This is a genomic window from Apibacter sp. HY039 (assembly GCF_004023655.1).
GTDB classification, from domain to species: domain Bacteria; phylum Bacteroidota; class Bacteroidia; order Flavobacteriales; family Weeksellaceae; genus Apibacter; species Apibacter raozihei.
Window position 1 is genome coordinate 115,344 of record NZ_SAYM01000001.1, and the last position, 57,671, is coordinate 173,014.

Below are 57,671 nucleotides of genomic sequence, written 5' to 3' on the forward strand. Positions count from 1 at the left end.
ATTCCATGATATACATCATCCAGATTAATCAACTGTGCTCCAAAACTTTCTCCGATTGCCTGCTCTCCCAGGCATACACCTAAAATAGGTTTTTTGGATGCATATTCTTGAATTACCTGCAATAGTATTCCAGATTCAGAGGGTATTCCGGGACCAGGTGAAAGAATAATTTTATCGTACTTTTCAATTTCTGGTATTGTAATCTGGTCATTTCTGTATACATCCACTTCCATATAACCTAGTTCTTTAACCATATGAACCAGGTTATATGTGAAGGAATCATAATTGTCAAATATTAGTATTTTCATTAATGATAACTATTAGCTCTTTATATATTCATTGGCAGCTTTCACATCGGCATAATAGTATCCTAATGCTGATAAAAATGCTGTGTGTACCTGTTGTGCTGAAACTTTATTTCCTGATATTTCAAGTTCGCGAGTTGCGCAGGCATCTCCAATGAGAGTACAATCGTATCCCAAGTCTTTTGCTGCACGGGTTGTGGCATCTATACACATATGAGTCATCATACCACAAATAACCAGCTCTTTTACTTCCAGCTTCTGCAAATACTTTTGAAGATCGGTTTTGATAAAACTGTTAGGATAATACTTGGTTATCACTATTTCACCGTCTTTAGGTTTTACATTAGTATGAAACTCTGCTCCTTTGGTATAAGGAAGAAAAAATGTAGCATCCGGGCGTAATGCTATATGCTGTACATGAATAACCGGTAATCGATCTGATCTGAATTTTTCAAGTACTTTTTTCACATTTTCACTGGCCTCCAAAGCGCCTTCCAAAGTCATGGTTCCTCCTTCAAAATAATCATTTTGTACGTCTACAATAAGTAATGCTTTCATATTTTTAATTTTTTAACGTTTCTGCTAAATCCACGGCTTTTTTTAATGCTCCCAGTTTATTATTCACTTCCTGAAGCTCAGCTTCCGGATCTGATTTGGAAACAATTCCTGCACCTGCCTGATAGTACAAAGTATTATTTTTACTTAAGAATGATCGTATGGTTATGGCCTGGTTCAAATCACCATCCAAACCAATATAACCTATGCATCCTCCATATATTCCTCTCATGTGCTTTTCTATATCTCGTATCAATTGCATGGCTCTTACTTTAGGAGCTCCGGAAAGAGTTCCGGCCGGAAAGGTATCCGCAAAAACAGATATGCTGTCTTTACCTGGATCTACTGTTCCGCTTACTCTTGACACTAAATGAATAACATGAGAAAAATATTGTACGCTTTTATAAAAATCTACTTTTACATCATGGCAATTGCGGCTTAGATCATTTCGGGCTAAATCCACTAACATTACATGTTCTGCATTTTCTTTTTCGTCTTTTAGCAATTTCTCCGAAAGAACTCTGTCTTTTTCATCGTCGCCAGTTCTTTTATAGGTTCCAGCAATCGGATCTATGTATGCTCTGCCTTTTGCTATTTTGCAATGTGTTTCCGGTGAAGAACCAAAAATACGGAATGAGCCAAAGTCAAAATAAAATAAATAAGGAGATGGATTTACGGATCGTAAAGCCCGGTAAACTTTAAAGTCATCACCCGCAAAATTTTGTGAATAACATCTTGAAGGTACAATTTGAAAAACATCTCCTCTTTTACAGTGTTCTATCCCTTTTCTCACAGATTCTCTATAATCTTCGTCTGTGATGAAACTATTCTCAGGTCCTTTGATCTTAAAGTTATAAGATGCAAAATTGTTATTTAAAAGTAACGCTTCCAGCTGTTCCATTTTACTGGATTCTCCCTGTGGTACATTTTCAATAATAGTCAAATCATTCTTTAAATGATTAATAACTAATATAAATCTGTAAAAGATATAATATAACTCCGGAACTTCGGCATTTTCTAATTTAGTATTAACCGGATCAACCGCTTCAAAATAACGAATACTATCGTAAGATGTATAACCGAAAAAGCCATTTATTTTGGTAGGGTTATCACCTTTTATATGAAAACTTTTTAAAAACTCGTCAAAAACTTCAGGCAGTGGTTTTTCTAACTCTTGTACCTGAGCTGCACCATTTACTTCGGTAGTTACCTGATGATCCTGTACTATTATTTTAGCTAAGGGATCTAATGCGATAAATGAGGAACTGTCTTCTCCTCCATGAAAATCGGAACTTTCCAATAGTGCAGATTCTGGAAAGACATCTCTAATCTTTAAATAAAGACCTACAGGAGTTTGTAAATCAGCCAGTAATTTTTTCGTTTGTATTTGTATTTCCATTGATTGGATTTATTTCGTATTTTAAAGTTTATATTTTTACTTTTTGATCTTGTACTTTTTGATAATTTTTATAAAACCCATGTTGATATTGAATGTGCCTGGCTTTTTGCCGGTGAAGCTTTTCCAGCTATCCATAAATAGTAATCGTAATCTGAATCAGTTCTGTTTAAAACTACAACTACTAATTTTCCATCCGGGTTAAGAAAAGAGGTTGTTTCGAGCTGAGATCTGTTAGACGATGCTATTACCCTTCTCGCTCCTTTATTTATGTATTTAGAAAAATGTCCAATATACCAGTACGGATAGGTATAGTAAATTTTTCCTGTTTTTGTATCTGCATGAATGGGTGCGAAACAAAAATTGTTTAAATGGTTAGGTCCTCCTTTTTCATCCAAAAGTACGTTCCAGTCCGTCCATGCAACAAACCCACTGTTTAAATCATTTAAAATATGGTGTCCGTAAAGTTCGCCTATAGAAATATCTTCTATTCTTGACATATCAAATTTTTCCTGACAGCCTTCAGTAAATAATAAATTAAGAGAAGGAAACGCTTGTTTTACTAACCGTTGATTATCGAATAAGGGCAAACTTTTTGTCCAGGTTTCATACCAGTGAAAACCGGCACCCCAAACATATTTTGCAGCTTCTGAATCATTCATAATCGTTGATATATATTGATATGCCAAATCTCGATTATGATCCCATATAATAATTTTTTTATCTTTTTTGCCTGCATTCCACAATTCTGGACCTAAATGGTATTTTAAAAAATCTCTTTCTTTTTCTGCTGTATATATAGTTGCTTCCCAGGGAGTCGCTGCCATTGGTTCATTCTGAATAGTAAGTCCCCAAACAGGTATACCTTCTTTTTCATAAGCGTCTATAAATTTTGTATAATATTTAGCCCAAACCGGATAATATTCTTTTTTCAATTCACCTCCTGCTAGCATCGAGTTGGTAGTTTTCATCCATGCTGGTGGAGACCAAGGACTAAAATAAAAGGTAAAATCTCTTCCAATGGCTTTCTGAGCTTCTTTTATCATCGGAATTTTATATTGTTTATCAACAGAAATATCAAAGGTTTTAAGATCTACATCGTTGTCTTTTATATACGTGTAACTTTTACTTGAAAAATCACAACTATTCATATTGGTTCGAACTACCCGATACCCTAAACCGTCTTTGGAATCGTAATACGCTTTAATGATTTCCTTTTGTTTATCTTTTGGAAGTTTAGCATAAACTTCGGCTGATGCATCAGTTATAGCTCCTCCAAATCCAATAAACTCTTCAAATTGGTGGGTAGGATCTACAAAAATACTGATTTCGGTTTCCAGAGGCTGCGGTTTATATATAAATGGCTGGCCATTTGTAAGTTTGTTTTTTTGCTTATCTGCCTGTGATGTTGTGTATATACGTGCAGGCGAACTTTTTAAGTTAAATTTAACTTCTTTTATTTGTGCTTGTAACTGTGGTAGGACAAACATAAGCGAAAAAATAATCTTTACTGTTTTTCTCATAATTTTGTTATTTATGTTTTTATACCATAAAGATAAACAACCTCATTTAACTTACCCTTATTTATACCCTATTTTATTTATCTAATTATTTGTTTTTTCCTTTTTTTGTAATTCAATTGACTACAGCTTATTTGCATGTTTTATATAGGTTTCCATATCTTTATCTCCTCTGCCTGACAAACATAAAACAACTACATCTTCCGGTAAAAATTCTTTTTTAGCCAGAACCCCCAGTGCATGCGCTGATTCAATTGCCGGGATAATTCCTTCTAGCTCGGTAAGTTCAAAGGCTGCTGCAAGTGCTTCATCATCTGAAACAGCCAGAACTTCTGATCTGTTTGTTTGGGCTAAATGTGCATGCATAGGACCTATTCCCGGATAATCCAATCCCGCAGAAATAGAATAAGGCTCTTCAATCTGCCCATCGTCTGATTGCATTAATAAGGTCTTACTTCCATGAATAATACCCAGCTTACCTAAATGGATAGTTGCGGCAGATTCTCCCGAATTAATACCTTTACCTGCTGCTTCGGCCAAAACAATTTTCACCTCTTCTTCATCCAGAAAATGATAGATGGTACCTGCTGCATTACTACCTCCGCCCACGCAGGCAATGAGATAATCAGGAACTTCTCGGCCTTCTTTTTCTTTTAATTGTTTTCTTATTTCTTCGCTTATTACGGATTGTAATCTCGCAACCATGTCCGGATAAGGATGAGGACCAACAGTAGAGCCTATTATGTAATAAGTATTAGAAGGGTTTGAACACCAATCACGAATGGCCTCATTGGTAGCATCTTTCAACGTCATATTCCCACTGGTTACTGCCACAACTTTAGCACCCAGCATCTGCATCTTTTCAACGTTAAGTTTCTGTCTTTCTACATCAGTTGCTCCCATGTAAACAATACATTCCATATTCATAAGTGCACAAACCGTTGCAGTAGCCACCCCGTGCTGTCCTGCGCCTGTTTCGGCTATAATTCTTGTTTTCCCCATTCTTCTGGCTAATAAAATCTGACCAATGGTATTGTTTATCTTATGAGCTCCGGTATGATTAAGATCTTCTCTTTTTAAATAAATCTTACAACCATATTTACTAGAAAGCCTTTGGGCCAGATATAAAGGTGAAGGGCGTCCTACGTAATCTTGTAATAAACCGTAATATTCTTTTTTGAATTCAGGATCTTCAATAACTTTTAAATAATTTGTTTTCAGGTTTTCAACATTATCGTACAAAATTTCAGGAATATATGCTCCTCCGAATTCACCATAAAAACCGTTTTGATCAACATTATACTTTTGCATTTTTATTTTTTTTACATGGGTTATACTAAAAAAGCCTATCGTGAGTACGATAGGCCTTTAAATTTTTGTCTTTTATTTTAATTCAACAAATAGATCAGCTTGCTCACGACTTTTTAAGTTCTGAGTTCCACCACCATGATATATTTGTTATTAATTTCATTTCTTTTTTCTTTACATGAGCAAAGTTATTATTTTTTTTTTAGTAAACAAATATTTTATCTGCATAGCTGATCTATTTCATGTAAATATTTATTTAACAAACCATTGAAGTATTCTTCCCTCTCCACCATTGAAACTTGTATGCGGATATAATCCTGTGGCAGTACAGGTTGCAGTAGCAAAACTGGTTTCATCGCCGGATGATCCTCCACATTTTCCAAAATGGTGGTTAACCTGTGTTTGTCCAAAATATCCAAATGTATTGTCTAAATTTGATGGCAATAATGTGTTGATTCCGTCAGGAGACACAAAAGCATTATTATTTGCAGTAACATTATTATTTATGTTAATGTGATCCGGATAACTGGCTGATCCTCCTGCATAGAATGCAGCGTCCCCCAGAGTCGCTCCTGCATAGGTACGGGAATCAGGATTATGTGTTATCAACATATCTTGATTAAATATTTTTCCACTTATTGGATAATAGTAATAATAGGTTGTGGTAGATGTAATCGGAGATGAGCGATCGGATGTTGGAGAAAAAATTAAATAATTTTGTTTTGCCCACGCATCTTCCATATCCGTTGGATTTTCTGCTATCCTTGCACGCAATTGTGCTACAGAATTACTCAAATCATTTATATTAGACATGGCTGCCAGACCTAATCGGAAGTTATAGTAATTAATGGTTCCTCCGGATTCATCTGTTATATTGTTTATAGGCAAGTTTTGATTTAGCCTGTAATCACCACTCATTTCCATTCTACTAGTTGTAGAATATCGACTATAGGCTGTTAATTCAGAGTATGACCATACCAAAGTATACCCACCATTAGTCATATCGCAATACGTTTTAACCGGAGCTACGTTTCCAGAGCCCTGTTTAATCCAGTATTCACCATCTTCCCTTTTACCTAAATTATATATATCCAGGCAACGATCTGCCGGATCTGCAAATGTTCCTTTTCTTGTATCAAAGTCAACGATCAAAATACATTTTTGAAGATTTGCACCATTAGTTTTAAAAGTAAAAGTATACGAACCTGAATTTAGTGGAGTTCCTGAACCCACAAGTGTTATACTATTACTATCCGTTGTTATGGCTTCATTAGCAGTAAAATTTACCCCGTTATTTGTAGACGAATTAATTATTACCTGACCACCGGTGTCAACATTTGTTAAAGGCACTGTAACCGTATTTGTATCCGGATCTAGTATAACTCCGGCCAGATAAGTTCCATTAACAGTAAAATTTTCACAATTAATTGTATAACTTATCTGTGAAGATGCCACACTGATTGTAACCGGATTAGATGAACAGGTCTCAGATAATCCTAAAAATTCAAAGCTAACGGTATCCTGATAGCCCGAACCCCCGTTTGTAGGAATTCCTGTCCCTTTTAAAGTCACCGTATACGTTCCTGTATTTGGAAACATTCCTGATTTTTCAAAATAATATCCATTGTTTGTTTTTGCCAGTATATAATACGTACCCGTGGATGTTACAGTCACTGGAATCGTAATATAATTGGTATCATTTAAGGAAGATCCCTGTGTATACTTTCCGCTTACCTTGATTTTACTGCAATCTACTGTATAAGTTGAAGACTTATAATTTCCACAAATACTTAACCACGATTGATCTGCTGCCTGATAATAATTATAACAATTTTGATCCGTATTAAAAATCAATAATCCATTTTCTGTACTTTCTGGTGTAATATTTGCATCCCGTTGTGCGGTAGTCATACTAGGTATCAAAACCCCCTGATTGCTATTGGGTGATACTATATGCAAAGCTGCTTTTTCATCGGGAGTATCCGTACCAATCCCTACCTGAGCATTTATTATCGAAAAAATAAATAAAGGTAATAGTGTTAATAATAATTTTTTCACGTGTAAAGGTTTTTAAATAATTAAAAAAATTAATTGCTCCAAATTTATTACTTTTTTTAATTAAAATAGCATTTTATTTAAAATAATTACTATTTTTTTACTATTACACGATAAAATAATATTTAAAATTACATTTTATATATATTATAAAAATAAGATAAATCATTTATATTTTAATAAACTTCTATTTATTTTATAAAATTGTCGAATAAAATTATAAAATTCGTTCCTATAATTAAATTTTTAAATTTTAAAGGCGTTTAACAATAAGGTTGCCAAAATAACTTATAATTATAACAATAAAAACCTTTATATTTGAAATACATTATTACTAATATCAAACAAAGTTTAAACCATGAATACTTCCGACTTTTCTATTCGTCACATAGGAATCAATGAAGACTCCCTGCAAATTATACTTAAAGAATTAAAAACAGAAACTGTACAAGAACTTATTGAACAAACGTTGCCCAAAGACATTTTAGGACAGGATAAATTAAATCTCCCCAAAGCTTTATCTGAATACGATATGCTTCTCTTATCTAAAAATCTGGCTGGCAAAAATAAAGTTTTCAGTTCCTACATTGGATTTGGATATTCCGGTACAATCACTCCTTCTCCTATTTTAAGAAACATTTTTGAAAACCCGGGTTGGTATACTGCCTACACTCCTTATCAGGCAGAGATATCTCAAGGAAGATTGGAAGCATTACTTAATTTTCAAACTGTAATTTCTGATTTAACCGGTTTTTCTTTAACTAATGCTTCTCTTTTAGACGAGGGAACTGCAGCTGCTGAGGCATTGCACATGCTATATGAAGCCAGAAATAAGTCGAAAAAAGACTCGAATAAATTTTTCGTTTCTGAAGAAGTTTATCCTCAAACCATTGCTGTCGTTAAAACCAAGGCCATGGGACTTGGTATAGAAATAGTTGTAGGTTCACATCAAGAATTTACCTTTGATTCGTCTTTCTTTGGTGCTTTACTCCAATACCCTGCTAAACATGGAGAAATTTTCGATTATTCTGATTTCATATCTCAGGCAAAAGACGGTTTTATAAGAACGGTTCTTGCTGCTGATATTCTAGCTTTAGCAGTCTTAAAAAATCCTGCTGAGCTAGGAGCTGATGTGGCTATAGGTTCCACTCAAAGATTTGGAGTTCCATTAGGGTTCGGAGGGCCTTCTGCCGCATATTTTGCCTGCAAAGATGAATTCAAAAGAAGCATTCCCGGAAGAATTATAGGAGTATCTAAAGATAAACACGGGAACAGAGCGCTAAGAATGTCTCTTCAAACGAGAGAGCAACACATTAAAAGAGAAAAAGCAACTTCCAATATTTGTACTGCTCAGGTATTACTTGCTGTAATGGCAGGTATGTATGCGGTCTATCATGGATCTGAAGGATTAAAGTCGATTGCTTCTGATATACATCTCAAGGCTATTTTACTTAAAGAACATTTGTCTTCTATCGGTTTTAATGTATCGGAAGAACCGTTCTTTGATACTATTAAAATCTATGTAACGGAAGAGGATAAGACTGAACTTAAAAAATTATTTGAAGCTCTTCAGATTAATCTGAACTATTTTTCTCAGGGAATAGTAAGTATAAGTCTTGATGAAACAGTTTCAGATGAACGCTTTGCAATTCTTTTATCTTTATTTTTAAAATTTAAAAATACTGAATTCAAAAAATTAAGCGCACCGATTGAACCCAATATTCCGGATAACCTTATACGAAATTCTGATTTTCTAACTCACGAGGTATTCAAGAAGTATCATACTGAAACAGAATTTATGAGATATGTTAAACGCTTGGAAAAAAAGGATATTGCTTTAAATTATTCGATGATTTCGCTAGGTTCCTGTACCATGAAACTAAATGCAGCTACCGAGATGCTACCATTATCCTGGATGGAATGGAATGCAATACATCCTTTTGTACCAAAAGATCAATCGGAGGGATATCTCACTATGCTTTCCGAACTAGAAACTTATCTGGCTGAAATAACCGGATTTGCAGGTACTTCATTACAGCCTAATTCAGGCGCTCAGGGAGAATATGCCGGATTGATGGTAATTCGTGAATATCTAAAAGCAAAAGGAGAAGGGCACAGAAATATTGCCTTAATACCTCAATCTGCACATGGCACTAATCCAGCCTCTGCCGTAATGGCCGGGTTAAAGGTTATTGTTGTAAAAAATTTAGATAATGGTGAATTTGATATTGAAGATTTGAAACAGAAAGCTGAATTACATAAAGATCATTTGGCAGCCGTCATGATTACTTATCCATCTACCTATGGTTTTTTCGATACCAATGTTAAAGAGATCATAGCTATAGTACATCAAGCCGGAGGTCAGGTTTATATGGATGGTGCCAATATGAATGCCCAGGTTGCTTACACCAGTCCCGGTTATATTGGAGCTGATGTTTGCCATTTAAACCTTCATAAAACATTTGCTATTCCTCATGGTGGGGGTGGCCCTGGAATAGGTCCTATTTGTGTCGCAGAACATCTGCTCCCATATCTTCCTACCATCAAGGCTCCTCATAATGAAGAAAATCGCCTTAGCTTTTCTTCTTCTCCTTATGGATCTGCAATGGTTGCTACCATTTCCTACGCTTATATAAGAATGCTTGGATATGAGGGATTAAAAAAAGCTACTGCAACGGCCATACTTAATGCCAATTATTTAAAAGAAAAATTAGCCTCACATTATGAAATTTTATATACCAATAAACATGGGCGTGTTGGTCATGAACTGATTGTAGATTTCAGACCTTTCAAAAATTTAGGCATTGAAGTGGGAGATATCGCCAAGCGTTTGATGGACTATGGCTTCCATGCTCCAACGGTTTCATTCCCTGTCGCTGGTACCTTAATGATTGAACCAACCGAAAGTGAAAGTCTGGAAGAGTTAAACCGATTCGCTGAAGCATTAATATCAATCAAACAAGAAATTGATGAAATAGCTGATGGTACTTATACAATCGAAGATTGTGTTATAAAAAATGCCCCTCATACTTTAGAAGAACTTACTTCGAATGAATGGCATCACTCTTATAGCAGGCAAAAAGCAGCTTATCCGTTAAACTGGATTGCGGAGAAAAAATTCTGGACATCTGTAGGTAAAATTGATGATGCCTTTGGAGATAGAAATTTAATTTGTACATGTAACCCTATTGAGGATTATGAGAATTAAAAAACTGAATTTAACAATAAATAAGCCTTCACACATTCAGTGAAGGCTTTTTAGTTTACGCCTGAGCCAGAACTCCCCCATCAATGACCAATTCAGTCCCGGTTATATAAGACGAATCGTCAGAGGCTAAAAATAATACTGCTTTAGCTACTTCCCCTACCTCCCCTAATCGTTTCATAGGATACGCTTCTCCTATTTCTTCTAATGATTTATTCATCTTATGTGAGGCATACTCTACCATTTCTGTTTTTATATATCCCGGGTGAATCGAATTTACTCTTACATTATGTGAAGCATATTCAATTGCAATATCTTTAGTCATGGTTCTAACGGCTCCTTTACTAGCTCCATAAAGCACATGACCTGCTCCTCCTCCTATTCCCGCTATAGAAGAAGCATTGATAATAGAGCCATTTTTCTGCTTAGCCATTATTGGTGCCACATATTTCATTCCTAAAAAAACACCTGTAACATTAATATTCATAAGCTTATTCCAGGTTGACACCTCTATTTCAGGTAACGAACTTATTATATAAATACCAGCGTTATTAAAAAGTATATCAATCTTGTTATAAACACTCAAAGATTCTGCAACTACTTTTTTCCATTCCTCTTCAACCGATACATCTAAAACATATCCTACTGCATTACCCTTATTTTTTGATATTTCATCTACTACCTGATTTACACCCTCCTGATTTGTATCTGTTATTATCAGATTTGCCCCTTCAGCAGCAAAAAGTAAAGCTGTTGATCTACCTATTCCTGATGCGGCACCCGTAATTAAAGCTACTTTGTTTTCCAGTCTTTTCATTTTTTTAGATTATAAGATTATTCCTATGCATCCAAAACTTATACCAGAAGTCAATGTTATTAATTGAGCGAAAAAGCATAGTAACTAAAACTTATGCTTTTATAAACTAAAAAACCCTCACTAAGTAAGGGTTTTTTAGTTGATGTTTCACTTTTAATTTTTTTCAAATCGTAAAGATATTCTTCTATCCTTGGCTCTTTCCTTATCTGATGCGGTTGCGCTGACAGTTGCAAATTTTGATCCATACCCTTCTGCTCCTACTACCCTATCACCCATTCCGTTAGTCACCAATAAATCTTTAATAGTATTTGCTCTTTCCTGAGAAAGCTTTAAGTTTGCTTCTTCATTTCCTTTTTTATCTGTATACGCCCCAATCTTTATTTTAGCTTCTGGAAATTCTTTAAGAATAGCTACCAGATTTTTTCCTTGTACTTCAGATTCCGGAGTCAACTTCGTCCCGCTACCAAACTCAAAGTTAATGGCATCAAAATCAAACCATTTGTCTTTTAACTCTTCATTAGTTGCATTTTTGTAATCACTGGATTCTAGAAATTTAACTACCTGATCTTCTATGCCTCCTGGATAAGCTTTTAAAGCAGTTCCGCTAGGCAGGCTTACTAATATCAGATTTCTGTTTGTTGATGGTGCAGATTGATCATTAATTGTCACTGTGTCTTCTTCTTGAACTAAAGAATCGGTTCCAGAAATATTAGTATCAGAAGTTACTTCACTGTTTTTTGAACATGAATTTTTTGATAAAAGCCAGAAAATTAATAATCCAATAAGTACTATTAAAATTACCCACTTAATCCATCCTGCACCCGGTTTTTTTTCTACTTTATTTTTATACTCTTCATAAGTTTCCTGTACTTTTTCTTTTGCTGATTCTACGGTTTCCTTTGTCTGATTAACTGCTTTGTTTATAAAAGAGCTTCCTAATACTGCTAAGGAAGATATTCCCAAAACACTCACCAAACCAGATGGTATGGAAGAAAGAAGATGATCTTTTTCTGCATGAATTTGATTTAATATATTTTTGAAATTGACTCCGGAGTTTAACTTTTGACCCAAAAATCCAGCAATTAATGGAGATACTATTTGAATAAGTTTATCCGTGCTTTCTTTTCCAAGACCTGATACAGAAGATATAAGTGCTCCAAATTCCTCTTTCTTATTTCCAAACAAAGAATCAAGAAATCCTGTATTTATTTTTTGGGTATCCGAATCCAGATGACCGGTAGAAATTCCGGAAACATTTGTAGCAGAAGAACTATTTCCTGCCTGCTTTAATATATGTTCCAAATGACTATCTTCTCCTTTTTCCAAAATAGCTCCAAATAGGCTGGGTATAATTGCCCCTACAGCAGAAGTTACTTTTCCTGAATCTTCATCTAAAGCAGAGGACATATTAGATATCGCTTCAGGTGTAATTATTTTTTTAAGAGAATCAAATAATTTTTCCATAATATGGGTTTTTTAGTTGTTAATTAATACTTTTAAGCTAAAAGCCTTGTTAATTATTCAAAAATTATTCCAAACCAATATTATAGGAATACTCACATTTGGATACAGATTTATAAACTTTAAATTTGTATTCTAAAACTTTGTAATTAAATTATTATTTTTAAGCAATGAAAACAAAATACGATATTGCCTACCTTCGTATGGCTCTTGAGTGGGGAGAATTATCTTACTGTAAAAGAAAAAAAGTAGGGGCATTGATAGTTAAAGATCGTATGATCATTTCCGATGGTTACAATGGAACTCCTACCGGGTTTGAAAATACTTGCGAAGATGAAAATGGAACCACAAAATGGTATGTTCTTCATGCTGAAGCTAATGCTATTTTAAAGGTAGCTGCATCAACTCAGTCTTGTGTAGGAGCTACTTTATATGTCACTTTATCTCCTTGTAAGGAATGTAGTAAACTGATTCATCAGGCAGGAATTAAACGTATAGTGTATATCAATGAATATTCTGATACTTCGGGTGTGGATTTTCTGAAAAATGCAGGCGTAATTGTTGAAAGAATTTATGAAGAAGATTTACATTTGAAACCATAAAAATTTTTACTTTATCGCTATCGTTTTTAAAAAAATTTTCTTCTCTAATACCCTATTTTTTTATTTTTTCAAATATTATACTTTTATATCTTTTATTGTTCAGCATTGAATAATAAAAATTAGTTTTGCATAGTTATTGTTAGTAAAAATACATTAAAAAAGATATTTTATATGAATGATTCCCTGAAATCTGTACAGGCACTTGCGACTCAAACCGGTGAAATAAAAACTACTCATTTCAATTTAATCGAAATGCTTACACACGGAGGACCTGTAGGTATTTTTGTAATGATTTGCCTTTTTGCATTGTTTGTTATCTCTTTATATATTTTTTTTGAACGATTTTTAACTATACGGAAATTTTCAAATAAAAAATCAACTTTATTAAATGATGTCAGAGATTTTATTCATGAGGGTAAAATTGATGCGGCTCTTGATTTATGCAAAAGAACTCATACGCCAGAGGGAAGAGTTTTATATAAAGGAATTATGAGAATTGGTAAACCTACACGGGATATAAGTGATGCCATTGAAAATACAGCACAACTGGAAATATTTGAGCTTGAAAAAAATGTTGGGGTTTTAGGAACTATCTCAGGAGCAGCTCCTATGCTGGGTTTTTTAGGTACTGTAGTGGGTATGATCATAGCTTTTTTTGCTACCAGTTCTCAGGATCAGGCCAGTGCTCAAATGTTGGCAGGCGGTATTTATTCAGCTATGGCTAATACAGCTGCAGGTTTAATAGTAGGTCTACTGGCATATCTCTTTTACAATATTCTGGTAATAAAAATCGATCGTTTCGTCTACTCTTTACAATTAACTGCCATTGACTTTTTAGACATTTTAAATAAACCTGTAACTCAATCTTAAATTTTAAATTGGAATGAAATTACAAAGAAGAAACAGAGTTTTACCTGAGTTTAGTATGGCATCTATCACAGATGTTATCTTTTTACTTTTAACCTTCTTTATGCTGACTGCCTCTGCCAGTCAATCGGCCTTAAATGTAACTCTTCCCAATGCTAAAGGGCAGGAAATGCCTGCAGAAAGAGTATACATAGCAGTTTCGATCGAAGGAAAATACTTTCTTAATAAAAAGGAAATTGCCAAAGAGGATATTGAACCTTCTTTAAAAAAATTATTTCAGTCGAATCCTTCTCCTTCATTTGTTATTGCTGCTGATGCAGATGCTCTTCATAAAGATGTAATCTATTTAATGGATATAGCAAACCGAAATAAATATAAAGTTTTAATAGCTGCCAATCCTGATTCCACGAATAAAGATTCCATAAGCGATGAGCACCCATAGAATCCAAACGAATGAAAATAAGAAAGAGCGTATCATAAGCGGATGTATAACTTTTATTATATCTGTAATCGTTTTAATTCTAATTTTTCTTTTCAAGACTACTTATACCACTGTTAATCCTCCTTCGTACATCGATATTAATTTTCAGACTGATGAACTTGGAGCTAACTATGGCCAGGATGAAGTAGGATTAGGTGATGAAGAACCTGCAGATCAAGATGTTTTATTAGGAAACGGAGGAGATCCTCTTGCTGAAAATATCAGTTCTAATAATGACATCCCAGATAAACAAGAGCCTATTGAAAATAAAAAATATCTTACGGATGCTTCTGCTAAAGATGCTGTATCTACTCCGATTAAAAAAACTGAGAAACTGAAAAAGAAAACGGAAATTAAAAAAACGATTTCCTCAAATCCTTCAAATTCAAAAAATTCTGATAAATCTAACGGTAAAAACGGAAACCAATCCGGAGGAAATCCTAAAGGTAATGCCGCTTTAGGTGCATTGTTAAAAGGAAAAGGAACCAGTACATCGTCTAAAGGTGAGGGAACAGGAGGAAAACCAGGACAAAATCAGGGAGTAGAGACCGGAGGCAGCGGTAGCGGCGGTGTAGGTATTGGAAACGGCCGAAAACTAGTTAGTTGGATTCCTGGAACAAATGGTAAATCTGGAAAAGCTCCGGTTAATAATTGTACTGAATTCGGAACTATAACTTTTTCTTACACCGTTAATAAAAACGGAGATGTCACATCTGTAGAAAGAACTTCCGGAAAAAGCAATACTTGTATGGTAAATGCCGGAAAAAAATGGATCAAAGAATACGTTAAAGCAGAAAAAGCTAATTCTATTTCTTCGGGAACTTACAAAATAAACTTTTAGTTTGTTTGTTATATATTTAACTTACAATTAAATATTTTACATTTATGAGTTTTATCCAAAATCAAGCATTAGGATAAATGCTTTTTCATAAACTTAAGACTTCCCAACGCAAGATCTGATTCATTATATGGAGAAGTCTGCCATAGAGAAACCATTGACTGCATTCCCGGTACTGAAGAAGAGAAGTTTTCCAAAACTAAATTACCCTCAAAATCTATATCTTTTAAAGCTTGAAAAAATTCTTGCCAATTAACCGTTCCTTCTCCTAGCATACCTCTGTGAGAATCCGTCATATGCACATGTTTTAACTTATTCCCTGCCAAAATCACCGGATCATAAAAATTATTTTCTTCTATATTCATATGAAATGTATCCAAATGTAGAAAAAGGTTATTTTTTCCTATTCTTTCTATAAGATCAAGTACATTTTTCGCTGTATTGCACACATAAGATTCATATCTGTTAATAGGCTCTATCCCTATATTAACTCCTTTTGTGGCTGCATAATCCGATATTTCTGACCATACATCCGTAATAACATTAATTTCCGATTCTTTTAAGGGTTCTCCGGAAAATGCACCTAATCCACCATGTAAAACTCCCCCTAAAAAGTCCGTTTCCAGTTCTGATGTTTTATTTATTGCTTCTTTAATTAAACGGGTTGCCTCTTCAGGATAAAAAGCTATATGTTTTTCTTTAGGTAAATTTAAGGAGCATACAGCCTCTAAACGATTGTCATCAAGTTGTTTTTTTACCGTTTGGGTATCAAATTGCATGGAAGTAGGCAACAAAATTTCTATAAGATCAAATCCTGCTTCTGCTGTTTTTTCAATTGCATATTTACCAGCTTCGGGAGTCCATTGGGGAGTAATCCAGGAAAGTAGTGAAGCTCCAAATTTAATTTTCATTGATTTTCTTTTTGGGTTAATTCTTAGCTTATTATTAAAATCATTTGATCATCTGATCTTCTTATTTATAATGTTTGCCCTGTTTATTATTGTGTTTGTATATTATTTAAATGTTTTAGGTTTATAAAACTTGATAGCGAATACAATAATTACAGCATAACATAGTATAGGTAACAAATAAGCATGAGCTACATTCTTTTCTGCTATATATCCCATTAAAGGAGGGAACACTGCTCCTCCAAACATTGCCATAACTAAGAATGAAGAAGCATTCTGTGTATTAGTCCCTAGCTTTTTCAGACCTAAACTAAATATTGTAGGATACATAATACTTAAAAATAAGTTTAATCCTATCAAAGATATAAAAGATGCCCAGCCCCAACTTTGAGCCACTATTAGACATAAAATAATATTACAAAATGTGAATATTGCCAGTAATTTATTCGGTGCTATAAACCTCATTAAAAAAGTCCCTAAAAACCTACCCAGCATCATCATCGCCATACTCAATGAAAAATAGTATGAGGCCTCTGTTTCTGCCAAATGCATTTTTTCAACTCCATAATTTATAAAGTAAGCCCAGGTACCTCCTTGTGCAGCAATATTAAAAAACTGTGCCACCACTGCTGCTATAAAATGTCTTTGTTTCCATAAGGGTGCCTTTGAATTATATTCAGCTGTTTCATCTCCCGAAGTTATATCTTCATTTGAATCTTCGTTCGCGTGAGGATCTTTCAAATCAGGAACTTTTATGAAAGAAAATATAACAGCTAAAACTAATATTAAAATTCCTATGTAAGTGTATAAATACTTCACAGAATCCAATGAGTTATCATTTGCGTTTTTTACTGAACCAAAAATAAGAATTCCTCCTAGCAAAGGTCCAACGATAGCTCCCAGTCCATTAAATGATTGTGCAAAGTTTACCCGCTGATCGCTCGTACGCTCATCTCCGAGTGCAGCAACAAACGGATGGGCTACTGTTTCAAGGGTAGCCATTCCTAGGGCCATTACAAATAATGCAAATCTAAAAAAGTTGAATGATGCATTGTTGGCGGCAGGAATAAATAAAAATGAGCCTAAGGAAAATAATGCTAAACCTAATATTACACCTAATTTATATCCATATTTTTTCATAAAAATACCAGCCGGAACTCCCATAAGTGCATAAGCTCCGAAAATGGATAACTGTATATAACCTGACTTTGATTTTGAAATATTTAATACGTTTTGAAAATGCTTATTAAGAACATCTCCCATCGTTAGAGCGACTGCCCAAAAGAAAAATAAGGATATTACAAACGATAATATTAAATAATATTTTTTTTCGGTAAATTTTGGAATACTCATACTTTATTTTTTTGAATTTTAAATAAGTAAAGGATAAATGAAAAGAAATAATCTTACTTTTTTGATAGAATAAAGATATTTACCCTCAATGTTAGTACTTTATAATATGTTCTTTAGCAAGCAAATATAAAGTTGAAATAATTAAAAAAAAACAACTTTAGTTTACTTGTTTTTTTACGAAAAAGAATACATTTGCATCTTTTTTTACATTCTAATTTCTTAACTGATAATTAACTAATTCTTAACTAATTGTGTAAAATGTTTATATATTTAACACCTAACTTTTCTATTATAAAATTCATTTATTTAATCGTTTAAATAAAAAATGAGCAACTATTTTTTTATTTATTTTATAAATTATCTTATTCCATAACAATATTTCCTACTCAACAAATTCTCTTTTCAAATTAAAGTTTTACTTTCAGCAATTGAACAAGAATAATTTATAAATAAAAAGAGCGTGAATTAACACGCTCTTTTATATGATAATATACTTTTATTTTTTTACCCTACACTTCCTTCCAGAGATATTTCCAAAAGTTTTTTTGCTTCAACCGCAAACTCCATTGGCAATTTATCCAAAACCTCACGGCTAAATCCGTTCACGATCAAAGCGATTGCTGTTTCTGTGTCAATTCCTCTTTGATTACAATAAAAAATCTGATCTTCTCCTATCTTTGAAGTTGTAGCTTCATGTTCTAATTGTGCAGATTTATTTTTTATTTCTATATATGGAAAGGTATGCGCTCCACATTGGTTTCCCATTAATAAGGAATCACACTGCGAAAAATTTCTTGCATTTTCTGCTCCGGGCATAACTTTAACTAATCCTCGGTAGCTATTTTGTGATTTACCTGCTGAAATACCTTTTGAAATAACCGTTGAACGGGTATTTTTACCAATATGGATCATTTTTGTTCCGGTATCTGCTTGCTGATAATTATTAGTTACAGCTATTGAATAAAACTCGCCAACAGAATTATCTCCTTTTAAAATACAAGAGGGATATTTCCAGGTAACTGAAGATCCGGTTTCTACCTGGGTCCAAGAAACTTTTGCATTTTTTTCGCAAACGGCTCTCTTTGTCACAAAATTATAAACTCCTCCTTTCCCTTCTTTGTCACCGGGATACCAATTCTGAACTGTTGAATATTTTATTTCAGCTCCTTCTAAAACTATTAATTCCACTACAGCCGCATGCAACTGATTTTCATCACGTTGCGGAGCCGTACAACCTTCAAGATAAGAAACATAGCTACCTTCATCCGCAATTAAAAGAGTTCTTTCAAACTGACCGGTTCCTGATTGATTTATCCTAAAATAAGTAGATAATTCCATAGGGCATCTGACTCCTTTAGGAACATAACAAAAAGAGCCATCTGAAAATACAGCGGAATTAAGAGCGGAATAAAAATTATCCCCTTTAGGTACAACTTTTCCTAAATATTTTTTTACTAATTCCGGATGATTTTGAATTGCCTCACTGATAGAACAGAAAATAATTCCTTTTTCTGCCAAAGTTTCAGAAAAAGTAGTTTTCACAGAAATACTGTCAATTACAGCATCAACGGCTACACCTGAAAGTCGCTTTTGCTCCTCAAGTGAAATACCTAGCTTTTCAAATGTTTTAAGTAAATCAGGGTCAACTTCATCTAAACTGCTTAGCTCAACCTTTTTTTTAGGGGCAGCATAATATTTTATCCCTTCAAAATCTGGCTCGTTAAATGAAACGTTCGCCCAATGAGGAGTTGCCATTTTTTTCCAAATCTTAAAAGATTCCAACCTCCAGTCCAGCATCCAGTCCGGTTCGTTTTTTCTTTTAGATATCTCTTTTACAATTTCTTCATTCAGGCCAATAGGAAAATCTTCATATTCAAGCTCTGTGCTCCATCCATGTTCATATTCTTTATTTTCAAGATCGACCCGTAGTTCTTCTTCTGTATATTTAGTTTTGCTCATTGTAATTTTCTATCATTATAAATTCAGGATTGACATCTGTCAATTCTTCCGCAAAAATACAGAGTTTATACTTAGATATTCCAATAGTCTATAGATTTTTTTAATAATGGAATATATAAAACTTGTTAAAAAAACAAGTTATACATCTTTCTTGTATTTTATCCGAAATTTGTTGAAATTAGCTACTATATAGGTACGGATTAGTAATTTTTCTATTTGTAAACTATAACAAAACACTAGGTTATATTTATTTAAAAACATATATTTATTATAAAAAAATAATATTATCATTAGCAACAATTTCATTAATTTCTTTGTCAGCTTGCAATGACAAAAAAGCTACTTCTACTCCAGCTTCTGCAGATTCGACTTCATCAAGTACACAAGCTGAATCTTCTCAAACAGATCCTCAGCCAACTGAGTCAATCAATGCGGAAATTCCAGAATTTTCTGATCCGGAAATAAAAAAATTCGCTGAAGACTATACTTCTTTTGTTAAAGATTTAACAGCTGCTTATACTGCTAAGGACATGACAAAAGCTGCTGAGTTACAGCAAAAAGCTATGGAATGGGCTAACAAATCAACCGAAATTTCTAAAAAGTTGGTTTCAAACCCCGAAGATGCTAAAAAATTCTCTGAATATACACAGAAGTTAACTACTGAGTTACAGAGCGCAATGACTGCTAAATAATAAATAATTACAAAAAAGGTCTCTTTTGTTATAAAAGAGACCTTTCTAAATTTTATACCTTTATAAATAACTAAACGGCAAAACTTTCACCGCATCCGCAAGTTCTTTGTGCATTTGGATTATTGAAAATAAATCCTTTGCCATTCAAACCTCCTGAATATTCTAAGGTAGTGCCTATTAAATATAGAAATGATTTTTTATCTACTAAAATCTTGACACCATTATCTTCAAATAGTTTATCTTCCGGATTTTGATTATGATCAAAACTTAACTTATACGATAATCCGGAACAACCACCACTTTCCACTCCTACTCTTACAAAATCTTTAGAGTAATCAAAGCCATCATCTTCCATTAATCCAATGATTTTTTTCTTTGCTTCCAGAGATACTTTTATCATGTTGAATCTTATTAAATTAAATTACTTATTACAAAATTAGTTACAAATTATATTTAAAATATATAAAAGGAATCATTTTTTTTAATACCTTCATAATGTCCTATTTTACACCCTGCAACCATTGTTCTATAATTTCCAGACTTTCTTTGGGTGCTTCTAACATTCCCATATGGCCGGTAGGAAGTTCAAATAAGGAGACATTTTGAAAATCTTGAATGCTTTTTTTCAATTCGGCATTTTTTATAGCATTATCGAACTCTCCCGTAATTATTAATACCGGTTTGTCTAAATCCCTGACAACATCTGTACGATCCTGTCTTAATCTCATTCCCTTCAACGCTGCTGATATACCCGTTAAAGAAGATTCCTCAGCCCAGGAAACCGCCTGTTGTATCTCTTCACTCAAATTTGGCACCTCATTTTGCGCAAATAAGTTAGGTATCGACAGTCGAAAAAATTCTTTAGGATTTTTGACCACTACCTCAGCAGCTTTCAAACGCTGTTCTTTTTTAGCTTCATCATCCGGCAAAGTAGTTGAATAAAACAAGCCCAATCCTTGTACTTTATATTTAAATTGGTCTGCAAACGCCAATGCTACATATCCTCCCATTGAATGACCTATAATAACTACTTCGTCCAAATGTAAGTATTCCAAAACTTCATTAACTTTTTCAGCCATATATTCCATTCTATTGACATCTTTAGAATTGGTAGAGGATTTTCCATGGCCGGGAAGATCTATAGCTATTACCCGGTATCTTTTTGACAGTTCATCCTGAAAATATTTCCACATTCTGGAATTTTCCAAAAAACCATGCAACAATACTACAGCCTTACCCTTACCTTTTTCTGTAAAATATAACATTGAAAACTTTTAATTAATTTACAAAATTACAATTTTTTAATCTGATCTTCATTTTTACAGACAGATACTGCTAATAATTAAAAAACATATTTTGAGATAATGTTTATATTTATCTAAGAATTGACTATTTCGTTTTTTTAATAAACTTTAAACATACCAAAACCCTTCTCATGATTTAACAAAAATTATATCAAATACCCAGCGTTTGGCTCTGTTTTTGATGACTGAGATCTTGACTAATATCAAAAAATGGTAAATATGAAAGTTATTAAATTAGTATTATTGTCTTCCATCGGACTTTTAGCGATGTCTTGTGTAAGCAGGAAAGAGTTTGAACAAGCTAAAGCTAATTATCAGTCTTGTTTAGAAAGAAATGCAGAAAAAGACAGAACAATTGCTACTCTGGAAGAAAGAAATAAGTCTTATGATGAACAAATGAACTTACTGAGAAGACAGAACGAAACTTTACAGAAAAACCTTGCTGACTGTATGGCTACTGGGAAAGCGGGTTCTGTTAATATAGATAATCTGATTAGAGAAATCAATGCTTCCAATGCGTATATCAAAAGATTAACTGAAGCTCGTGCTAAAAATGATTCCCTTAACCTTGCTTTATCCAATAAGCTTAAACGTTCGCTGGATAATTTAAATGACACTGATGTAGATGTTAAAGTACAAAAAGGTGTTGTTTTTATATCTTTATCTGACAATATGCTGTATAAGTCCGGAAGCTATGAAGTACTTCCTTCTGCTGAAAATGTTCTGGAAAAAGTTGCCAGAATTATTAACGACTACAATGACTATGACATTCAGGTTCAAGGATATACTGACAATGATCAATTTAGAAATTCTTCTGCCGGATGTATAAGAGACAACTGGGACTTAAGTGTTATGAGAGCAACCTCTATTGTTAAATTGCTTCAAACCAAATTTGGTGTTAACCCTGCCAGAATGCTAGCAGGTGGTCATGGAGAATACCAACCAAAAGTAGCTAACGATACTCCTTCTAACAAAGCGATTAACAGGAGAACTGAAATTGTTATCTTGCCTAAACTGGATCAGTTTATGGAATTGATGGATATAAAAAAATAATTTAAAAATATAATTAGTTAAGTTTAAAGAGCCTCATAATGAGGCTTTTTTATTTGTTATTTTTTTATTAACATCCTTTTTACAGTCTGAATTTTTTTATATTTTTGTACTTAAATTAAATTTAAAAAATGGAAATAGCTGGAAGGATTAAATTAATTTCTGATATTCAGACCTTTGATAGTGGATTCAAAAAAAGAGAATTGGTTATTACAACTGAAGAACAATATCCTCAACATATTTTAATAGAATTATTGGGAGACAGAACTGATATTATCAACCCTTTCAAAGTAGGTGATGATGTAAAAGTATCGATCAATATCAGAGGTAGAGAATGGGTTAATCCGCAAGGAGAAACTAAATATTTTAACAGCATTACCGGATGGAGGATTGAAAAGTTAACGATGGATTCAACTATGAACTCAGGCGGTTCTTCCATGTCTCAACAACCACCTGTATCTCCTGCCCCAACAACTCCTATGCAGGAAGATGAAGATGACGATTTACCATTTTAAACATATATAAAATACAATTTAAGCACCTGCCAACAGGTGCTTTTTTTTATGGAAACAATTTACCTTCTTAATGAAAAATTAGAATTCCCTGAAACCTCATTAGCTCTGAAAAACGGTCTTCTTGCTGTTGGTGGTGACCTATCCCCTGAAAGGGTATTACTAGCTTATAAATCCGGAATCTTTCCCTGGTTTAACTCCGATGAGATCGTTCAATGGTGGGCTCCAGATCCCCGATTTATTCTTTTCCCAAAAGAAATCAAAATATCTAAATCTACACGGAGATTACTTTCTAAAAATCATTTTCGGTTTACAGAAAATCTTTGTTTTGAAAAAGTAATTCGCCATTGTGCTTCTGTTAAAAGAGAAGGACAGGATGATACATGGATTACAGAAGATATGATTGAAGCTTATATCCGATTACACAGATTAGGTATTGCAAAAAGCTTGGAAGTCTGGGAAAATACTGATTTAGTCGGCGGTTTCTATGGTATTGATTTGGTTGACGTTTTTTGTGGGGAAAGTATGTTTTCATTAAAACCTAATGCCTCAAAATGTGGATTTACCTATTTTGCTGAAAAATATAAAGATCACTATAAAGTAATTGATTGTCAAATCTATTCCACCTATCTTGCTCAGCTGGGAGCCTGTGAAATATCATTAAAAACTTTTAAAAATTATCTGGATACCGACCGGGTTAAAAATTTGCATTTCAAAGAATAAATGTCTATTTTTGCTCGCTAAAATATAATCGGACAACCATGTCAATTAAAAGAAATAAAAAAGAAGTTCACTCTACCACTAAAGATGTTTTAAACTCTGCAAATGAAATCGCATCATCCGGTGAAAAATTTCTGGAAAAATTTGCCAAACCTATCGGAATCATTTTCGGTGTAGTTATTATTGCTGTTTTAGGTTATGTACTTTATGATAATTACGTGGTTACTCCTAAAAATATAGAAGCTTCAGATTTGATGGTTGATGCTGAAAACTTATATAATGAAGGCAAAACGGATCAAGCTTTAGGAGGTAAATCAAGTGGTATTTCCGGATTTGTTGATATCGGTGAAGAATATAAAAATACCAAAGCCGGAAAATTAGCTTATTTATATGCTGCGTCCACAGAATTTAAAAACGGAAACTATCAAAAAGCATTGGATCTTATTCAAAACTTTGATTCGTCAGATAAAGATTTGAAAGCCGTAAAATATGGTATTATGGGAGATGCTTATGCAGAATTAAATAATACAACTGAGGCTTTAAATTATATGACCCAGGCAGCTAACGAAAGCTCTAATGCTGCTACTGCTTATCAGTTTAATAAAAAAGCCGGAATTTTAGCTATGTCGTTGAATCAAAATGAAAAGGCTTTAGAATTCTTTCAAACAATACACGACAAATATCCGGATGTTGATCAGTCCGGAGAAGTTGAAGCATATATAGAACGATTAAAATACGCAACAGGAAAACAATAATGGCAACAACAAACTTATCCGCTTACGATAAAAAAATATTACCCAATGCCGAAACTTTTCGTTTCGGTATTGTTGTTTCTGACTGGAATTCAGAAGTAACTCATAATATGCATAAAGGTGCATTAGAGACACTTCTCGATTTAGGAGCCCGTGAAAAAAATGTAGAAACTATTTTTGTACCGGGTGCTGTAGAATTGGTGTACGGAGCCAGCCAGCTATGTAAAAAAAACAACTATGATGCTATCATTGTCATAGGGTGTGTGATTCGTGGTGAAACGGCCCATTTCGACTATGTATGTTCGAGTGTTACACAAGGAGTAACTCATTTAAATACACATACTGATACTCCGGTAGTATTTTGTGTTTTAACGGATGATCATCTTCAACAATCCTTAGACAGGAGTGGAGGAAAGCTAGGAAACAAAGGAATTGAAGCCGCAGTTGTAGCTGTACGAATGGCCGATTTGAAAAGTAAAATTTAAAAAAAATAAGAGGAGAAACTAATTTCTCCTCTTATTTTTTTATTTTTATGATAATCTCAGCAATTATTCCGTTAATTCCAAAACCCAGCCAGGAAATTAGTCTGTATACATCCATAGGAGGTAAATCCCAACAGCTAAATATAATTACTTTCCATAATCGTAACGTTATAGCAGAAAGAGTCAATGCATAGCTCCTGATCATATAATTCTTATGGCTCTTTATGTTCCTTCTTTTTGCCAGTATAAAAGCTTTATAAGTTGTCCACCACCAGGCAACCGAAAGAATTATAAATGCCAGAATGGAAATTAAACCACCATTTGCATAAAATGACATCACAAGTCCTGACGGAGCTGCAAATACCATCACATCTATAATATAAACATAACCTAAGTATCTATGAACACGCGGATATTTCCTTGTTAGGAAACCGGAAAACTGAGTAAACCCGGCAAATACCGATATAAAAGAAGTAAAAACATGAATATAAAATGCTGTTTTCCAAATTTTAATATGCAAGTAATCTTGTTTGATACGTAAAAACCCAACATCCTGATCAAATGTAAAATATTGTACACTTATTTTAAGTAGCAATATTGTATAGTAACCGAGTACAGCTAAACTTAATATTTTTATTACATTTGCAAAATAACGCATAAAAATGCTTGTTTAATAAAATTTTTACTATGCAAAAGTACATATATATTCTCATTCCGTTTTTAATTTTATCATGTAATAAAAAATTGAACGAAGAAATTAATGATAAAAAGACTTCCGCTTATAAAACAAATCCATCAGAAAAAAAAGATTCTATAATTAGTGAAGGAATCACCGGTCTTTGGTTCGGAAAATTTGATCTTTCGGAAAAAGAATTGAAAGCCCGGAAGGAAATCAATAACTTGGAGTCTGAAGATAGACCTCAACATTTGCTATCATTCACCTATATTAACCCTTCCACCGGTTATTGGGAAGTAAAACCACCAAATTCGTTAGCTATAGAAATTTATTCATTAAACAACGATAGTTCTTTTACCGGAAGATCTATTTGTGCGGGAAATATATATGAAATAGAAGGTAAATTTTCTAAATTAAGAGATCAATCCTATCATTTTCAAGGCAAGGAGATTGGAGAGGGCAATAACAAAGGAACTTTTGACTTCAAAATTTTTGAGGGTACTGCCATTGGATATTGGATATCCGATTCAAATAAAAAGAAAACTTTCGGTTTAAGTTATATAAACTTTGTATATGATAAGAATGCAGGTCAGGATCAATTACTTATAGAGACAAATCCTTCGGTATCACTATTAAATTCCTCACATATCGAAAACTTAAGGCGCCATGAGCTAAGAATAATCAGAAATACTATATTTGCACGTCACGGAATGAGTTTTACATCTTCAGACCTAAGAAATTATTTTGAAAGTAAAGATTGGTATATCCCTCACACAAAAGATGTAAACAAAGATCTTACTCCTGTAGAAATAAAAAACATAGCTTTAATTAACCGGTACGAGGCTTATGCAGAAGATACGTTTCAAGAATTCGGAAGGTAGTTTTTAAACTATATATAACTCTTGATTTCATCAATAATATCTTGAGCTCCTAATTCTTTTGCTTTATTTGCCATTATTTTACCGATAGAACTATAGCTTTGTATGGAAAATTCATCCTGAATAATTACCTTTTTCTTTCCATCTAATGAAACGATTCCTCCCTGGAAAATCAATTGGTCATTTTTAATTTTAGCATGGGCTCCGATAGGTGCAGTACATCCTCCTTCCAATACATTCAGAAATTCTCTTTCAGCAGTAACACATTGTTGAGTTTCTTTATGATTGATTTTCTTGAGAATTTCGTTTACTGGAACATTATTTTCCAAAGATGTTATCCCAACGACTCCCTGTGCTGGAGCGGGAATTATAAAATCAAGCACTTCATAATCCATCTGTAAATCCAGTCGTTTAATTCCAGCTAAAGAAAATATAGTTCCATCAAAGTTTTCTGTTTCTAACTTAAGTAACCGGGTTTGCACATTTCCCCTGATATTACTAAATTTTACTTGTGGATAGGCTGCTTTCCAGAAAGCCCTACGTCGTAAACTTCCTGTACCGATATACAGATTTTCAAAGTTGCCTGCCTGAAGATTTTTCTTTGGGTTACGAATAAGAATATCCGATTCATAATCGCGCTTTAAAACAGAAGATAATATAATGCCTTCAGGCAATAGGGTAGGAACATCTTTTAAGCTGTGAACCGCAATATCAATCTCATTATTTAACAATGCTATATCTAAATCTCTGGTAAAGACTCCTACTACATTCATTTGATAAAGGGGCTGTGTCAGATTTTTATCCCCTAAGGAAGCGATAGGAATAATCTGTGTAGTATGTCCTAACTTATTTAATTGTTGTTCTACTTCCAGAGCCTGCCACATGGCCAAAGGGCTGTTGCGTGTACCTATGCGAATAAGATCCATGGTATTATATTTATTTTGAGACTTCCAACTGAAACATCTCTTTAAATAATCCTATGGTATCCTCCGCTTTTTCAGGATTTTTAATTAAGTAGTCAGCAAGCCTGTTAGTAATTTTTTGTACAATACGATCCGATAATTGTGTTTCTTCTTGTGACACATTAATCTGATCTTTTTTTAATGTTTTAATCTGATATTCCTTAATTCTGTCTAAATCTGATTTAAATGCGTAAATTACAGGTACATACTTTCGGTTTTCAAACCATAAAATAAACTCTTCCTGCATTTCTCTTACAATACTTTCAGCCTTAGGTATTTCTTTATTACGAGCTTCCAATGTATGATTGATAGTTCGTGATAAATCATCTACATTTAAAAGAGTTACATGATCATACTCTTTCAAATCCAACGATATATTTACTGGAACAGAAAGATCAATAAGCAAAACGGGTTTTTCGGAAATCAGGTCTTTTTTGGTAATAACCGGCTGAGAAGCTCCTGTAGCAACAATTACAATATCTGATTGATTAAGTTGTTCTTTCAGGCCTGAGTATTCTTTAACATTAAGATTTAAAGAGTCTGCAATATCTTTTGCTTTGGAAATTGTCCGGTTTATAAGAGTTACCTTTGGTTCTTTGATATGTTTTACCAGGTTTTCACACGTATTTCTGCCAATTTTACCCGTGCCAACCAGCGTAATATTTTTATTGGAAAGATCATTGCAATTGTTCAGTATATAATGAACCGCAGCATACGACATAGAGGTAGCACCGTTGCTTATGGCTGTCGAACTTTTTATTTTTTTAGAAGTTTGTATCCCCGTATTGATAAGTCTTTCAAGAAAAGCATCCGTAGCCTGATATTTCTTAAATCTTTTAAACCATGTTTTTACCTGGGATATGATTTCAAAATCACCTAGAATCTGGCTTTCCAAACCTGCGGAAACTCTTAAGAAATGAGTTAAGGCATCATAACCATTGTAGATGTTTATATAAGAGGTAAACTCTTCAGAAGAAACACCAATTTCTTCACAAAATAGTTCTATTACTGAATTTATATCGCTAGTGTGAGTATAAAGCTCTGTACGATTACAAGTGGAAAGTATAAAAACTTTAGTATCCGTAACTTGTTTTATCTTTTCACAAAAAGATTCCACCAATTCAGGAAAAAAACTAAACTTTCCTCTTATTTTGGTATCAGCCTTTTCGTAACTTAAACTTACGCTGTAAAAACGATGGATTGTATCAGATGAAAACCTTTTCATAATTCGTGAAACAAATTTATCAATGTGAATACATAGAAAATACCTATTTTTATAAAAAAATACCTCTGAAAGTCGTATTTTTGAATTTTGGAATGATTCTAAATAGTAGTATAACTATGATAAAAATCATGAAACTCTAAAATATAGTGTTTTTACAAAGAGTAGCAAATGGATTTAAAAAATACCTTTAAAAGTAGAATACGAGAGAATAAAATTGGCAAAGATATTTATCTTGCACAGATTGACAACTATACCATTTTTACCGATACCATATCCAAACCGGTGGGTAAAAGGTTCATACAATTTTATTTTTGCACCAAAGGAAGGGCTACCTTTCATTTTGAAAACAAAGATCAATATCTTATGAAAGAAGGATATTCTCTGCTTCTTTTTAATTCTGAAATTGATATTCCCATAAATATTAGCCTGGCAAAAAAATCTAAATTGATCATTTTTGTTATCACCTTAAATAAAATGGAAGAAATATTTACGGGTTTCGAAGGTAAATTACCTTTCCATGAATCACTAACCGCTCGAACTTTATATAAAGAAAAACTTCTCAGCGTACCTGAAAAACTAATCATTACCCAATTGGAAAATTTCTCTCTGGACTCGGATTTTGAAAATATGTATCTTTCATTAAAACTTCATGAATTATTGCTACATTATTTCTCAGTTACAGATCCAATTACTGAAAAAAACAAAACGCTTAAGGATGAAAAATTTTTAGAACAACTTCAGGAAATAAAAGAACTATTACTGGAAAATATTACACATCCGCCCACCTTAAATGACCTTTCCTTACAGTTTAATTTAAGTGAATATAAGATTAAAGAAGGCTTTAAAAAATATTATGGAAAGACTCTATCCCATTTTCTTTTAGATACTAAAATGGAAATAGGAAAGGAAAAACTGGATTTAAAAGTAAAACAGGTGCAGGAAATAGCTCACGATTTAGGCTATGAGAATCCCAGCCACTTCATTGAAGCATTTAAAAAAAAGTACGGAATTACACCCAAACAATGGATGATGAAATAACAGATAAATTTCTTGAGATTAAAATAATTAAATATTGATTTATAATCTACAAACCATTCTTGAGATTAAAATATTTTTTTTAAAGTTCTCCTTTTCCAAATGATAATTTATTACTTTTAGCCGACAAAACTACTTATATGAAGCAAAAAGATAAAGTAAATTATATTATAACCGAATTAAACAGACTTTACCCTAACCCTGTAGCTCCCTTAGACTACCAAAATGTTTTTACACTATTAATTTCTGTTTTGCTGTCAGCTCAAACAACGGATAAAAAAGTTAACGAGGTTACTCCGGCTCTATATAAAATTGCTCCCAATGCATTTAAAATGGCGGAATTGCCAGATTGGGAGATTAAAGAATATATAAAAGAAATAGGTTTATCCAATACCAAATCCAAAAATGTACACAATCTTTCCCAGATATTAGTTCAAAAATATAACGGTGAAGTTCCTGAAAGCTTTGAAGAGCTGGAAGCCTTACCCGGCGTGGGACACAAAACAGCCTCAGTAGTCATGAGCCAGGGCTTTGGACATCCTGCCTTTCCGGTAGATACTCATATACACCGACTCATGAAACTATGGAAGCTCACTAAAGGCAAGAATGTGGAAGAAACGGAAAAAGACGCCAAGAGATTATTTCCAAAAGAACTCTGGAATAAACTACACATTCAAATTATATATTATGGTAGAGAATATTCTCCTGCCCGCGGATGGAAAATTGAAAAAGATTTTATTACCAGACATATCTTAGAAAATTAATTTTTCTTATTTTTATACTTACATATAAAATTCAATGAAAAATATCGTACTTATCTTTGGAGCCATCTACGGAATGACTTCTGTGATTTTGGGTGCATTCGGAGCCCATGCATTTAAAAAAATATTATCTCCTGACAGGATTGCCAGTTTTGAAACCGGTGTTAAATACCAGATGTATCATGCTCTGGCACTTTTACTAATAGGCTTTTCTCTTTCTTTTACTACGGGATTGGAAAAATGCGCCGGTTGGGGAATGATTGTCGGAACCTTCTTGTTTTCCGTTAGTATTTATTTCCTGTCATTTTCAGAATACTGGAATGTAAATCTTAAATTTTTGGGGCCTATAACTCCATTGGGAGGACTTTTTATGATTGTAGGATGGGGTTGTTTATTATTTTATTTTATTAAAGGTAGATAGATGCTCCTTTAAAAAAGGTCTGATTTTAAGAATGACAAATTCACTGGAGAGCATAAGATAAAACTTGGAAGAATCCTTACATAGTTCGCTGGGATAAAAATCTTCATAAAGTCCGGGCAAAAAATCATGCAGATGAACACTTTGGTGCAAACTGGTGTTTTCGTAGCAAGCCACGTCTTTCCTGTAAACATATGGAGGATAAATAGTAAATGTAGGCTTTTGCAACGCTTTTGCCGTGACTACGGAACGGCTGTCGTTACCAATAAAAAGAGTACAATTATCCATAAATGCCAGATACTCCCGTACAGATTTACCAACGGGCTGAACAAAAACTTTGGTATTAGAATTAAGCAAGGATAATAATTCATTTACCTGCTTGTACTGTGAAGGCAAATAATTGAATAATAAATCGGCTCTATAATTTGTCCAGAGATAATCAATTAATTTTGCCATGCTTCCCAGTGTCCAGGTATTGTGTTTATTTGAGCCGAAAATTCCAAGCATAATTACTGGCCGGGTAAATTTTATACCCGCATTCAGCATAATTTCCCTTGCTTCAGACCTTTCTTCATCCGTAAGATATATTTTCACCTGAGGGTCTATAGGCACGGTATGATCTTTTAGAAATTCTTCTAAAACAACCAATCGGTTTTCCAACAGGTTACAGGTCTGCGTCAACGGCTCTGAGACAGGATGTATAACTGAATGGTAAAAAATATCGGTCAGGGGTTTATGAAAACCATATTTCTTTTTTGCCTTTGAAAAAAAAGTAGTAAACACACTTTTAAAATCAACAGACATATCAATAAGTATATCATATTTTTCACTTCTTACCAGTCGTATGTATTTATACATAAACAAAAGTGAATAAATACGGTTACTGTCCACTGCGATAATTCTATCAATTTGGGGGTTCTTTTGCAGAACCCCCTTATATTTTCTGTAACACAGAAAATCTATTTTTATATCCGGATAGATTTTCTTCAGATTATTAGCCACAACGGTAGAAATAAGTACATCACCGATAGAACTATATTGTATAATTAATGCTTTCACATCTATCCTTTTAGTTATTTTTTAAACAGAAACGCTGTGTTCTCTCAAGGCATCATTAAGAGACGTTTTTTTATCGGTACTTTCTTTACGGGTTCCGATTATAAGTGCACAGCTAACCCCATAGTCACCTGCGGGAAATTTTTTGGTAATGGACCCCGGAATGACCACTGAGCGAGGAGGAACGTATCCTTTATACTCTTTAGGTTCACTACCGGAAACATCTATAATTTTAGTTGACGATGTAAGAGTAACATTAGCTCCTAAAACAGCTTCATCATCTACATGAACACCTTCTACCACAATACATCGGGAACCGATAAAACAATTGTCACCAATAATAACGGGAGCTGCCTGCAAAGGTTCCAATACCCCCCCAATACCTACGCCTCCGCTAAGGTGTACATTTTTACCGATTTGCGCACAACTTCCAACCGTTGCCCAGGTATCTACCATAGTACCTTCACCAACATAAGCTCCAATGTTTACATAAGAAGGCATCATGATAACCCCTTCTGAAAGAAAAGACCCTTTTCTTGCTGAAGCACCCGGAACCACACGAACTCCCTGAGAGGCATAATCCGTTTTCAAAGGCATTTTATCATGGTATTCAAAAACACCTACTTCTACCGTTTCCATATTCTGAATTGGAAAATATAAAACCACTGCTTTTTTTACCCACTCATTTACCTGCCATTTACCTTCACCTAAGGGTTGTGCTACCCTTAACTTACCACTATCCAACAGATTGATAACTTCTCTGATTGCTTTCTGATAATCACCTTGAGAAAGAAGTGCCCGGTCATCCCAAACCTTCTCTATGGTATGCTGTAAATCTTTCATATTCTTAATTTAAAAGACAAATTTACTAATTTTACTTTAGTTCTTTCGGATTAATTATCTATATAAACTTTTCAGCGATTATAATTTTCGATAGTACCTGCATACTTACTTCAATTTCCAGCAACCAATGGAAATGAATACTTAATTTAAATTGTAAACAGTACGCCTGCTTTACTTATTTAAAGAAAATTATAGGTATAAAATATCACTAATGAAGCATTTCAACAAAAAAATACAGCGCCGTTTTACTAAGCTTTAAATATAACCTGCCTTTCAGACTACTTCCAAGTATTCATTTTGCTCTTTCAGCATTTTAAAATCGGAAATTAATTCATCACAAATCGAATCAGAAACATGATCCATGATATAAATATGAAGTAATGTATTGCTTTTAACCAATTTATATTTTTCAATTAATTGCTTTTGATGTTGCTGGTTAAATATTTTAGCAAAGGTATTTAGTGGTATTACAACTGCTAATCCTCCTTCCTGACAAAAAGCATCCTCTATACCCATACATTTAAGATTAAAAACCATTTTTTCTACTTTTCCCAGATTAACTGTCAACCGGTTATTCATTATTTCATGGTTTAAATCCTGCAATAATTCATTGATCACAGATGCTCTGAATCCATCCCGGCTTCCATAAACCGTAATGTCATCCATATTATTAAAATACGAAATTGTATTTGCTTTATTTTTAAAATCTTTTACCACCTGCTGGCGAGCCAAAAATATATTTGCCGGCATTGGAGAACCCAGTACTTTATGCATACTCACCGTCATAGACGAAATATCCTTATTTTTGAATGTAAAATCGTTTTTTGAAGGAAACTGTTGCTCAGATAAAAATGGAACAATCATTCCTCCTAATGCAGCATCGAGGTGAAAATAAAATTCACAGGACTTTGATTTAAGAATATTCAGACAATCTTCAACCGGATCATAGGCTGAAGTCATAGTAGTTCCTGCTGTAAGAACCATAACTACTTTCTCATTTTTCTCTATTTGCTGGTCCAGATCTTCAAGATCTATTTCTCCATTCAGATGGCTTTTAATAACTTTTACCTTGTTGAATTTTAAGCTTGCCGCAAATTTGAAAATACTGTAATGGGCACTGTCACTGAAAACAAAAGTAGCATTATCAACTATTAAAGAACCCATCCACATTCCCTGTAAATTACCCAGAGAAGATCCTTCTCCTACGTAACCCCAACACTCTTCTTTAGTAAGATCCAATACATGAGCCACTTTTTCTACCGCTTGTCTTTCCTCATCCATTGTATTAGGTAAAGGACAATCTTCCTCTAGATAACAATCTCCAAGATTATTAGTCAGGTAGTTAAGTCTGGCAACCATTTTATCAGACACATTGATTTCTGAAAGATTTACCTGTATACCTAAATAATACTTGTTTTTTAACCCGTTTTCCATTCTTACGTTTTTTAGTGTTTTATTTGTGTTAATTAATTTATGCCAAGTGCAAAAACCCCTATATTACACAAAAACTATACCTTTATTTAATTTTTCGATAAAATTTAACCAATCAAACACTTAATACGTTTAATATAAATAAGTTAAAAAATGAAAATAATAAATGATTGAGATAAATATTTGCGTAGTCAGAAGTTTTTTTAATAAAAAAATAAACGTTTAGCTAAGTGTTTTTTCATTAAACTGAGCATCGTATAATTTCTTATAATATCCTCCTTTTTCCAGCAGGAACTTATGATTTCCTTTCTCTACAATTCGTCCATGATCCAGTACAATGATCGTATCTGCATTCTGGATGGTTGCCAGCCGGTGCGCAATAATAATGGAGGTACGATTGCGGGTAATCTTATCTGTCGCTTTTTGAATAAGTGCTTCCGACTGAGTATCTATGGAAGAAGTAGCCTCATCCAATACCAGAATGGAAGGATTATACAAATAAGCCCGCAGGAAGGATATCAGCTGTCTTTGTCCTAAGGATATGGAAGAACCCCTTTCGCTGACCTCATATTCGTAGCCATTGGGAAGGCTCATAATGAAATCGTCAATTTCAATTTCCCTGGCAGCCTGCCGTACCTGCTCATAGGTTATATTTTTGTTTCCTAACGTTATATTTTCCATCAAAGTTTCGTTAAAAAGGAATACATCCTGTAAAACCACGGCAATATGCGAACGAAGATTATGCAGTTCATAGTTTTGAATATCCACTCCGTCAATATAAATATGCCCCCCCGATATATCGTAAAAACGGCTTAATAAATTGATGATGGTCGACTTTCCTGCACCGGTTGCTCCTACGATAGCCACCCGTTCTCCGGGATTTACAGTAAAGGAAAGATCTTTCAACACATTTTCACCTTCCACATAGGAAAAATATACCTTATCAAAAACAATATTTCCCAGAATCGTTTCTTTTTTTACCGTTCCGTTATCCGGAATTTCATGTTGGGAATCCAGCACGGTAAATACTCTTTCTGCACCCACAATTCCCCTTTGTATGGTATTAAACCGATCGGCTATCTGACGCATAGGCCGTACCAGCATATTGATATAGGAAGTGGTGAAAGCAATGACTACACCCGGAGATATATCATGGGCTGTCAGTGCATTTCTCCCGGCATACCAAATCATGATACCCACAGCTACTCCGGTGATAATATCCACCACTGGAAAAAACAGTGAGAAATAAAAAACCGTTTTTAAATATGCTTTTTCCAGCTGGGTGTTAATCCTGAAAAAATTATTGTATTCTTTTTTCTGCTGATTAAAGACCTGAACGATATTCATGCCTGAAAGCCTTTCCTGAACAAAGCTGTTCTGATTGGCTGTCTGGGTACGCTCCTCCGAAAAAGCCTTTTTAATAGCCTTTTGAAATGTACGGGTAATGATAAGCATAACAGGAAAGATAAAAAGGGCGATAGTTGCCAGTTCCCAGTTGATCCAATACATGACCACCACTACGAAAATGATGCGAAGGATATCTCCCAGAACCATAAGAATACCATCGGTAAATATGGTTGAAATAGTTTCAATATCTGATACCGAACGGGTAACCAAAACCCCGAGGGGGGTACGATCAAAAAACGCCGACTTAAAATATATCAATTTTTTATACAGTTTAATCCGTAAACCTCGAATTACATTTTGTGCAACATAATTAGACGCATACACCAAAAGATATTGCAAAACGACCTCAGCCAAGAGTAATAAGAAAATGAACAACAGAGACTCATACAAATCTGGAAAGCTCTTATGGGTGAGTATGTCGCTGTCTATAGCCCGGCTGATTAATACCGGACGATATGAGGACACAAAAGCCAGAACCAAGGCTATCAACAGGGTAGAATAAAACCATAGCGGATAACCGCTTCCCAGCTTCATAAGGCGACGTAGCGCTTCACCGGTTCCGATGGTTTCGTTCTTTTTATTATTTTTCATTGAAGTCTACAAAATTACTATTTTTTTGAAATAGATTCTTTTATTCTAAAATAATTATATTTGTTCTGACCCTATGCTCAATTCCTCATGCTGAATTATGTTTCTAATTTCTTTCATCTGCCAACCCCTTTATTTCTATTTTATGTGCTCATTTTACCTGCTGTAAATTCTCCGGCCATTGCCCAGCAGGGGTATCGTATTCAGGATTTTTCGGAAGATTTTTATGTCGAAGGAATTTCTTCGGACACTACAAGCTATCGTACGGATTTTTATTGGGAAATATTTTCAAAAGCATCGGGTAAAAAACTTTTTCAAACCGGAGATAAAACCCTAATGGAGAAATTTACATCCCGGCATACTACGAATTTGCATGAAATTTCGAAAAATAATATCCGGCTGCCCCTGAGTATTCAGGAAGATTTTAATTTTGACGGGTATCCGGATTTAGTGGTTTTTGACGATCACCAGTCTGAAGAAGGTTGCTATCATGACGGGGGAACGGTTTATCTTTGGGATAACCATTCCTGGACTAAAAATGAAGAGTTAAGCGAGTTCTATTCGGAAGCTTATTGTTACCGGTCGGGGTATCTAGCGGTGGATCCAGTTACACAGACTTTAATCACCCGCAATAAATATTCCTATAGGGAGGCTATAGATGAAGAGTATGTATGGGAAAATAAAAAGCTGAAAAAAATAAAAACGGTGCTTTACTCTTTTGATGAGTATCCTTTTTACAAAATCGATGAAAAAAGGCTGACCGGATCCGGATGGAAAGAATATACCTATCGCTCGTTGAAAGAAAATGCAGAAAACTATACCGCCTGTCTTTCTTTTGAAGTGGAAAACGGGAAAGGCAGGGTAGTCCTTTTTATATATAAAAATTCTCTTTATTATAGCTTTCTGAATCCCGAATCACAAGTAGATTTTTCCTATCCGGCAGGAGAGAATAAGGTTATACAGCAAAAATTCACCCTGCAACAGGGTCCTCAGTTACACAGCCTTAGCTTCTCCAGCGGAAGCGTAACCTACACAATCTGTGAATCTGATACAAATTCCGGAATCCGTATTCAGCTAAAAGGAAAAGACTATTTCTGGAAAGCGAAGAAGCAGAGCTGGAAAGGATCTTTAAAAAACCTGAAAAGGGGAGATGCGGAAAATTTAGTTTTGATGGCTAGTCCCCGGAAGTAAGAAAGACTTCTTCCGGATATTCTACTTTTACCAGCACCAATCCCTGGGCAGGAGCGGAAGTAGAAGCAAAAGCCCTGTCTTTTTTCTCAATTATTTCCCTGAAATCTCCCAGCGTTCGTTTGCCTCTTCCTACATCGATCAAAGTTCCCGTTATGGCCCGTACCATATTTCGTAAAAAGCGATTGGCAGTAATGATAAAGACCAGTTCGTCTTCATTTTGTTCCCAACGGGCTTCAAAAATAGTACAGTCATTGGTCTTATTGTCAGCGTGAAGCTTGGAAAAGCTGGTAAAATCGGTATATTCAAATAAAATACGAGCCGCCTCATTCATTTTCTGCACCTCCAGATCATAGTAGAGAAACTGGGCATGAAACTTTTGTTTAAAAGGGTTTTTACGTGTGGAAATAAAATACCGGTAGGTACGCCTGAGCGCATCAAATCGGGCATGAGCCTGATCAGCCACCGGAACTATGCGGCGTACCGCAATATCGTCGGGCAGGAAAGAGTTCAGCCTTTTCAGAAAATTAGGCGGAAAAGGATCCGGAAAATTGAAATGGGCATACATATCTGAAGCATGTACGCCAGCGTCGGTTCTTCCGGCACCAATAGTTTTCACCGGCTGCCGCAACAGAGTGGAAAGTGATTTTTCGAGCACTTCCTGAACCGTAAGCTGGCGGGGTTGAATCTGATAGCCCGAATACCCGGTTCCGTCGTAAGAAAATTGAATGAAATACCGCAATTTTATCGTAATTTTACTGCAAAAATAGTGAGAAAAATTCTATTACTCTCCGATACGCATTCATATATGGATGAAAGAATACTGGACTATGCTTCTCAGGCCGATGAAGTGTGGCATGCAGGAGATATCGGAGATCCTAAAGTTTCGGATGCTTTAAAAGAAGCGGCTCCCGTATTCCGTGCCGTCTACGGAAATATCGACGGCACCGAAATACGCAAGGAATTTCCTTTACATCAGCGTTTTTACTGTGAAAAGGTAACCGTCTGGATGACCCACATCGGGGGCTATCCGGGACGTTATGCGCCAAGCATTCGGGAACTTATTCAGAAAAATCCGCCCCGGCTTTTTATCTGCGGCCACTCACATATACTAAAAGTGATGAACGATAAAAAATTACACCTGCTTCATATGAATCCGGGAGCAATAGGCATTTACGGTTTTCATAAGGTTCGTACCATGCTTCGTTTCGAAATTGACGGCAGCCAGATTCTAAATCTGGAAGTGGTTGAGTTTCAGAGGTAGGTTATTTTTTATTTCACTTTCCTCTCATCCAGATAAAAAATCTACACATTTTGTGTATATTTTTTATCCGTTTTTCCTATCTTTGTCCGAATAAAACTCATTGTATGTTAACATACCGTGTACAAAAGGGAGATACGTTGGAAACAGTTGCGAACCGGCTGGGCCTTACGATTTTCGAGCTTCGGAATTACCATAACCTGCATTGCGAACTGTGGCAGCTGATCGGCAGGGAACTGACTCCAAAGATCAACTATATCCTTTATGAACTCCGGGAAAAAAAGGCGGAAAAGAAGGAAATGCCCAAGTGGCCGCCCTGCTGAAAAAGGCCGGTTTTACCACCGTGAAAGGAAACTTTGATGCTGACGGAATCCTGGCTTTTGAAGACAGCCTGCGCTACCATCTGCTGACCAACAAATATTCCGCAAGAGAAAGAATGCTTCACCTCTTTACCCTCGGCCATTACGAACGGCTGGTAGATGGTAAAATTGATCTGAAAATTATGATTAATGGAGAATTTAATAAGGAATTTAATTTTCTAAAAATACAAAATAGTATAGAAGGTAAAGTAGATTTTGATTTAAATGAGGAAGCCGGGCTGAAACTTCGATACGGCACCAGCCCCCAGAAGGGCTTGTTTATGGAGTTGATCCTGATATTTTCCGGGGTTAAAGGAATCTTTTCCGGAAATATTAAAAATGAATCTGATTGGGGTTTACTAGACTTTGATTATTCTCCAAATAAAGGGGAACCTATTCCATTTACCCTGCTGGAGGCAAAAGAATATAGCCTCTGTAAAATATATTTATTTGATCCTAACCCTGAACCCTGAAATATGAAACGCAAACTCATCGCCATGCTGGGAGCCGTATTTTTTACTCTGGCTACCTGCTCACAAAAAAAAGAAGAACCCATGATTATCCAAAATCCCCAAATTAATGCTAAAAATATTGTTGAAAAATTACAACAAGAATCAGTCCCTGAAACATGTACTTAGTCTCTTAATCGAATAATAAAAATAATTAACATTTGTGCATTTTATATGCTAACTGTGTTAATATTTTGGCATTACTTATCGTTATAACAATAAAAAAAAGGATTTCGTTATATTTGCAGCCTGGTTGAAAGCTTTATCTTTCATATCTTTTATCTCATAAAACCCTATTTCACTGATTATTACTTACATATTTTTATTCTCATTCAGGCTAATCCAAAAACGGATATTAACAAATATATATAAATGAAAAAAAAATTTTTACTTTTAATTTTAGGTTTTTTTAGTTTTTTAAGTGCTCAAAAAATTAAAACAGAAAATATAGAATTTATAAAAACTATCCAACCTAAACTAATTAAAACTGAGAGTCCCATAGACATTACTCTAGTTAAAACCTCCTCTTCAGAACAATTAAAAGACTATAATTTAATCAATAGCTATATAACTATTCCCAGCTATATCACAAACAATACCAGTACTCCGAAATACATAGCCGTATTGGACTTTAATTATAAACCTGCTACGACTAAGCTAGGTAAGCTGGGTGCTACCTTAAATGAAATTTATGTAAAATCTAATATTGATGCCACTTTGTATTTGATGTCAAGAGAAAACGGAGTTTTTTATCAAGAACAAATAGAGTTAGCCAATAACTCACAAGATAACTGGAAATGGGAAGAATCGAGAATTCCTGCATCGGGAATCACTACTGTATTAAAAAAGACATTACCGGATGCAGATGCAAGTAAATATTTGCTAAACGGACAGATTAAACCGGAAATTATTTATGAAATCGATAAAAAACAGATTGCACGAATCACGATTCAAGCCTATCAAACCATCAGAGCTGATATGACAGAACAAACGGTAAAAAACAGATTAGAATTTAAATATCTGAAACCGGGAGATACCTTTACATCTGTAGATTTTGATAATGCCTATTCCGAACTGAAAAACCATATTAACCCCATTAATGAAACAAAAATTCTTAGCGCAATTGCAAGTTGGAAAACTGAGAATACTAAAATTACAGATATTAATGACAAAATAAAAAAGAAATATAAAATTGCTATTTTAGAAAATATATTAAATGCTTCTTATATTATTGATGAATATGTTAACTCAGAGGAAATTGCAAACGAACTAAAAAATTTAGATAGTAAGAATGACATTCTTTTCTTCTATGTAAAACAAAAAAACAACTTCACATCTAATAACCAACAAATTAAAGAGTTTAGCTATTCTGCTTTACCTAATCACATAAGTATACCAGAATCCAATAATAATCTTTTTACTTCGTCTAATTCAAATTCTACGAATGAATCTTATGCAAAAATCAACAAACTCAAACCCTATGACACGTGGGATTATAACCCAATTCTTAATCTAAACAATTTTAAGTACCAATTAACCATTTTGAAAGATGAGAGTACTTTGTTTTTAAAATACCAAAATTTCTTAATGGATGAAATACTTTGGTATATGATAAACATTAAAAATAATACCAAACCGCTGCCATCGAAATCTAAAAAAGAGATGGAACCATTTATCGCATTTGCTGAAAAATTAAATGCAGAGTATAAGAACAAACATATATTTAAATTTTCGGATTCTAAAAAAAATACGTTATTAAAAGCCAGGGAATATGTATCCGCTAACTATAACTTAAATGACTTTTTTCAATTTATTCCTTCCATAAATATGGCTGTAAATTCCTATTTTGAAACCAAAAACGAGAATTTGACACGAGTCTTTAACAATACGGTAGATATAAATTCAATAGTTCAATTAAGAAAATTTGTTTATGACAATTTTTACGAAAATCAAAGAATTGAAAAAGAAAAAGAATTAGATGTATATATAGAAGATAAAGCTAAAAACATTCCTACTTATAAGGATCGGGCTTATTTTGAATTTAAAAATTCAATCAATGTTTTGGCTGAAATCAATAATAACAGATTATTATCTGACGAAGAATACAAAAATTACCAAGATTTATTAAAAGTTCTTCTATATAGATTAAATACCTATAAATAGAACCATTACCAAAAAGACATTTATGAAAGGCGGGACGGATAGAATTAATGACACTAAACATTTTCTTCTTTTGCCCGCTTATCATAAATCATAGATTTGCAGTCTTTTAGGGCTTATTACAGCAAATTTCCGTATTTGAACATATTTTGCCTTTAAATTTTTTATAAAAACATTCGATACACCCAAGTACAGATATAAGTTTTTATTTTTGAGTTATTATGATTCTCATAAATAAGCTAAGTTTTAGAGTTTTAAAGAAGCGTTTAACCGCAGTTTTACCATAATAGCTTACTTTAGCAATTACGGAAAAAGATTTAATCCACCTAATTTATATTTTTTTACGTGAGCCATTGACTTATATTTGTAACATTAAGATAGCAATCTATCGTAACATTTGATAAAATAAAACTACTTATCTGGATAAACGGTTTTATTTTTAATAAACCTACATTATAAATAAAAATTTTAGAAATATATACTATGAGATTATTTATTTCCTCATGCTTTATAATGCTTCTACCGGGATCTGTTTTCGCACAGTCGAAAATAGCTTTGGGATTCCGTATCATGGATGCAGAAAAGGCTTGTGAGAGTGACAGCACACAAAAAAACATACTCTTTCAATACGAAGAACCTACCGGATACCAGGACGTAAAGAATTTTATATCCCGTAAATGTTATAATCTTTACCATATATCAAAAATTCCGGGAAAGTTCCGCATATCGGTAAGTTCCGAGGGGTTTGAACCTCAAAGTTTCAGCTTTCTGATTACGGAACAATCACGTGATACGCTGGATTTAGGAGAATATTTCCTGTTCCGGAAAAAAGAGCCCCGGCTTTCCGCCTCGGGGGGTGAAAAAGAACTAGGTACGATAACCGTATCGGGCGTAAGGGAAAAATATGTTTCCGTTGAAGCTAATAAGACGACTTATTCGGTAAAAAACAACGATATGTTGTCGGGAGGCAGCACGGAAGATGCCCTTCGGAAGCTTCCGGGAGTAATTAAGGGTTATGGAGGGGAACTTACGGTAAACGGAAAGTCCATGGCTATTTATATTGATAATTCGCCTACCGGATTATCCGGAGACGACCTGGAAAATCTTTTACAGGGAATTCCGGCCACTTCCATTGAGAAAATTGAAATCATCAACAATCCGGGAGCGGCGTATGAGGCCAATACTTCCGGAGGAATAATCAATATTGTTACCAACGGCAGGGCTCTCAAAGGTATTAATGGAACTGCTTCCTTGAATTACCGCGCCAATAAAACCCAGCGGGTTTCGCCTTCTCTAAGTTTAAATACCCGTATCAACAAGGTAAGCCTTCAACTAAACACCGGTTTTAACTACCGGGAAGGTAAACGCTTATCTACTTACAACCGAGAGTTTACGTATTTTACACCTTCCGTTTTATATAATCAGGAAAATAATGATCAAAGTTATAACCGTTTTTATTTTTTCCGACCATCCGCAAATATTCGTTTCAATAAAAAAAGTAATTTACTGATTAATTATAATTTCAATTACAACGATATTTCAAATTTTAATTCTGCATTGTCTACTTCCAATAACAGCCTTCAAGCGGTAAATCTATTTAACGATTCGCGGATAAAAAATGAGAATACCAATCATGAAATTATAGCCAAATACCGTACGGAACTTGACAGCCTGGGTAAAAACCTTGAAGTTACTGCCTATTATTCTTATTTTGATAAATCTACCCAGAATAAAAGTATCCAGAACAATCTGGGATCGTATTTATATTCTGTGAGTGATATTGCTATGGATTATTCTAATTTTTATGCGAAGGCTAATCTGGAAATTCCTTTAGCTTCTCTGGATACCAAACTGAATATTGGAGGTAAGTACTCAGTAGCCAATTCTACCAGTCGAGGGAAATACAACCTTCTGAACAGCTCAGCAGCAATTATGAATCCTCCGGTATATACGTCCGGTCTTCGATTTAAATATGATGATTCCCAATATGCTTTATATGCAGAAGCCAATAAAAGTATAGGTGATTTTAGCGTTACTGCGGGCTTGCGATATGAAAACCTGGAATATAAAACCTGGGTACGTGAATATAACCAGCATACTAAAAACAGTCTGGAACAGCTCTATCCTTCTATAGGTTTATTATATAAACTTTCCCCTGTGGTTAATTTAAATGCTTCGTATCGTAAGAGTATTTCTCTTCCTTCGTATTCCAGTCTGGATCCGAATATCAGCGGGTATTTTGATGAGTTCAACACTTCTACCGGAAACCAGTATCTGCAACCAGATTACTACGATAACTACGAAGTTTCCGTAAGTGCCTTTAATTACCTGAAACTTAGTTTCCAGTATACGTATTCTAAACAGATTAACATGCTTTCGTATGAAACGGAAGATAATTCGCTGACGGTTAATCAGACAACCCGCACTTATAAGGGAATGAATAATTATAATGTTTCTTTGGGAGTTCCCGTTCCGTTCGGTTTAATTTCCAAAGGCAAAGATTTCTTTAAACAGCCAATGAATATTGACAAAATGAGCTTTGTTTATTTATATGGTATGTATAACTATTACAAAATAAACGATTATCCTTATCTGGATAAGGTGAAACCGCTCTGGTTTTTTGCCTTGTATTCGCAAATTGTTTTACCGTTGGATCTGAAATTAACTGCATTTTATATGTCTAGCACGGACAAGGGATATTTTAGAATATATAAGGCCAATAAGCCATTCAACTATTCGAATATTGAACTTTCCCGTCCGTTTTACAACAAGACCGTGAAGGCCTCGGTAGGAGTAGACAATCTGTTTAATACAAGCCGAATCAGCTCAACCATAGCGAGTACCAATCTGAACACCCATTTTTATCAGCGGGATGATTATCGTATATACTATCTAAAAATATCCTACAATTTCGGAAAGATGCGTCATTTGAAAAAGGAGAATACTTTGATAAACCAGGAAAAAACTACAGATCCTAATTCTTTACTTAGTGTTCCGGAATTAAAATAAGATTGCCTAAATCAATTATAATAAAATTGCGGTTATTTCACTATGAATAACCGCAATTTTTGTTTAGTTTTTCTTACACATTTCTATATGTTCGATTCCATCTTCCAGATAGATATCTCCATCGGTTTCAAATCCGAATTTTTGATAAAAAGGTATGGCGTAACATTGAGCCCCGATACGGATAGGCTGAAACCCGTAAAGCTCATATAAAGATTGAATAGACTTTTCCATCAGAATTTTTCCCATTCCGCTGGAACGCACTTTTTTGCTGGTGATTATCCTGCCTATAGAGGCTTCTGCAAAGGATATTCCGGAACGAAACAATCGAGCATAGGCAACCAGTTCTTCTTGCGAGTATATTAAAAGATGATGAGCAACGAAGTCTTTATTATCCAAATCCTGATACGGGCAATTTTGCTCTACAACAAAAACTTCATTGCGTAATTGCAGTAAACTGTACAATTCACATAAATCTAACTGATTGAATTCTTTTAAAATAAAGGTAAGAGGTCTTGTACTATTTTGCATTTTTCATAAATTCTTCTACTTTATCAACCATATTTTTGGAACCGCAAACAAAAGGTGTTCTTTCATGCAGTTCTGTAGGAGTAAGATCCATAATACGTGTAAAACCGTCACTTGCTTTTCCTCCGGCCTGTTCTGCTAAATAAGCCATGGGGTTGCATTCATATAACAATCTCAATTTTCCTTTGGGTGCATGCGAATACGAGGGATACAGATAGATACCTCCTTTGAGCATATTCCTGTGAAAATCGGCTACTAATGAACCAATGTAACGCGAGGTATAAGGACGATCCTCATTTTCTTCCTGGCAGTATTTTATGTAATCTTTTATTCCTTGCGGAAATTTAATATAGTTTCCTTCGTTAACAGAATAAATTTTGCCTGTTTCGGGGATTTTAATATCCGGATGTGAGAGATAAAAAACACCTAATGCCGGATCAAGGGTAAATCCGTTTACTCCATTACCTGTGGTATATACCAACATGGTGGATGATCCGTAAACTACATATCCGGCAGCTACCTGCTTGTTGCCCGGCTGTAAAAAATCTTCCAGCTGTACGGGTCCTTCCTCCGAAACTCTACGGTAAATGGAAAAGATGGTTCCAACGTTTACATTGACATCTATGTTGGATGATCCGTCGAGGGGATCTATGAGAACCACATATTTGCTTTTGTGTGAATTGGTTCCCGGCTTAACATTGATAAAATCTTCATTTTCTTCAGAGGCTACTCCGCAAACAACCTCCCGGTTATTTAATGCCGCAATGAACACTTCATTAGCAAAAACATCAAGCTTTTGTTGTTCTTCGCCCTGGACATTCTGATTGCCCATAGCCCCGATAATGTCAACCAAACCGGCTTTGTTTACTTCCTGATTGACTACTTTGGCTGCCAGCCGTATAGAACTTAACAGTCTGGATAATTCTCCTGAGGAGTACTGAAAGTCCGCTTGTTTTTCAATGATAAATTCTCCCAGTGTCTGAGGATTAATGGATTTCATTTTTAACTATTTTGATGGTTTTGTTATCTCAAATATATTGATTTTTATCTTTATGCACATCGAATGTGTCTTTTTTATTATATCTTTGTTATTTACTTTTTAACTCTTATTATTATTATATTGATTCACACTATTGTAGTTGGTCCTATGCATGGCATATAGATTTCAGATTTTTATCTGAATATTTCCTTTAAACAAGAATGTTACGAGTATGAAAGTTTATAAGTTCGGAGGTGCTTCGGTGAAGGACGCAGAGAATGTTAGAAATGCCGTAAAAGTGCTTCTTACTGCCGGATATGAGAATACAGTGGTAGTGGTTTCAGCCATGGGTAAAACAACGAATGCTCTGGAAGAAGCGGTTAAACAATATTTCGATTCTAAAGATTACCTAACACAAATCCAAGTTGTTGAAAATAATCACTTGGATATCTGCCGTGAACTTTTTGAAAGTTCTCATCCTATATTTAAGGAAATTCAACTGTTTTTTTCAGATATAATTTCGTTTTTGCGCAAGAATAAATCTCCGAATTATAATTTTGTATACGATCAGGTTGTAAGCTGCGGTGAATTAATTTCTACCAAAATTATCAGTGCTTTTCTGAATTTTTCAGGCATGCCCGCTGTGTGGCTGGATATCCGGGATTATATTAAATCGGATAGTACATACCGGGAAGCCCGCGTAGATTGGGAATTCACATTGAAACAGTTTGAAAGTTTAGACTTTTCCGGGCTTTATATTACACAGGGTTTTATTGCTGCTGATCCTAATTATTTTACAACTACGTTGGGAAGGGAAGGTTCGGATTATACGGCAGCTATACTAGCTTATTGCCTAAATGCAGAAAGTATGACCATCTGGAAAGATGTTCCGGGAGTGATGAATGCAGATCCTCGATTATTCAAGGAAGCCTGTCTTCTGAATTCTCTCTCATATGAAGAAGCTATTGAGCTGGCTTTTTATGGAGCATCGGTCATTCATCCTAAAACCCTGCAACCTCTCAGAAGAAAAGAAATACCTTTTTTTGTACGTTCTTTTATGGAACCGGAAAAGCCTGGTACCTCAATTAAAAAGGGAGTAGCGATAGATCCTTTAGTCCCTTGCTACATAGTTAAAAACCAACAGCATATTGTAAATATTTCATCAAAAGATTTTTCTTTTATGCAGGAAGAAAATTTAAGTTATATCTTTGCCCGTCTTTCTGCTTTAAATATTAAAGTGAATATGATTAGCGTTTCGGCTATATCAGTTTGTTTATGTATTGAAGATAAGTTTCTTACGCTGGATCAGCTAGTAGATAATTTGAAAGAATTCTTTACTTTAGCTGTTACCCGTAATGTAACTTTATATACGATTAGACATTCTGATGCAGATATTAACAATAATTTTATAAAAGGAAAAGTTATATTATCAGAACAAATAGTAAAAGACACCTATCAGGTAGTTGTAAAAGAATAAAATGAGTCTATTTTCTATTCAGGATATACAAAGTGTTTTAAAACTTAATAAATTTGGTTTTATAGGGAAATCGGTTTCCTGGATTCTTATGAGAATGCTGAAACTTGATAAAATCAATAATTTATACGATCAAGTTAAAGATTTACCTACGGGAGAATTTTTAACACAGGCTTTGGAAAAACTAGGTATCCGGTATAATATTCATGAAGAAGATCTGAAAAGAATACCTGAAAAAGGACCTTTTATTCTGGTATGTAATCATCCGCTGGGTGCACTGGACGGAATAATCGTAATGAAAATTCTTTCGGATATTCGTCCGGATTTTAAAATGATGTCTAATTTTTTAATTCAAAGAATAGCTCCTTTAAAAGAAGTGGTTGTTCCGGTTAATCCATTTGAAACAAGAAAAGACAGTTTTGACAGTAAAAAAGGAATTGTTGAAGCCTACCGCCATCTTAAAGAGGGTCATTGCATGGTTATGTTTCCAGCCGGAGAGGTTTCTCATTATAACGCAGAAACTCACGAATATGAAGACAGGGAATGGACTGAAGGTGGACTTCGTTTTATTCAGAAAGCTAAAGTTCCTGTAATTCCCATGTATTTTCATGCAAAAAACAGCCGGCTTTTTTATAAAATGTACCGAATACATCCTGATTTACAGACAGCTATGCTTCCTACTGAAATGGTAAGGAAACGTACCAAACCAATTAAGATAAGAATAGGTAAGCCTATTTCTGTGAAACAACAGGAAGAATATGCCGATTACAAAAGCCTCGGTAATTTTTTAAGGAACAAAGTATATATGCTGAGATCGTTTTATACAATTCCTAAAAACCCGTTTAAAAATGTAAAATTCCTTTCCGTTTCTGCTATGGCTAAATCTGCCAATTTCGGAGAGGCAAAGCCTATTATCAGTGAAACTTCGAAAGATCTTATACTTAAAGAAATTGAACTTTTAAGAGAGTTTGATTGTCAGTTATTTACCAATTATCAATACGAAGTATTTTTTACTAAAGCAGAACGTATCCCCAGCATTTTAAGAGAAATCGGACGGTTACGTGAAATCACTTTCAGAAAAGTAGGAGAGGGGACTAATGAACCTTTTGATTTAGATGAATTTGATCAGTTCTATGATCATTTATTTTTATGGGATAATGAAAAAGAACTTTTAGTGGGTGCTTATCGTATGGGTATGGGCCAGTCTATTTATGAAAACTATGGTATCAATGGTTTTTATACGGCTTCACTTTTTGAATTTGATTCGGAATTATATCCTTTTTTCCGCCGTACTATCGAAATGGGCAGAGCTTTTATTATCAGTGAATTCCAGCAAAAACCACTACCTTTATTTCTATTATGGAGAGGTATTGTTCACGTTTGCCTCAGAAATCCTTATTATAAATATCTGGTAGGAGGGGTAAGCATAAGTAATCAGTTTTCTAATTTTTCCAAATCCATTATGGTGGAATTTATGAGATCGCATTACTTTGACTCTTATGTTGCTCAATATGTACATCCTAAAAATGAATTTAAAGTACGTCTGAACGAAAATGAAAAGGATCTTTTCTTCGAAGCTGCTGATAATGATCTGAATAAGTTTGATAAACTTATTGATGAACTGGAACCAGCTCTTCGACTTCCAGTTCTTATAAAGAAATATTTTAAACAGAATGCTCGGGTTATCGCTTTTAATGTTGATCCTAAATTTAATGATGCTATTGATGGTTTAATGTACATTAGAATCAGTGATTTGCCGGAAAATACTATCAGACCCGTATTGGAAGAACTTCAAAAAGAAATGGAACAGAAAACTCACTCAGCTTCCAAAGAAAAATAATTTTTTGTTTTTATTTTGCTAACTTTATGTATTGCTAAAACTAATAACAGCAATTCATACTATGGGAAGAACTTTAGTTATCGGTGATATTCACGGAGGTTTAAAGGCATTAAAACAGGTATTGGAACGTTCAGGATATTCTTCAGGAGATACGCTTATTTTCTTGGGTGATTATGTTGATGGTTGGAGTGATACACCTTTTCTTATTGATTATTTAATTGAACTTCAAAAATTTTCTCCTTGCATTTTTATTAAAGGTAACCATGATGCTTATCTATTAGATTACTTAAAAAATAAAATTTCAAATCCTAAATGGCTTCTCCATGGAGGTTCTATTAGTGTGAAGAATTATCAGGGTATAGATCAACAAACTATACTCCTGCATATCAAATTTTTAGAAAGCTTAAATCTTTTTCATAGAGATGAAAGTAACCGCCTTTTTATCCATGCTGGTTTTACTCATATGCGAGGAGTTGATCATGAAGATAATCCTGAAAATTTTTATTGGGATCGAACTTTATGGGAAACTGCAGTATGTTTAGATCCTACATTAAAAACCAATTCTGTACTTTATCCTAAGAGATTAACGCTTTACCATGAAATATATATCGGCCATACGCTTACGCTACATATTAATTCGTCAATTCCTACTGTTAAGGCAAATGTTTGTAATATGGATACGGGTGCAGGTTTTTTAGGCAAATTATCGATTCTTGATATTGTTTCTAAAGAGTTTTGGCAAAGTGATTCATTATCAAGCTTATACCCTAATGAAAAAGGTAGAAATACTTGATAATGAGATTGATAATTACTTTGTTAATAACCTTTTCTCAACTTAAAATATATGAAAAAGCTAATTTATATAAAATCAAGTAGTTCTATTTTATCTTAAATTTTTTATTTAATTTAACTTACTACAATTGTAGTATTTAATAAAATATTAACAATATAATTTCAATATTGTTAAGAATTATCAAAAAAATAATTTGTTGAATCAATTATAAATATCTATTGAAAATTATCATTTAAAATCCAAATAAAATTGAAGTTTTTTACTGTCGAATTTTTTTCAGTGTTCTTACATTCTATTAACAATTTCTTTTTAAACATTGAAGTTATTAATATTTTTATTTTATAGTTAATAACTGTATATTTCTTTAATTATCAGTTCTATATAATGATCGATTATTGTTAATAAGTATTACAATAAAATCTGATAAATCAAAATTTAACAGTTATCAACATACTAACAGGGCTATTACTATCATTATTATTCTTTTCTTTCTTTTAAAAAAAATAAATACTATATAATTGTTAAGTGTGGATAAATTTCAGTCTGCAAAATTTCTGTTTTACTTTTTATGAAGTTATCTTTGTAAGAAATAATACATACGTAAAAGATTATGAAAACAGTAAATGATTTTAATTTTAATGGAAAGAAGGCATTGATTCGCGTGGATTTTAATGTTCCTCAGGATGAAAATCTTAAGGTTACTGATAATACAAGGATAGTGTCTGCTAAGCCTACAATTGATAAAATATTAAAGGACGGTGGTTCTGCTATATTAATGACTCACCTGGGAAGACCTAAAGGGGAAGTTAGTGATAAATATTCTTTAAAACATATCGTTGATGAAGTTTCAAAAGTTTTAGGTGTTCCCGTAAAATTTGTTGATAAATGTGTCGGCCCTAAGGCAGAACAGGCTGCTTCTGAATTAAAACCAAGAGAAGTTTTATTACTTGAAAATCTTCGTTTTCATAATGAAGAGGAAAAAGGAGATGCGGAATTTGCTAAAGATTTATCTAAATTAGGTGATATCTATGTGAACGATGCTTTTGGAACTGCTCACAGAGCTCATGCTTCTACGGCTGTAATAGCTCAATATTTCCCTTCAAATAAGTGTTTTGGACTTCTTATGGCAAAAGAGCTGGAAGCTATCCAAAAAGTCCTAAAAACTGGCGAAAAACCGGTTACTGCTATTTTGGGTGGTTCTAAGGTTTCTTCAAAGATTACTATTATTGAAAATATTCTTCCTGTTGTAGATAATTTGATTATCGGGGGAGGAATGACTTACACTTTTATAAAAGCTCAAGGAGGAAGTATTGGAAACTCTATTTGCGAAGATGATAAATTAGATCTTGCTTTGGATATTCTTAAAAAAGCTCAGGAACAAAATGTTAAAGTTTATATTCCTGAAGATTCAGTAGTTGCCAATGATTTCTCTAATGATGCTGATATTCAGATAGTTGATACAAAATCCATCCCGGATGGATGGGAAGGTCTGGATGTTGGACCTAAAACGGTTAAAACTTTTTCTGAAGTAATTAAGGCTTCGAAAACCATTTTATGGAATGGTCCTTTAGGTGTGTTTGAAATGCCTAATTTTGCGAAAGGTACTAAAGCTATTGGTGATGCTATTGGTGAAGCTACTAAAAATGGAGCTTTTTCTTTAGTGGGTGGTGGTGATAGTGTTGCTTTTGTAAAGCAAAATAATTATACTGATAAAGTAAGTTATGTTTCAACCGGTGGAGGTGCTATGCTTGAGTCTCTTGAGGGAAAAGAACTTCCTGGTGTTGCTGCTGTTTTAAATGATTAATAATCACTAATTTATTATAAAAAAAAGGATAGTTTAATAATTATCCCTTTTTTTTTTATTTTTGTATTAAAAATTTACTACATGAAAAAAATTATTAAATTTAATAATCCTGAATATCTTTTGCTTTTCTTTTTAGCTTTTCTTTATTATGTTTTCGTTCTTTCTGAAAATCATTCAAGTTTAGATTTTAATTATCAATATTTCTTATACGATTATCACTTTGGCTTTATTAAAAGAGCTTTAATAGGTTCAATTCTTAATTTTATATTTCCAAATTTGAGTGAATCTATTTTTATTAATTTATCAATTGTGATTTTATTTATTTTTGGATTTTATATTGTAAAACTTATTGATAATATAAATTTTAAAAACGCTTTTTTTGGTTATTTTTTAGTAGCCTTATTAGTAATAAGCCCAGCCTTGCTTAAAAACTTTTGGTTTGATTTAGGTAGATTAGATATTTTTGGTGCTTTTTTTTGTTTATTTTTTTTATTACCAGTAAGAAAAAGTATACTAAATATTTTTTTATTATTATCTCCATTGGTACTTTTTATTCATGAAGGATTTTTTTTACTTTGGATTCCTTCATACTATATCTGTTGGTTAATAAGAAATAATATAATTATTAATAAGTTTATTATTGTTTATTCTTGTTTTTTTATTTTATTAACTTTTTTAACTCTATTTGGTATTAGTTATTTTGGAAAATTAAATGTGACATTTGATGTTTTTCAGTCTTATATAAATTCTAAAACTGAAACAGTTCTTTTTTTAGATAGTACAGTTTTAACTGATAAATTATATGATCAGATTATCTCATCTTTAATATCAAATTTTACTCATATTAAATTTTGGTTTTTAGGATTAGCAAATTTATTTTCAATTGTTTACATTGGTAAGATTTTTTTAAAAATAGTTAGTGCTAGTTTTAGAAAATATAAAATCATTTTTTTACCTTTAATTTTAACATTTTTTATGTTTTTTTTAGGTTGTGATGCTTTAAGATGGTTTTCAAATATGTGTTTTTCTTTTTATATTCTATTAATTTGTATTATGATATCCAATAAGAATAATTTGCATGAAGATAATGTTTCTAAAAATGATTTGTACTTTTTAATTTTTATACTTTTAGTACTTTTACCTTTCAAAAATTTAGGTTTATTGTGGTATTAATTTTAAATCAGTTATTTAATATATAAATGACTGAAGAATAATTTCCATCTTTCATACCTTTTAAATTTGATATTGTTCCTATAAAAGGGAATCTTAATATTCCTAATGGATTATGAGCATAATTTTCACTAATTAGTGAAATATAAAAACTATCAAAGGGTAGGGGGTATGTATGAAGAACATTTAAACCGTTTTGAGTAAAGAAATTAATAGCACCTTTTTTTCCATAATGAAATAAATGTCTGGGAACATCCCAGGCTGCCCAATTTTCTTTATAAAATTTTGCATCATAAGATTCAAAATTAGGTACAGCTATTATTAAAATACCTTCTTTATTTAGTTTACTTTTTAGTTTTAGAATAATTTCTTCAGGATTTGGTATATGTTCAAGAACATGCCATAAAGTTATAATGTCGTAAGAGTTTGAATTGATTGAATCAATATTATCGAAAATATGTTGTTTACCAATTTTTACTTCAGCATTTAATTTAGCTTTTATATTAGGTTCATATCCTTCAACTCTAAAGTTATTCTTTTTTATAAAATTTAAAAATGAACCATCTCCACAACCGTAATCTAATATTTTACCTTCTGATTTATATTTTGATATAATTTTTAATTTATAATTTTCATTTAATTTTTGTATAAATTGATAAATCTTAGATTTTAAATTATTTTTTTTCGAGTGAGATAAATAATCGTCACTATCGTAGTATTTATCTAAATTGTCAGGAATATTTTTTGTTTGTAATACTCCTTTATATTTATCTGATTTATTTATTTCGAAAATTTCTTTTGTTAGAAAATGATCTTTTACTTTCATATATTTATTTCTATTATTTTACATTAAATGTTCCACGTGGAACATTTAATGTAATGAAAAATATTTTTTATCTACCCATGTATATTAACAATACATTTATATCAGAAGGTGATACCCCGCTAATTCTACTTGCCTGACCAATAGTTTCCGGCTTAAATTTGATAAATTTTTGTTTAGCCTCAGTAGAAATACTATTGAGTTTTGAATAATCAAAATTTTCAGGAATTTTTATATTTTCGAGTCTGTTAAGTTTTTCTACATTTTCAAGTTCTTTATCTATATATCCTTTATATTTAATTTTAATTTCTACCTGTTCTAAAATTTCATCAGCATAATTTTTTGAATTTAAAAATTCATTAATTGATTGAATATTTTTTAAATCATTTAAAATAATATTAGGTCTTAAAAGAATACTTTCTGCTTTTACCGTTTGACTAATAGGTGTAGATTTTTTTTCTTCTAATATAGGATTGGTTTCTTCTTGTTTGATAGAAAGATTTTTGATAAAAGTGATACATTCTTCTGTGCTTACTTTTTTAAGCTCTAATTCTTTCATTCTTTCTTTAGAAGCTAATCCTATTTTAAAACCTAATGGTGTTAAACGTTCATCTGCATTATCTTGACGTAGGCTCATTCTGTATTCAGCACGTGACGTAAACATTCGATAAGGTTCTTCTGTACCTTTTGTTATTAGATCGTCTATTAAAACGCCTATATAAGCTTCATTACGTTTCAAAGTAAATGCTTCTCTATCCTGAACTTTACGTGCAGCATTTATACCTGCAATTAATCCTTGAGCAGCAGCTTCTTCATAACCTGTAGTACCATTAATTTGTCCTGCAAAAAATAGATTTTCAATAATCTTTGTTTCTAAGGTATTTTTAAGTTGGGTAGGAGGGAAGTAATCATATTCAATTGCATAGCCAGGTCTGAATAATTTAGCTTTTTCAAAACCCGGAATTAGTTGTAAAGCTTTAATTTGAACATCATCAGGTAATGAAGTGCTAAATCCATTAATATAATATTCAATAGTTTTCCACCCTTCTGGTTCTGCAAATATCTGATGTCTTTCTCTTTCTGCAAATCTGTTAATTTTATCTTCAATTGACGGACAATATCTAGGACCTGTACTTTTTATTGTTCCATTAAACAGTGGAGATCTTTCAAAACCTTCGCGTAATGTTTCGTGTACTTTTAAATTGGTGTATGTTATATAACAGCTTCTTTGACTTTCTAATTTTGGAGTTTTTGTATAAGAAAATTTACGTGGATTTTCATCACCTTTTTGTTCTTCCATTTTACTAAAATCAATACTTCTTCCATCTACCCGTGGAGGAGTACCTGTTTTCATTCTTCCGGATTCAAAACCAAGATTGATTAAATTTTCAGTAATTCCATAAGCTGCTTTTTCTGCCATTCTACCACCTCCAAATTGTTTATCACCTATATGAATAAGTCCATTTAGAAACGTTCCGTTGGTTAAAACTACTGATTTGGAATAAATAGTTACTCCCATTGAAGTTTTAACTCCCATTATTTTATTATTGTCTGTAATTAAACCAATAACCATATCCTGAAAGAAATCCAAATTTGGAATATTTTCTAATTGAAATCTCCACTCTTCAGCAAATTTCATTCTGTCTGATTGTGCTCTTGGACTCCACATAGCTGGTCCTTTAGATAAATTTAGCATTTTAAATTGTATCATGGTTTTATCAGTTACAATACCTGATAATCCTCCCAAGGCATCAATTTCTCTTACAATTTGACCTTTAGCAATTCCTCCCATGGCTGGATTGCAAGACATTTGACCAATGTTTTGCAAATTCATGGTTATAAGTAAAGTTTTTGAGCCTAAATTAGCAGCAGCTGCAGCAGCTTCGGAACCTGCATGTCCTGCCCCAACTACTATTACATCGTATTTCTCTAGTATCATTATTTTAAATGTTTCACGTGAAACATATGTGTTAAAAAGTTATTATTATGTATTTTTAAATATATTAATATAGTAATTTTCTTTTGTTCTCATGAGCAATGAATCATCTGTACTCTTATCTTTATAACCTATGATGTGTAATACTCCATGAATTAATACTCTGTTTAATTCATCTTCAAATGATTCATTAAGATTTTCAGCATTTTCTTGAATTCTATCTGTAGATATATAAATATCCCCAGATATTAAGTCGTTTTCTCTGTAGTCAAAAGTAATTATATCTGTATAATAATTATGTTGTAAATATTTAATATTAATGTCTAAAAGTTGTTCATCTGAACAGAAAATATAATTAATATCTCCTACTTTTTTATTTTCGTTTATAATAGCTTGTTTTAGCCATTTTTTTCTCTTTAATTTTTCTTTTAATTTGAAGTTGTTGTTCGAAAAATAATGTATCATTTTTTAATCTATTTCAAAGCTTTCTGATTTAAAATTGCTGTAATATCTTCCCGATTCAGCTGTAAATTTTAAAACTGAAAAATCGGGATCATCTATTCCTCCTAGAAAATATTCCTGATCTCCTTCTCTCCAAATCATTTTTTTTGTTTCATAATCAGTTAAAATCTCCATTTTTCCTTTAAACATAATTCCTGTAAAAGAGTTATGATTACAAAAATATATAGATGATTTAGGATTTTCTTTGTAGTGATCCATTTTTATAGAAGAAGAAGTGGTTGTAAAATAAAATATTTTTAATTTTTCTCTTTTTCTAGGTGCTAACATCGCTTTTATGTTCGGATAACCTTCATCATCGATTGAACCAATGAAAGCCAAAGTTTCATGATCAATTAAATCTCCTATTAATTTTTCAATATCATTCATAAAATACTTTTAAAACCAATATCCTAATCCTACACTAAATACTCCTTTTTTTTGATTTACAGAATAGGTATACATTAAATTTATGGGACCAAAAGGGCTGTCGTAGCCATATCCTAATCCATAACTCGAATATTTATAATCAAAATATTTTAAATCTTTAAAATTATTCTCAACATTAGCAAAGTTTACATATGTTTTTACATAATGATTTTTTAAAATTCTATAATTTAAAGAAGAATAAAAAGAAATAATTTGATTACCGTTAGTATATGCAAAAGGCAGGCCTAAAAATTTCTTAAAATTAGTTAATTCCTGCTCGAAATAGCCACCTAAAAAATATTTGTATTGCAAGGCAGGTGTTTCAAAAGAAACTCCGTAAAAACCTTGATTTTCGATGGCAAATCGCTTTCCAATGGGTATAGAATAACTAATATCTCCTTTAATCATCGTAAATTTATCATTTTCAGAATTTGATAAAATTACATGTTTTGCCGAAGCGTCAAGTTTAAATCCTCTGAAAGGGAAATTTGC

55 protein-coding genes (2 of these 55 cut by a window edge) are annotated in these 57,671 nt (G+C 33.3%); 27 read left to right on the forward strand and 28 right to left on the reverse strand.

Annotation, left to right across the window (positions count from 1 at the left end):
• From EQ921_RS00560 to EQ921_RS14975, 6 genes are all read right to left on the reverse strand, one after another.
• Positions 1 to 308: the 5' portion of an aminodeoxychorismate/anthranilate synthase component II gene (locus EQ921_RS00560; RefSeq protein WP_128150129.1), read on the reverse strand. 259 nt of this gene lie to the left of the window's left edge; only the first 308 of its 567 coding nucleotides appear in the window; the start codon lies at positions 306 to 308; the stop codon falls past the left edge of the window.
• 12 nt (positions 309 to 320) lie between these two features.
• A complete protein-coding gene (locus tag EQ921_RS00565; protein WP_128150131.1) occupies positions 321 to 863 on the reverse strand; it encodes a cysteine hydrolase family protein in 543 nt (180 codons plus the stop codon).
• Between the two features lie 4 nt (positions 864 to 867).
• Complete coding sequence (locus tag EQ921_RS00570; RefSeq protein WP_128150133.1) at positions 868 to 2,259, reverse strand: anthranilate synthase component I family protein; 1,392 nt, start codon at positions 2,257 to 2,259, stop codon at positions 868 to 870.
• A 68-nt stretch (positions 2,260 to 2,327) separates the two neighbouring features.
• Positions 2,328 to 3,779 (reverse strand): glycoside hydrolase family 30 beta sandwich domain-containing protein, encoded by a 1,452-nt coding sequence (locus tag EQ921_RS00575; protein WP_128330174.1) that lies wholly within the window; start codon positions 3,777 to 3,779, stop codon positions 2,328 to 2,330.
• 120 nt (positions 3,780 to 3,899) lie between these two features.
• A complete protein-coding gene (trpB, locus tag EQ921_RS00580; protein WP_128330175.1) occupies positions 3,900 to 5,087 on the reverse strand; it encodes a tryptophan synthase subunit beta in 1,188 nt (395 codons plus the stop codon).
• Positions 5,088 to 5,336: 249 nt separating this feature from the next.
• On the reverse strand, positions 5,337 to 6,317 hold the full coding sequence (locus EQ921_RS14975) for a fibrinogen-like YCDxxxxGGGW domain-containing protein (RefSeq protein WP_370449488.1): 981 nt from the start codon (positions 6,315 to 6,317) through the stop codon (positions 5,337 to 5,339).
• 7 nt (positions 6,318 to 6,324) lie between these two features.
• Here EQ921_RS14975 and EQ921_RS14980 point away from each other — a divergent pair, with 7 nt between their 5' ends.
• The gene (locus EQ921_RS14980) at positions 6,325 to 6,405 is read left to right on the forward strand and encodes a hypothetical protein (RefSeq protein WP_370449489.1); all 81 of its coding nucleotides are present in this window, start codon (positions 6,325 to 6,327) and stop codon (positions 6,403 to 6,405) included.
• A gap of 1,092 nt (positions 6,406 to 7,497) precedes the next feature.
• The gene (gene gcvP, locus EQ921_RS00590) at positions 7,498 to 10,347 is read left to right on the forward strand and encodes an aminomethyl-transferring glycine dehydrogenase (protein ID WP_128330176.1); all 2,850 of its coding nucleotides are present in this window, start codon (positions 7,498 to 7,500) and stop codon (positions 10,345 to 10,347) included.
• 55 nt (positions 10,348 to 10,402) lie between these two features.
• Here the strand turns inward: gcvP and EQ921_RS00595 are convergent, their stop codons facing one another.
• Entirely contained in the window at positions 10,403 to 11,161 is a 759-nt protein-coding gene (locus tag EQ921_RS00595) for an SDR family NAD(P)-dependent oxidoreductase (protein ID WP_128150142.1), read from the reverse strand.
• Between the two features lie 153 nt (positions 11,162 to 11,314).
• Entirely contained in the window at positions 11,315 to 12,625 is a 1,311-nt protein-coding gene (locus EQ921_RS00600) for an OmpA family protein (RefSeq protein WP_128330177.1), read from the reverse strand.
• Between the two features lie 167 nt (positions 12,626 to 12,792).
• Between EQ921_RS00600 and EQ921_RS00605 the strand changes: the two genes are divergently transcribed.
• The 4 genes from EQ921_RS00605 to EQ921_RS00620 all read left to right on the forward strand — a co-directional run bounded on the left by EQ921_RS00605 (position 12,793) and on the right by EQ921_RS00620 (position 15,413).
• A complete protein-coding gene (locus EQ921_RS00605) occupies positions 12,793 to 13,224 on the forward strand; it encodes a dCMP deaminase family protein (RefSeq protein WP_128150146.1) in 432 nt (143 codons plus the stop codon).
• Between the two features lie 171 nt (positions 13,225 to 13,395).
• Positions 13,396 to 14,094 (forward strand): MotA/TolQ/ExbB proton channel family protein, encoded by a 699-nt coding sequence (locus EQ921_RS00610; RefSeq protein WP_128150148.1) that lies wholly within the window; start codon positions 13,396 to 13,398, stop codon positions 14,092 to 14,094.
• A gap of 13 nt (positions 14,095 to 14,107) precedes the next feature.
• Positions 14,108 to 14,533, forward strand: coding sequence for a biopolymer transporter ExbD (locus EQ921_RS00615; protein WP_128150150.1), 426 nt, complete (start codon positions 14,108 to 14,110; stop codon positions 14,531 to 14,533).
• Positions 14,520 to 15,413: a hypothetical protein gene (locus EQ921_RS00620; RefSeq protein ID WP_128330178.1), complete on the forward strand. Its 894-nt coding sequence runs from the start codon at positions 14,520 to 14,522 to the stop codon at positions 15,411 to 15,413. The genes EQ921_RS00615 and EQ921_RS00620 overlap by 14 nt, the downstream gene beginning before the upstream one ends.
• A gap of 68 nt (positions 15,414 to 15,481) precedes the next feature.
• Here EQ921_RS00620 and EQ921_RS00625 read toward each other — a convergent pair whose 3' ends face one another.
• The 3 genes from EQ921_RS00625 to sufB all read right to left on the reverse strand — a co-directional run bounded on the left by EQ921_RS00625 (position 15,482) and on the right by sufB (position 19,630).
• Positions 15,482 to 16,321 carry a sugar phosphate isomerase/epimerase gene (locus EQ921_RS00625; RefSeq protein WP_128330179.1) on the reverse strand — a complete coding sequence of 280 codons (840 nt, stop codon included), beginning with the start codon at positions 16,319 to 16,321 and terminating at the stop codon, positions 15,482 to 15,484.
• A 102-nt stretch (positions 16,322 to 16,423) separates the two neighbouring features.
• Complete coding sequence (gene fucP / locus EQ921_RS00630) at positions 16,424 to 17,671, reverse strand: L-fucose:H+ symporter permease (RefSeq protein ID WP_128330180.1); 1,248 nt, start codon at positions 17,669 to 17,671, stop codon at positions 16,424 to 16,426.
• Positions 17,672 to 18,175: 504 nt separating this feature from the next.
• Entirely contained in the window at positions 18,176 to 19,630 is a 1,455-nt protein-coding gene (gene sufB, locus EQ921_RS00635) for a Fe-S cluster assembly protein SufB (protein ID WP_128150158.1), read from the reverse strand.
• A gap of 314 nt (positions 19,631 to 19,944) precedes the next feature.
• Here sufB and EQ921_RS00640 point away from each other — a divergent pair, with 314 nt between their 5' ends.
• Positions 19,945 to 20,322, forward strand: coding sequence for a hypothetical protein (locus tag EQ921_RS00640; RefSeq protein ID WP_128330181.1), 378 nt, complete (start codon positions 19,945 to 19,947; stop codon positions 20,320 to 20,322).
• 70 nt (positions 20,323 to 20,392) lie between these two features.
• Here EQ921_RS00640 and EQ921_RS00645 read toward each other — a convergent pair whose 3' ends face one another.
• A complete protein-coding gene (locus EQ921_RS00645) occupies positions 20,393 to 20,722 on the reverse strand; it encodes an iron-sulfur cluster assembly accessory protein (RefSeq protein WP_128150162.1) in 330 nt (109 codons plus the stop codon).
• A gap of 100 nt (positions 20,723 to 20,822) precedes the next feature.
• Positions 20,823 to 21,587, reverse strand: a complete 765-nt coding sequence (locus EQ921_RS00650) for an alpha/beta fold hydrolase (protein ID WP_128330182.1) — start codon at positions 21,585 to 21,587, stop codon at positions 20,823 to 20,825.
• Positions 21,588 to 21,845: 258 nt separating this feature from the next.
• Between EQ921_RS00650 and EQ921_RS00655 the strand changes: the two genes are divergently transcribed.
• From EQ921_RS00655 to ribH, 5 genes are all read left to right on the forward strand, one after another.
• The gene (locus EQ921_RS00655; protein WP_128150166.1) at positions 21,846 to 22,679 is read left to right on the forward strand and encodes an OmpA family protein; all 834 of its coding nucleotides are present in this window, start codon (positions 21,846 to 21,848) and stop codon (positions 22,677 to 22,679) included.
• Between the two features lie 128 nt (positions 22,680 to 22,807).
• On the forward strand, positions 22,808 to 23,191 hold the full coding sequence (locus tag EQ921_RS00660) for a DUF3127 domain-containing protein (protein WP_128150168.1): 384 nt from the start codon (positions 22,808 to 22,810) through the stop codon (positions 23,189 to 23,191).
• A gap of 48 nt (positions 23,192 to 23,239) precedes the next feature.
• Positions 23,240 to 23,911 (forward strand): leucyl/phenylalanyl-tRNA--protein transferase, encoded by a 672-nt coding sequence (gene aat, locus EQ921_RS00665; RefSeq protein ID WP_128330183.1) that lies wholly within the window; start codon positions 23,240 to 23,242, stop codon positions 23,909 to 23,911.
• Between the two features lie 38 nt (positions 23,912 to 23,949).
• Entirely contained in the window at positions 23,950 to 24,663 is a 714-nt protein-coding gene (locus tag EQ921_RS00670; RefSeq protein WP_128150172.1) for a tol-pal system YbgF family protein, read from the forward strand.
• Positions 24,663 to 25,145 carry a 6,7-dimethyl-8-ribityllumazine synthase gene (ribH, locus tag EQ921_RS00675; protein ID WP_128150174.1) on the forward strand — a complete coding sequence of 161 codons (483 nt, stop codon included), beginning with the start codon at positions 24,663 to 24,665 and terminating at the stop codon, positions 25,143 to 25,145. The genes EQ921_RS00670 and ribH overlap by 1 nt, the downstream gene beginning before the upstream one ends.
• Before the next feature lie 31 nt (positions 25,146 to 25,176).
• Here the strand turns inward: ribH and EQ921_RS00680 are convergent, their stop codons facing one another.
• Entirely contained in the window at positions 25,177 to 25,800 is a 624-nt protein-coding gene (locus tag EQ921_RS00680) for a DUF2306 domain-containing protein (protein WP_128330184.1), read from the reverse strand.
• Between the two features lie 29 nt (positions 25,801 to 25,829).
• Here EQ921_RS00680 and EQ921_RS00685 point away from each other — a divergent pair, with 29 nt between their 5' ends.
• Positions 25,830 to 26,699, forward strand: a complete 870-nt coding sequence (locus tag EQ921_RS00685) for a YARHG domain-containing protein (RefSeq protein ID WP_128330185.1) — start codon at positions 25,830 to 25,832, stop codon at positions 26,697 to 26,699.
• An 8-nt stretch (positions 26,700 to 26,707) separates the two neighbouring features.
• On the opposite strand, the gene hemC is transcribed toward EQ921_RS00685, so the two are convergent.
• The gene (gene hemC, locus EQ921_RS00690) at positions 26,708 to 27,622 is read right to left on the reverse strand and encodes a hydroxymethylbilane synthase (RefSeq protein ID WP_128150180.1); all 915 of its coding nucleotides are present in this window, start codon (positions 27,620 to 27,622) and stop codon (positions 26,708 to 26,710) included.
• Between the two features lie 10 nt (positions 27,623 to 27,632).
• Entirely contained in the window at positions 27,633 to 28,883 is a 1,251-nt protein-coding gene (gene hemA / locus EQ921_RS00695; protein WP_128330186.1) for a glutamyl-tRNA reductase, read from the reverse strand.
• 168 nt (positions 28,884 to 29,051) lie between these two features.
• Between hemA and EQ921_RS00700 the strand changes: the two genes are divergently transcribed.
• The 3 genes from EQ921_RS00700 to EQ921_RS00710 all read left to right on the forward strand — a co-directional run bounded on the left by EQ921_RS00700 (position 29,052) and on the right by EQ921_RS00710 (position 31,100).
• Positions 29,052 to 29,921 (forward strand): helix-turn-helix transcriptional regulator, encoded by an 870-nt coding sequence (locus EQ921_RS00700; protein WP_128330187.1) that lies wholly within the window; start codon positions 29,052 to 29,054, stop codon positions 29,919 to 29,921.
• 137 nt (positions 29,922 to 30,058) lie between these two features.
• Complete coding sequence (nth, locus tag EQ921_RS00705) at positions 30,059 to 30,682, forward strand: endonuclease III (protein WP_128150186.1); 624 nt, start codon at positions 30,059 to 30,061, stop codon at positions 30,680 to 30,682.
• A 34-nt stretch (positions 30,683 to 30,716) separates the two neighbouring features.
• A complete protein-coding gene (locus tag EQ921_RS00710) occupies positions 30,717 to 31,100 on the forward strand; it encodes a DUF423 domain-containing protein (protein ID WP_128150188.1) in 384 nt (127 codons plus the stop codon).
• On the opposite strand, the gene EQ921_RS00715 is transcribed toward EQ921_RS00710, so the two are convergent.
• From EQ921_RS00715 to EQ921_RS00730, 4 genes are all read right to left on the reverse strand, one after another.
• The gene (locus EQ921_RS00715) at positions 31,074 to 32,156 is read right to left on the reverse strand and encodes a glycosyltransferase family 9 protein (protein ID WP_128330188.1); all 1,083 of its coding nucleotides are present in this window, start codon (positions 32,154 to 32,156) and stop codon (positions 31,074 to 31,076) included. The genes EQ921_RS00710 and EQ921_RS00715 overlap by 27 nt on opposite strands.
• Positions 32,157 to 32,177: 21 nt before the next feature.
• Complete coding sequence (locus EQ921_RS00720; protein ID WP_128330189.1) at positions 32,178 to 32,996, reverse strand: 2,3,4,5-tetrahydropyridine-2,6-dicarboxylate N-succinyltransferase; 819 nt, start codon at positions 32,994 to 32,996, stop codon at positions 32,178 to 32,180.
• Between the two features lie 273 nt (positions 32,997 to 33,269).
• On the reverse strand, positions 33,270 to 34,430 hold the full coding sequence (locus tag EQ921_RS00725; RefSeq protein ID WP_128330190.1) for an aminotransferase class V-fold PLP-dependent enzyme: 1,161 nt from the start codon (positions 34,428 to 34,430) through the stop codon (positions 33,270 to 33,272).
• Between the two features lie 219 nt (positions 34,431 to 34,649).
• On the reverse strand, positions 34,650 to 36,425 hold the full coding sequence (locus EQ921_RS00730) for an ABC transporter ATP-binding protein (RefSeq protein ID WP_128330191.1): 1,776 nt from the start codon (positions 36,423 to 36,425) through the stop codon (positions 34,650 to 34,652).
• A gap of 87 nt (positions 36,426 to 36,512) precedes the next feature.
• Between EQ921_RS00730 and EQ921_RS00735 the strand changes: the two genes are divergently transcribed.
• Positions 36,513 to 37,613: a hypothetical protein gene (locus EQ921_RS00735; protein WP_128330192.1), complete on the forward strand. Its 1,101-nt coding sequence runs from the start codon at positions 36,513 to 36,515 to the stop codon at positions 37,611 to 37,613.
• Here the strand turns inward: EQ921_RS00735 and truA are convergent.
• On the reverse strand, positions 37,597 to 38,352 hold the full coding sequence (gene truA / locus EQ921_RS00740) for a tRNA pseudouridine(38-40) synthase TruA (protein WP_128330193.1): 756 nt from the start codon (positions 38,350 to 38,352) through the stop codon (positions 37,597 to 37,599). The two genes, EQ921_RS00735 and truA, sit on opposite strands and share 17 nt — an antisense overlap.
• Before the next feature lie 27 nt (positions 38,353 to 38,379).
• Between truA and EQ921_RS00745 the strand changes: the two genes are divergently transcribed.
• The 6 genes from EQ921_RS00745 (at position 38,380) to EQ921_RS00765 (ending at position 44,908) form a co-directional block, all read left to right on the forward strand.
• Complete coding sequence (locus tag EQ921_RS00745; protein ID WP_128330194.1) at positions 38,380 to 38,874, forward strand: metallophosphoesterase; 495 nt, start codon at positions 38,380 to 38,382, stop codon at positions 38,872 to 38,874.
• A 104-nt stretch (positions 38,875 to 38,978) separates the two neighbouring features.
• On the forward strand, positions 38,979 to 39,194 hold the full coding sequence (locus EQ921_RS14985; RefSeq protein ID WP_128330195.1) for a LysM peptidoglycan-binding domain-containing protein: 216 nt from the start codon (positions 38,979 to 38,981) through the stop codon (positions 39,192 to 39,194).
• The gene (locus EQ921_RS00755) at positions 39,179 to 39,703 is read left to right on the forward strand and encodes a hypothetical protein (RefSeq protein WP_128330196.1); all 525 of its coding nucleotides are present in this window, start codon (positions 39,179 to 39,181) and stop codon (positions 39,701 to 39,703) included. Before EQ921_RS14985 ends, EQ921_RS00755 begins: the two co-directional genes overlap by 16 nt.
• Before the next feature lie 3 nt (positions 39,704 to 39,706).
• The gene (locus tag EQ921_RS14705) at positions 39,707 to 39,868 is read left to right on the forward strand and encodes a hypothetical protein (RefSeq protein ID WP_164875556.1); all 162 of its coding nucleotides are present in this window, start codon (positions 39,707 to 39,709) and stop codon (positions 39,866 to 39,868) included.
• Between the two features lie 243 nt (positions 39,869 to 40,111).
• Complete coding sequence (locus EQ921_RS00760; protein ID WP_128330197.1) at positions 40,112 to 41,902, forward strand: hypothetical protein; 1,791 nt, start codon at positions 40,112 to 40,114, stop codon at positions 41,900 to 41,902.
• 480 nt (positions 41,903 to 42,382) lie between these two features.
• The gene (locus tag EQ921_RS00765) at positions 42,383 to 44,908 is read left to right on the forward strand and encodes a TonB-dependent receptor domain-containing protein (RefSeq protein WP_128330198.1); all 2,526 of its coding nucleotides are present in this window, start codon (positions 42,383 to 42,385) and stop codon (positions 44,906 to 44,908) included.
• Positions 44,909 to 44,971: 63 nt separating this feature from the next.
• Here the strand turns inward: EQ921_RS00765 and EQ921_RS00770 are convergent, their stop codons facing one another.
• Entirely contained in the window at positions 44,972 to 45,436 is a 465-nt protein-coding gene (locus EQ921_RS00770; RefSeq protein WP_128330199.1) for a GNAT family N-acetyltransferase, read from the reverse strand.
• Entirely contained in the window at positions 45,426 to 46,433 is a 1,008-nt protein-coding gene (fbp, locus tag EQ921_RS00775; protein WP_128150211.1) for a class 1 fructose-bisphosphatase, read from the reverse strand. Before fbp ends, EQ921_RS00770 begins: the two co-directional genes overlap by 11 nt.
• 211 nt (positions 46,434 to 46,644) lie before the next feature.
• Between fbp and EQ921_RS00780 the strand changes: the two genes are divergently transcribed.
• From EQ921_RS00780 to pgk, 4 genes are all read left to right on the forward strand, one after another.
• Positions 46,645 to 47,889, forward strand: coding sequence for an aspartate kinase (locus tag EQ921_RS00780; RefSeq protein ID WP_128330200.1), 1,245 nt, complete (start codon positions 46,645 to 46,647; stop codon positions 47,887 to 47,889).
• 1 nt (position 47,890) lies between these two features.
• Entirely contained in the window at positions 47,891 to 49,726 is a 1,836-nt protein-coding gene (locus EQ921_RS00785) for a lysophospholipid acyltransferase family protein (RefSeq protein ID WP_128150215.1), read from the forward strand.
• A 61-nt stretch (positions 49,727 to 49,787) separates the two neighbouring features.
• Entirely contained in the window at positions 49,788 to 50,519 is a 732-nt protein-coding gene (locus EQ921_RS00790; protein ID WP_128330201.1) for a metallophosphoesterase, read from the forward strand.
• Positions 50,520 to 51,129: 610 nt separating this feature from the next.
• A complete protein-coding gene (pgk, locus tag EQ921_RS00795) occupies positions 51,130 to 52,323 on the forward strand; it encodes a phosphoglycerate kinase (protein ID WP_128330202.1) in 1,194 nt (397 codons plus the stop codon).
• 1,180 nt (positions 52,324 to 53,503) lie between these two features.
• Here the strand turns inward: pgk and EQ921_RS00800 are convergent.
• From EQ921_RS00800 to EQ921_RS00820, 5 genes are all read right to left on the reverse strand, one after another.
• Positions 53,504 to 54,319 (reverse strand): class I SAM-dependent methyltransferase, encoded by an 816-nt coding sequence (locus EQ921_RS00800; protein ID WP_128330203.1) that lies wholly within the window; start codon positions 54,317 to 54,319, stop codon positions 53,504 to 53,506.
• Positions 54,320 to 54,386: 67 nt separating this feature from the next.
• Entirely contained in the window at positions 54,387 to 56,255 is a 1,869-nt protein-coding gene (mnmG, locus tag EQ921_RS00805; RefSeq protein WP_128330204.1) for a tRNA uridine-5-carboxymethylaminomethyl(34) synthesis enzyme MnmG, read from the reverse strand.
• A gap of 45 nt (positions 56,256 to 56,300) precedes the next feature.
• Positions 56,301 to 56,717, reverse strand: a complete 417-nt coding sequence (ybeY, locus tag EQ921_RS00810) for an rRNA maturation RNase YbeY (protein WP_128150225.1) — start codon at positions 56,715 to 56,717, stop codon at positions 56,301 to 56,303.
• A gap of 3 nt (positions 56,718 to 56,720) precedes the next feature.
• Positions 56,721 to 57,140: a pyridoxamine 5'-phosphate oxidase family protein gene (locus tag EQ921_RS00815; protein ID WP_128330205.1), complete on the reverse strand. Its 420-nt coding sequence runs from the start codon at positions 57,138 to 57,140 to the stop codon at positions 56,721 to 56,723.
• 9 nt (positions 57,141 to 57,149) lie between these two features.
• Positions 57,150 to 57,671: the end of a patatin-like phospholipase family protein gene (locus EQ921_RS00820; protein ID WP_128330206.1), read on the reverse strand. 1,668 nt of this gene lie beyond the right edge of the window; only the last 522 of its 2,190 coding nucleotides appear in the window; its start codon lies off the right edge, out of view; the stop codon is at positions 57,150 to 57,152.

What these genes read in the sequence shown, in the direction of transcription:
- EQ921_RS00650 (WP_128330182.1), bottom strand. Translation starts at nt 21,587, where the DNA reads ATGTTATATTTTACAGAAAAAGGTAAGGGTAAGGCTGTAGTATTGTTG.
- aat (WP_128330183.1), top strand. Translation starts at nt 23,240, where the DNA reads ATGGAAACAATTTACCTTCTTAATGAAAAATTAGAATTCCCTGAAACC.
- fbp (WP_128150211.1), bottom strand. Translation starts at nt 46,433, where the DNA reads ATGAAATCCATTAATCCTCAGACACTGGGAGAATTTATCATTGAAAAA.
- EQ921_RS00620 (WP_128330178.1), top strand. Translation starts at nt 14,520, where the DNA reads ATGAGCACCCATAGAATCCAAACGAATGAAAATAAGAAAGAGCGTATC.
- ybeY (WP_128150225.1), bottom strand. Translation starts at nt 56,717, where the DNA reads ATGATACATTATTTTTCGAACAACAACTTCAAATTAAAAGAAAAATTA.
- EQ921_RS00685 (WP_128330185.1), top strand. Translation starts at nt 25,830, where the DNA reads ATGCAAAAGTACATATATATTCTCATTCCGTTTTTAATTTTATCATGT.
- EQ921_RS00610 (WP_128150148.1), top strand. Translation starts at nt 13,396, where the DNA reads ATGAATGATTCCCTGAAATCTGTACAGGCACTTGCGACTCAAACCGGT.
- EQ921_RS00725 (WP_128330190.1), bottom strand. Translation starts at nt 34,430, where the DNA reads ATGGAAAACGGGTTAAAAAACAAGTATTATTTAGGTATACAGGTAAAT.
- EQ921_RS00780 (WP_128330200.1), top strand. Translation starts at nt 46,645, where the DNA reads ATGAAAGTTTATAAGTTCGGAGGTGCTTCGGTGAAGGACGCAGAGAAT.
- pgk (WP_128330202.1), top strand. Translation starts at nt 51,130, where the DNA reads ATGAAAACAGTAAATGATTTTAATTTTAATGGAAAGAAGGCATTGATT.
- mnmG (WP_128330204.1), bottom strand. Translation starts at nt 56,255, where the DNA reads ATGATACTAGAGAAATACGATGTAATAGTAGTTGGGGCAGGACATGCA.
- EQ921_RS14985 (WP_128330195.1), top strand. Translation starts at nt 38,979, where the DNA reads ATGTTAACATACCGTGTACAAAAGGGAGATACGTTGGAAACAGTTGCG.
- EQ921_RS00735 (WP_128330192.1), top strand. Translation starts at nt 36,513, where the DNA reads ATGCTGAATTATGTTTCTAATTTCTTTCATCTGCCAACCCCTTTATTT.
- EQ921_RS00730 (WP_128330191.1), bottom strand. Translation starts at nt 36,425, where the DNA reads ATGAAAAATAATAAAAAGAACGAAACCATCGGAACCGGTGAAGCGCTA.
- EQ921_RS00565 (WP_128150131.1), bottom strand. Translation starts at nt 863, where the DNA reads ATGAAAGCATTACTTATTGTAGACGTACAAAATGATTATTTTGAAGGA.
- EQ921_RS00670 (WP_128150172.1), top strand. Translation starts at nt 23,950, where the DNA reads ATGTCAATTAAAAGAAATAAAAAAGAAGTTCACTCTACCACTAAAGAT.
- EQ921_RS00615 (WP_128150150.1), top strand. Translation starts at nt 14,108, where the DNA reads ATGAAATTACAAAGAAGAAACAGAGTTTTACCTGAGTTTAGTATGGCA.
- fucP (WP_128330180.1), bottom strand. Translation starts at nt 17,671, where the DNA reads ATGAGTATTCCAAAATTTACCGAAAAAAAATATTATTTAATATTATCG.
- ribH (WP_128150174.1), top strand. Translation starts at nt 24,663, where the DNA reads ATGGCAACAACAAACTTATCCGCTTACGATAAAAAAATATTACCCAAT.
- EQ921_RS00595 (WP_128150142.1), bottom strand. Translation starts at nt 11,161, where the DNA reads ATGAAAAGACTGGAAAACAAAGTAGCTTTAATTACGGGTGCCGCATCA.
- EQ921_RS00625 (WP_128330179.1), bottom strand. Translation starts at nt 16,321, where the DNA reads ATGAAAATTAAATTTGGAGCTTCACTACTTTCCTGGATTACTCCCCAA.
- EQ921_RS00765 (WP_128330198.1), top strand. Translation starts at nt 42,383, where the DNA reads ATGAGATTATTTATTTCCTCATGCTTTATAATGCTTCTACCGGGATCT.
- EQ921_RS00710 (WP_128150188.1), top strand. Translation starts at nt 30,717, where the DNA reads ATGAAAAATATCGTACTTATCTTTGGAGCCATCTACGGAATGACTTCT.
- EQ921_RS00605 (WP_128150146.1), top strand. Translation starts at nt 12,793, where the DNA reads ATGAAAACAAAATACGATATTGCCTACCTTCGTATGGCTCTTGAGTGG.
- hemA (WP_128330186.1), bottom strand. Translation starts at nt 28,883, where the DNA reads ATGAAAAGGTTTTCATCTGATACAATCCATCGTTTTTACAGCGTAAGT.
- EQ921_RS00700 (WP_128330187.1), top strand. Translation starts at nt 29,052, where the DNA reads ATGGATTTAAAAAATACCTTTAAAAGTAGAATACGAGAGAATAAAATT.
- EQ921_RS00680 (WP_128330184.1), bottom strand. Translation starts at nt 25,800, where the DNA reads ATGCGTTATTTTGCAAATGTAATAAAAATATTAAGTTTAGCTGTACTC.
- EQ921_RS00660 (WP_128150168.1), top strand. Translation starts at nt 22,808, where the DNA reads ATGGAAATAGCTGGAAGGATTAAATTAATTTCTGATATTCAGACCTTT.
- EQ921_RS00575 (WP_128330174.1), bottom strand. Translation starts at nt 3,779, where the DNA reads ATGAGAAAAACAGTAAAGATTATTTTTTCGCTTATGTTTGTCCTACCA.
- hemC (WP_128150180.1), bottom strand. Translation starts at nt 27,622, where the DNA reads ATGGATCTTATTCGCATAGGTACACGCAACAGCCCTTTGGCCATGTGG.
- EQ921_RS00815 (WP_128330205.1), bottom strand. Translation starts at nt 57,140, where the DNA reads ATGAATGATATTGAAAAATTAATAGGAGATTTAATTGATCATGAAACT.
- EQ921_RS00570 (WP_128150133.1), bottom strand. Translation starts at nt 2,259, where the DNA reads ATGGAAATACAAATACAAACGAAAAAATTACTGGCTGATTTACAAACT.
- EQ921_RS14705 (WP_164875556.1), top strand. Translation starts at nt 39,707, where the DNA reads ATGAAACGCAAACTCATCGCCATGCTGGGAGCCGTATTTTTTACTCTG.
- EQ921_RS00720 (WP_128330189.1), bottom strand. Translation starts at nt 32,996, where the DNA reads ATGAAAGATTTACAGCATACCATAGAGAAGGTTTGGGATGACCGGGCA.
- EQ921_RS00645 (WP_128150162.1), bottom strand. Translation starts at nt 20,722, where the DNA reads ATGATAAAAGTATCTCTGGAAGCAAAGAAAAAAATCATTGGATTAATG.
- trpB (WP_128330175.1), bottom strand. Translation starts at nt 5,087, where the DNA reads ATGCAAAAGTATAATGTTGATCAAAACGGTTTTTATGGTGAATTCGGA.
- EQ921_RS00760 (WP_128330197.1), top strand. Translation starts at nt 40,112, where the DNA reads ATGAAAAAAAAATTTTTACTTTTAATTTTAGGTTTTTTTAGTTTTTTA.
- sufB (WP_128150158.1), bottom strand. Translation starts at nt 19,630, where the DNA reads ATGAGCAAAACTAAATATACAGAAGAAGAACTACGGGTCGATCTTGAA.
- EQ921_RS00600 (WP_128330177.1), bottom strand. Translation starts at nt 12,625, where the DNA reads ATGGAAAAATTATTTGATTCTCTTAAAAAAATAATTACACCTGAAGCG.
- gcvP (WP_128330176.1), top strand. Translation starts at nt 7,498, where the DNA reads ATGAATACTTCCGACTTTTCTATTCGTCACATAGGAATCAATGAAGAC.
- EQ921_RS00800 (WP_128330203.1), bottom strand. Translation starts at nt 54,319, where the DNA reads ATGAAAGTAAAAGATCATTTTCTAACAAAAGAAATTTTCGAAATAAAT.
- EQ921_RS00785 (WP_128150215.1), top strand. Translation starts at nt 47,891, where the DNA reads ATGAGTCTATTTTCTATTCAGGATATACAAAGTGTTTTAAAACTTAAT.
- EQ921_RS00790 (WP_128330201.1), top strand. Translation starts at nt 49,788, where the DNA reads ATGGGAAGAACTTTAGTTATCGGTGATATTCACGGAGGTTTAAAGGCA.
- EQ921_RS00655 (WP_128150166.1), top strand. Translation starts at nt 21,846, where the DNA reads ATGAAAGTTATTAAATTAGTATTATTGTCTTCCATCGGACTTTTAGCG.
- nth (WP_128150186.1), top strand. Translation starts at nt 30,059, where the DNA reads ATGAAGCAAAAAGATAAAGTAAATTATATTATAACCGAATTAAACAGA.
- EQ921_RS00770 (WP_128330199.1), bottom strand. Translation starts at nt 45,436, where the DNA reads ATGCAAAATAGTACAAGACCTCTTACCTTTATTTTAAAAGAATTCAAT.